This is a genomic window from Burkholderia sp. Bp9012 (genome assembly GCF_003853825.1).
Lineage (GTDB): Bacteria > Pseudomonadota > Gammaproteobacteria > Burkholderiales > Burkholderiaceae > Burkholderia > Burkholderia diffusa.
In genome coordinates this window covers 57,672-114,598 of the sequence record NZ_QTQA01000008.1, presented here as the reverse complement: position 1 = coordinate 114,598, position 56,927 = coordinate 57,672, and the positions used below count along the sequence as shown (strand labels likewise).

The window sequence follows — 56,927 nt, the reverse complement described above, 5'->3', positions numbered from 1 at the left end:
GTTGCCGCCCGTCGAGTAGTTCGAACCGAGGATGTCGGTCGAGAACGAGTACTGGCGGCCGAACGTGACCGTGCCGTATTGCGACTGGCTCAGGCCGACATAGGCTTGACGGCCGAAGATCGCGCCACCCTGGCCGATCGTGCCGTTGCCGCTGTTGAAGCCGTTTTCGAGCACGAAGATTGCCTTCAGGCCGCCACCGAGGTCTTCGGTGCCGCGCAGGCCCCAACGGCTGCCCTGGGCCACGCCGTCGTCGTACTTGAACAGCTTGCCGCTGCCGCCGTTCGCGGTCTTGCTGTGGTTCACGTAGCTGATACCGGCATCGATGACGCCATACAGGGTCACGCTGCTTTGTGCGTGTGCCGCGCCAGCCGTTGCTGCGAGGATGGCGATGGTCAACAGTTTCTTGTTCAAAGGATTCTCCGAGCGAGTAAATTGCGTGTCCAGTTGCGGTTCCGGCGCTCTCTATGGGCGCTTTCACGGACCGGTCGCAACTTTATCGGCGGGCCACGTAATGAATGTGACAGGCTTTGTCATATGACGAATCTGTGGTGCCGAAGCGACACTGGATTCTGCCCGGTTGTACAGCAGGGAGTTATACCGATTCCGCCTGAGATTCGATCGGGATCCGGAATATGTACATGAAATAAGCTTGGTTGGTGCCGTTCCGGCCCCGTGCCACGATGCGCGCTTCAACAACGACACGGGACAAGAGGACACCATGCGACGTTCGATCCTGACCGGCCTCGGCGCGCTTGCCGCGGCGCTGGCCTTTGCCGCGCCCGGCGCGCACGCCGACTCCCAGACGCTGAAGATCGGCACGATGAGCGGCCCCGACGCGCAGATCTGGACCGAGGTGACGAAAGTCGCCGCACGCGAAGGCCTCGCGATCAAGGTCATCGAATTCAACGACTACGTGCAGCCGAACGCGGCGCTCGACGCGGGCGACCTCGATGCGAACGGTTTCCAGCACCAGCCGTTTCTCGACAGCCAGATCAAGCAGCGCGGCTACAGGATCGTCAACGTCGGGCTGACCTACACGGCGCCGATGGGCTTCTATTCGAAGAAGCTCAAGTCGCTCAAGGACTTGCCGGTGGGCGCGAAGGTCGGGATCCAGAACGATCCGTCGAACGGCAACCGCGCGCTGCTGCTGCTGCAGAAATACGGCGTGATCAAGCTGAAGGCGGGCGCCGGCACGAACGGCGTGAACGCGACGCCGCTCGACGTCGCCGAGAATCCGAAGAAGATCAGGATCGTCGAGCTCGACGCCGCGCAGTTGCCGCGCGCGCTGCCCGACCTCGACGCCGCGTCGATCAACACCGACTACGCGGTGAAGGCCGGGCTCACGCCGGTGAAGGATGCGATCGCGATCGAGGATCTGCGCGGGCCGTATGCGAACCTGATCGCGGTGCGCGCGCAGGACAAGGACAAGCCGTGGGTGAAGAAGCTCGTCGCGGCCTATGAATCGGACGACGTGCGCAAGTTCATCGACCAGAAGTTCGGCGGTGCGATCGTGCCGGCGTTCTGAACGTCGGCCGTGGCCAGCCCGCGTCGCGGGCATCGCGCCAGACCGAAAAGCAAATCGCCCGCGCAAGCGGGCGATTTCGTTGGCGCGCCGTGCTGCGGCGCGCGGGCCGGCCGCTACTCAGGCGGCGCAGGGGTTCAGGGGCTCAGGCCGACAGCAGCGACCCGGTGCGGATCGGCGTCGCGCCGGCGATCCGCGCGACTTCCATCCCGGCGGTCGCGAAGCGCACGATCTGGCGCGCGTACAGCACGCCCGACACGCTGCTCTTCAGTGTGATCACGCGATCGGTCAGCGGATCGACGATGTCGGCCACGTCCTGGCCGGCCTCGATCCACGCGCCGACCGGCGTGCGGAACACGATCACGCCCGACACCGGTGCGACGAGCGGATCGGTGCCCGCGAGCGGCGTGGCCGGATGCGCGAGCGGCGGCAGCGGCGCCGGCGTGCCGTCGATGACGCCGCGCTCGGTCAGGTATTCGACGATCGCTTGCGCGTCCTTCTCCGCGAGTTCGTACGACACGTCGCGCTCGCTGCGCAGTTCGACCGTGACGGAGATCGCGCCGTTCGGGATCGGGAAGCGATCGCCGAAGCGGTTGCGCAGATCCGACCAGCAGAAGCTGTGGATCTCGTCGAACGGATTGCCGACCGAATTCAGCGCGAGCAGCGACGCTTGCGCGTCCAGATAGCGCGACAGCGGCTCGACGTCTTCCCACAGATCGGGGTTCGTATACAGGTGCATCACCGCGTCGCTGTCGCAATGCAGGTCGAGCACGATGTCGGCGTCGAACGACAGTTTCTGCAGTGCGAGGCGCTGCGATTCGAGCTCGGTGCGCGGCTTCTGTTCGTCCAGCGCCTCGCGCATCGCGGCGCGTACCGCGGCGAGGTTGCGCTGCGCGTCGTTCGTCAGGCGGCCTTCGATGCGCGGCAGCACGAGCGCCGCGAGATCGTAGAAATTGCGGTTGAAGTTCTGCATCGAGCCGAGCTCGAAGCGGCCGAGGTGATCGCCGAACACATGCTGCGACAGGCCGATCGGGTTCGGCACCGGGACGATGATCACCTCGCCGCGCAGCTTGCCGGCCGTCTCGAGCGCGGCGATCTTGCGGCGCAGCAGCGCGGCGACCAGCATGCCGGGCAGTTCGTCCGCGTGCAGCGACGACTGGATGTAGACCTTCTTCTGGCCGCGCGGGCCGTAGTGGAAGCTCGTGATCTGGCGTTCGGTGCCGACGGCGGGGGAAATCAGCGGATGGGTCTGCGTTTGCATGATGAGGGGAGGGCGGCGCAGCCGCGAGTGATCCGGTATGCGTGGAAGATCGATTGTACGTTGCCTTGCGCGAACCTATCAAACCGCTCGCCGGGCAAGTCGATTTCCTTTACGAATCATCGGGTTGTTGCGTAAAAAATAACCGTGCCGCAGCCCGTCGTTCATGCGTGCCCCGCAGTCTTTCGTCGCGCGCGGGCAAAAAAAACGGGCTCCTTGCGGAGCCCGTCTGCGCGGATGCGAAGCGCGCGTTGCGCGGTGTTACTTGCCGTACACGTCGAAATCGAAGTACTTCTTCGCGATCTTGTCGTACGTGCCGTCCTTGCGCATGCCGGCGATCGCGCCGTCGATCTTCGCCTTCAGGTCGGTGTCTTCCTTGCGCAGGCCGATGCCGGCGCCGTTGCCGAGCGTCTTCGGATCGTCGATGTCCTTGCCGGCGAAATCGAAGCTCGCGCCGCGCGGCGTCTTCAGGAAGCCGATTTCAGCCTGCACCGCGTCCTGCAGCGCGCCGTCCAGACGGCCGGAGATCAGGTCGGCGTAGACCTGGTCCTGGTTCTGGTAAGGCACGACGTTCACGCCCTTCGGGGCCCAGTACGTCTTCGCGTAGGTTTCCTGGATCGTGCCCTGCTCGACGCCGACCGACTTGCCCTTCAGCGATTCGGCCGTCGGCATCAGGCCGGCACCCTTCTTCGCGACGAGGCGCGTCGGCGTGTTGAACAGCTTCGACGAGAACGCGATCTGTTCCTGGCGCGCCGGCGTCATCGACATCGACGACAGGACGCCGTCGAACTTGCGTGCCTTCAGCGCCGGGATCATCCCGTCGAAGTCGTTTTCGATCCACACGCACTTCGCGTTCATGCGGCGGCAGATTTCGTTGCCGAGGTCGACGTCGAACCCGACCACCTTGCCGTCAGCGCCTTTCGATTCGAAAGGCGGGTAGCTTGCGTCGACGCCGAAGCGCACGGTCGTCCAGTCCTTCGCGTATGCAGTGCCGGCCGATACGGCGAGCAGGGCTACGGTCACAGCCGCAAGAATCTTTTTCACTCGGTGACTCCTCGTTTTGTTCGATGGGTGCGCGGTTGTGCCGCGCCGTAAGCCTTCGGCCCGGCGCGGCTTCGCGTCGAGCTGTCCGTTTCGCTGCCCGATGCGGGCGCGCGACGTGCGCAAGATTATCAAGACAAAATACCGGCAGGGCGCCTAGGACATGCCCCGATACCGGACCCGACGGCCATGCGTGCGGCGCACGACCGTTTCAGACGTAGGAACGATTCAACCGAGCGTTTCGTTGACCGCGCGCTGCAGGCAGGTGACGAATTGCGATACGGCCGGCGTCGGCAGCAGGTCGCGGCGCGCGATGATCGACAGGTCGAAGCGCGGCATGCTTTCGTCGAGGTCGGCCGTGCGAATCCCGAGCGGCGCCACCATCGCGGCCAGCGGGCGCGTGAAGCAGCCGATCACGTCAGAGCGCGCCACGAGCCCGAGCGTCACCGCGAACGACATCGGCGAGCGCAGCAGGCGCTTCGGCAGCGGCAGCCCGCGCGCCTCGAACATTCCAACCATCACGCTGTGCGGGAATTGCTCGGCCCCGACCGTGACGATCCATTCGGCGTCGAGCAGTTCCTCTAACCGGCGCGCGTGCGCGAGCGGGTGGCCTTCGCGCATCACGACGGTGAACTCGGTCGACAGCAGCGGCACCTGCGTGAAATCGCGGTCGAGCGCGGGCACATGGTGCATCGCAGCGATGTCGAGCGTGCCGTTGCGCAATTGCGCGAGCGCATCCGGCACCGTCAATTCCACCAGATGCAGGCTCACGTTCGGCATCGACTGGCGGAATGCGGTGACCGCGCGCGGCAGCGCGGTCAGCGCGATCGACGGCATCGTGCCGACCGCGACACGTCCGGACATCTCGCCTTTCACCTGCTCGACGGCCTCGACGGTGCGGCGCATGTCGCCGAGCAGCTGTTCGGCGCGCGGCAGCAGCGCATGGCCGCACGCGGTCAGCTCGACGCCGCGCACGCTGCGCGCGAGCAGTTCCGCGTTCAGCGCCGACTCGAGTTCGCGGATCGTATGCGTGATCGCGGGCTGCGTGACGCCGAGTTCGCGCGCGGCGGCGCGCAGGCTCTTGAGATGCGCGGCGGAGACGAACGCCTGGAGTTGCGCGATGTTCAGGTGGTTTCGGATGCGGGTCATCGATCGGTTCGGATCTGGCGGCGGGCCGGGGCGCCGGCGCGAAGATCGATAGGGTAGCGCGCCGCGGCGGCGAACGCCGGGCGAAACAAAAACCGCGGGGCACGCTACGGCATTTCTTCGTCGAGATCGACGGCGAACCGATCAGGATTGCAGATGACGGTGCATGCGGGGCGTGACGTCGTCGCGATGCGCCGCGCTACGACGCACCGCGTGAAGATATCGTGGCGGCCGGGTGTGTCAGGCAAGCGCCAGTTCGACGGCCGCGAGCGTGCGGCGGCGGATCCAGCCGCTCGCGAGCCGGATCGCGAGCCAGTACGGCAGAAACAGCAGGCGCGTGCGCATGCTCGGACAGTGCACGAAGGTTTCGGTGCGCAGCAGGCGCGTGCCGGACGACAGTCCGACGACCTCGAACCGCAGCACCAGCTTCGCATCGCGCGGATCGTCGTGCCGGACGAAGGCCTCGGCGTCGTCGATCGTGCGCACGTCGGGTGTCGGGCGCCAGAAGCGTCCGATGAGCCCCAGCGACAGCGACGTCTCGTCGCGATGCAGCAGCGTGAACGTATCGAAGCCGAAGCGTTCGCGTGCGCCTTCGGCGCGGCGGTTGGCCAGCGCACGCGCGATGGCCGCCGGCGATTCGCGCACGGCAAGCAGCGCATCGATGACCGGATCGGCGCGCATGTCGAGCGCGGCCACGGCGTCGATGATGCGCGACGGCGGCGCGTTGATCGGCCGGGATTCATGAACTTCGACGAAGCCGAACGACGGGATGAAAGGCGGCTTGCTCGCCGCGGATCGCGTGTCTGATTCAGAGACGATGCCGAACGGATTCATGGGCGTTCCGGGGGACAAAACGTGATCGTAGCACCGCGTGCGCACTCGCGGCGCGACGCGCCGCAACGCCGGCCGCACCGACAAAAAAGGCCTGGAAACATGCGTTTCCAGGCCTGGAGACCATCAACGACGATGGTGGAGGAGACGGGGTCGTCCCGATGCGCGCCGCCCTTGTGCCGGCGACGTCGCGCATGATGCGCGGTCAGATCGCCCAGCCGCCGAGATAGAACGTGACGAGCACGGCCGCGATGAGCACGGTGCCGACGTTGAGCTTGCGGAATTCGCCGCTGGCGATGCGGCCGATCACGAGCGTCGAGAAGCCGAGCATGATGCCGGTCACGATGTTCGCGGTCAGCACGATGAATACCGCGCACACGAGTCCCGACATCGCATCGACCATGTCGTCCATGTGCAGCTTGCTCACGCTGCCGAGCATCAGCAGGCCGACGTACATCAGCGCGGGGGCCGTTGCGTACGACGGCACGAGGCCCGCGAGCGGCGAGAAGAACATCACGACCAGGAACAGCACGCCGACCACCGCGGCCGCGAGGCCCGTCTTCGCACCGGCGGCCACGCCGACGCTCGACTCGATGTAGGCCGCGGCCGGCGCACCGCCGAGGAAGCCGGAGAAGATCGAGCTGACCGAATCGGCGGTCAGCGCGCGGCCGCCGTTGATGATGCGGCCGTTCTCGTCGAGCTGGCCGGCCTGACCGGCGACCGCGCGGATCGTGCCGGTCGCGTCGAACACGGCGGTCATCACGAGCGCCAGCACGCTCGGCAGCACGGCCATCGACAGCGCGCCCTTGATGTCCATCGCGCCGATCAGCGAGGCGTGGCCCGGTGCGCTCAGCGACGGCAGCGCGAAGATGCCGCGATACTTCACGGCCGGATCGAACGCGAGGCCGATCAGCGAGATTGCGACCACGACGAGCAGGATGCCGCCGGGCACGCGACGCTTCTCGAGCCCGAAGATCGCGGCGAGGCCGACGACCGACATGATGACCGGGAACGCGGTGATCTGGCCGAGCGAGACCGGCAGGCCGGCGCCCGGATTCTTGATCACGAGACCGACGTCGTTCGACGCGATCAGCAGCAGGAACAGGCCGATGCCGATGCCGGTGCCGTGCGCGACGCCCGCGGGCAGGTTGCGCAGGATCCACGAACGCACGCCGGTGACCGAAATGCCCGTGAACACGAGGCCCATCAGGAACACGGCGCCGAGCGCGACGGTCGGCTGCAGGCCCTTGCCGAGCACGAGGCCGAACGCCGTGAACGCCGTCAGCGAGATCGCGCAGCCGATCGCGATCGGCAGCTTCGCCCACAGGCCCATCAGCAGCGAACCGAAGGCGGTGGTGAGGCAGACCGCGACGAATACCGCGCTCGTGTCGAAGCCGGCCTTGCCGAACATGCCGGGCACGACGAACACGGAATAGACCATCGCGAGGAAAGTGGTCACGCCCGCGACGATTTCGCGACGCTGCGTGCTGCCGCGCGACGAAATGCCGAAGTACCGGTCGATGACTCCCTTGGTGCCGAAGTCCGTTTCTTCCGCGCCGACGCCGACCGTCGGCTGCACCGGGGTATCACTCATGAGCTTGCTCCTTTATCAGCATGCTGAAACGGCCCGTGGCAGGCCGTCGTCAGGGTGTCTCGTATCTGGTTGAAATTATCGGCAGCGTCGTGGGGACGCATCACGCGCGATTCGTGTCGTCGTCCGCGCGTCGATGGGCGCGCGTGTCGCGTCGTACGACGCGTGGTGTAGTCGACCCCGTCACGTGTGCTTTGCCGTAGCGAAGGTTAGGCGAACGGCCCGTCACGTCCCATTGGGGGACGAGCATGCAGCGCATGTCGCAGCGCTTATATCGGCGTGCAACGGGGCTTCGTCGTCGCGGAACGCGTGTATACGCCTAGTTCGAATTCGTTAAGGCGATTATTCGAATGCTGGATCGGCGGGCAGGGGCGGAGCGGGTGACGCATCGGATATTACGAATGTCTTTCATCGAGGCCGCGCAGGTGCGTGAATACGGCCGCGCGTGACGCGCCGCGCCGCCGTGCGCAACGTGAGTCCGGATGATACCGGGGCCGCGCGCGTGCTGCGCTGGCGTGCGTCGTTGCCGTCGTCGCCGTCGTTGCGTCAGCCGCGCGCGAGCTGCGCGAGATACGCGCAGAACATGTCGGCCATCGCGGCCGAGTACGCGTCGATTTCCGCCGGCGTGCGTTCGGTTTCCGAAAACGCCTTGCCGGAACTCGTGAGCGTGCTCGTGATGAGCTCGCACGCGAGCGCGCGCGTGGCATCCGGTGCGTCGGGCAGCGCGTCGAGCATGAACGCGCTGAAGATCCGGTTGCCGGCGGCCTTCGCTTCCTGCGCCTCGGGTGTGTCGCGATAGAGCGGCGCGGCGTCGTCGAGCGCGACGCGCATCCGCGCCTCGTCGCATTCCGAGTGGATGAACGCATGGACGGCCGTGCGCAGCCGCTCGGGCGGCGTCTTGTGCGGATCTTCCAGCATCCCGCGCAGCATCCCGGACGTCTGGCGCCACTCGTCGTGCTGCAGCCGGAACAGCACGGCCGCCTTGTTCGGGAAGTACTGATACAGCGAACCGACGCTCACACCGGCGCGCTCGGCGACGCGCGCCATCGTGAAGCGCTGCGCGCCTTCGGTCGCCAGAACCTGAATAGCGGCCTGCAGCACGTCATCGACGAGCTGGGTCGAGCGGGCCTGCCGAGGCAGTCTGCGCGAGGCGATCGGGGCGTTGCGGCGGTCGGTCATGACGGGTCTGCCAATGCGAATAGTAAAACCTGAATAGTTCGTCATATTCTAGTCGGGCGCCCTGACGCACTCAACCTGACACCGGAGATTCGCATGACCACCCTGATTCACGACCCGCTGGCGTCGCTGCTCGCGCGCCTGTTCGACGAAGCCGACGCATCGTCGCCCTCGTCGAGCCCGGACTTCGCCGACCTGACGCACGACGAGCACGCGCGGCTGATGCGCAGCAAGACCGATTACGCCGATTTCTATGCACGCCTGAAGGACTATCCGCTCGCGGTGTCGCGCGAGACGGGCACGCTGCTGTACATGCTCGCGCGCAGTAACGGCGCGCGAGCCATCGTCGAATTCGGCATGTCGTTCGGTATCTCGACGCTGCACCTCGCGGCCGCGCTGCGCGACAACGGCGGCGGCCGGCTGATCACGAGCGAGTTCGAGGCGTCGAAGGTCGCGCGGGCGCGCGAGAACCTGGCGGCCGGCGGGCTGGCCGATCTCGTCGAGATTCGCGAAGGCGATGCGCTGCGCACGCTGGCGGCCGATCTGCCCGAAACGGTCGACCTGCTGCTGCTCGACGGCGCGAAGGCGCTGTATCCCGAGGTGCTCGCGCTGGTCGAGCGCCGGCTGCGGCCCGGCGCGTTCGTCATTGCCGACAACGCGCAATACAGTCCCGACTACCTCGCCTACGTGCGCGCGCCGGAAAACGGCTATCTGTCGGTCCCGTTCGGCGGCGACGTCGAGCTGTCGATGCGCACGCGCTGACGCGCGCGCATCATGCCCTGGCCGGATCGATGACGATGAATACGCCGGACATACGATCAGTAAATGCAGGATGACTGATCAAATGGACTTGTGAGCATCACGGTAGCGGCGTCCGCGCTTCGGGATGCCGCCGCGCGTTACTTCAGGAACACGTATCGCGCGAAATACGGAAAGCGGCCGATCGCATGTTCGGTCGCACACGTCGCCTCCGGCGGCGTGCCGCCCACGGTATCGAGCCGCTGTACGAAGCGCACGCCGGCGAGCGTGCCGGCTGCTGCCGGCGTCGCGGCGAGCAGGAGTTGCGCAATGCTGCCCGGGTGCGCGCTGGGCGTTTCCGCGAGCTTCTTGCCGGTGATGCTGCTGCCGTCGAGCGATTCCCACGACGGCCCCGCGCCGTGCCGGACGACGAGCGCGCCGGTGGCGTCGAACAGCATCGCTTCCGGGCGCTGGAATGCCCACGTGAGCCGGTGCCCGGCGTCGTATTCGCATGCGTAGATCTGCACGCCGGTCGCGGTCGTCGACAGCACGGGCGAGGCCGACTGGGGCGGCACGAGACCGGTTGCATCGTCGGCATGGGCCGGCAAGGTGCAGGCCGCGAACGAAAGGGCCGCGAGGGCCTGCAGCATGTCGCGTTTCGGAAAGCGGCTTGGCATGGCGGAGCGTCCTTTCAGGTCGGGTGACGGTCGTGCGAAGTCGATCTTGTGAACGTTAGACGGCGATTGCGCAGGCTGCAATTCGGAAATGGCAATCGCGGCGATAGCCGCCGCGATTGCACGGGAATGGATGTGCGCGGCCGCTCGTCGCGGCGGTCGCGCGCAAGCGGCTCAGGCCGCGCCGGCCGGTGTCGGCGCGTGTTCCGCGATCAGGCGCTCGGCCTTCAGTGCGTCCCACAGGCTTGCCGGAATCGGCGCCGACGCGAGCCGCAGGTTCTCGTCGATGCGCTCGGGCCGGCTCGCGCCGGGGATCACGGCCGCGACGGCCGGGTGCGCGAGCGAGAACTGCAGCGCCACCGCGCGGACATCGACGCCGAACTGCTCGCTGATCTGCCGGATGCGCGCGACGCGATCGAGCATCTCCCGCGTGGCCGGCTGGTATTCGAAGTGGGTGCCGCCCGCGAGCACGCCAGAGTTGTACGGGCCGCCGACGATGATGCCGAGGCTGCGCACGGCGCTTTCCGGCATCAGCCGTTCGAGCGCGCCGGCATGGTCGAGCAGCGTGTAGCGGCCGGCGAGCAGGAAGCCGTCCGGATCCGAGCGCTCGAGCGCGAGCTCGCACGGCTCGATCCGGTTCACGCCGAGGCCCCAGCCCTTGATGACCTTCTCGTCGCGCAGCCGCGTGAGTGCCTTGGCCGCACCCGACATCGCGACGTCGAACACGTCGAGCCAGCGCTCGCTGTGGAAGTCGATCGCCGGATCGTGGATCCACACGGTGTCGAGGCGGTCGGTGCGCAGCCGCTCGAGGCTCGCTTCGATCGAGCGCAGCGTGCCGTCTTCCGTGTAGTCGTAGACGATCTTGTTCGGCAGGCCATGGCGGAACAGCCCGCCCTTCTCGCCGAGATCGCGCTGCGACGCATCCTCGTGCTCGTCGAGCACAAGGCGGCCGACCTTGGTGCCGAGCGAATATTCGTCGCGCGGCCGGCCGGCGAGCGCTTCACCGAGGCGCAGCTCGGCGAGGCCGGCGCCATACAGCGGCGCCGCGTCGAAGTAGCGGATACCGCTTTCCCAGGCCGCGTCGACGGTGGCCAGTGCTTCTTCGTTCGGGATGTCCCGATACATGTTGCCCAGTGGCGCGGTGCCGAAACCCAGGCGGGAAGGGGGCGTGATTCTCATGTCGGACTCCTGTCGATCGCTCAGGCCGCGGCCTGCGCGAGCGTCGGATAGTCGGTCAGGCCCCGTGCGCCGCCGCCGAACAGCGTGTTGCGGTCGTGCGGCGTGAGCGCGGCGCCGGTGCGCAGGCGCTCGGGCAGGTCGGGGTTCGCGACGAACGGTCGGCCGAAGGCGACGAGGTCGGCCCAGCCGGCGGCGATCGCTTCCCGCGCGCGCTCGGCGGTGTACGCGCCGGCGTAGATCAGCACGCCAGGAAACGCGGCACGCAGCTGCTGCTTGAATTCGACCGGCATCAGCGGTGCGTCGTCCCAGTCGGCTTCCGCGATGTGCAGGTAGCCGACACCGAGTTCGCCGAGCAGCTTCGCGGCGGCGAGGTAGGTCGTTTCGGGATCGTCGTCGACGCAGCCGTTCAGCGTGGTCAGCGGCGCGAGGCGGATGCCGACGCGCGACGCGTCGCCGGTGCCTTCGATCAACGCCTGCGCGACTTCGCGCAGGAAGCGCAGCCGGTTGTCGAGCGAGCCGCCGTACGCGTCGGTGCGCGTGTTCGCGTTCGAGTCGATGAACTGGTTCACGAGATAGCCGTTCGCGCCGTGCAGCTCGACGCCGTCGAAACCGGCTTCGATCGCGTTGCGCGCGGCGGCGCGGTATTGATCGACGATCTCGCCGATTTCGTCGACGGACAACGCGCGCGGCTCGGACGCCTGCACGAAGCCCGGCGTGCTGCCGTCTTCACCGGCGACGAACACGTTCACGCCCTTCGCCTGGAGCGGCGACGACGAAACGGGTTGCCGGCCGCCGAGCAGGCTCGTGTGGCTCAGCCGGCCGACGTGCCAGAGCTGCGCGAAGATGCGGCCATGCGCTGCGTGGACGGCGTCCGTCACCTTGCGCCAGCCGGCGACCTGCGACGGCGTGTGGATGCCGGGCGTCCATGCGTAGCCCTTGCCGAGCGGCGCGATGTAGGTGCCTTCGCTGACGATCAGGCCCGCGCTCGCGCGCTGCGCGTAATACGCGGCCATCAGTTCGTTGGCTTCGTCGCCGGGCTGGCTGGCGCGCGAACGCGTCATCGGCGGCATCACGATGCGGTTGGGCAGTGTCAGCGAGCCGAATTGCAGCGGTTGGAAAAGCGGGTCCTGGGTCATGATGGATTCCTGTCGGTGCCGCGGCCGGCTGGCCGCGGACGGTTCGATTGAGGGGGCGATGCCAGCGCCTGTCGTCAGCGGGAGCAGGCCTTAGTCCCACTTCGGCGCGAGGCCGACCGGGTCGACTTCGCGGCCGTTGCGTTCGAGCGCGGCGATCTGCGCCATGTCCTCGTCGGTCAGGCGCAACGTTTGCGCGAGCAGGTTGCTTGCGAGGTTTTCGCGCTTCGTCGACGACGGGATCACCGAGTAGCCGAGCTGCAGGGCCCAGGCCAGCGCGACCTGCGCCGGCGTCGCGTCGTGACGTTGCGCGATCGCACCGATCACCGGGTCGCCGAGCACCTTGCCGTATGCGAGCGTCATGTACGACGTCACGTGGATGCCTTCGCCGTTCAGGAATTCGACCAGCTTGCGGTTCTGCAGGTACGGGCTCAGTTCGATCTGGTTCGTCGCGATCGCATCCTTGCCGACCACCGCGATCGCTTCCTTCGTCAGTGCGATGTTGAAGTTCGAGATACCGATCTGGCGCGTGAGACCCTTCACCTTCGCGTCGGCGAGCGCGGTCATGAATGCCTGGACCGACACGCCGCTCTCGGGAGCCGGCCAGTGGATCAGCGTCAGGTCGACGTAGTCGGTGCGCAGCTTGCGCAGGCTTTCCTCGAGGCTGGCGACCAGCTTTTCCGGCGCGTAGTTGTCGACCCAGATCTTCGTCGTGAGGAACAGGTCTTCGCGGCGCACGCCCGATGCGGCGATCGCTTCGCCGACTTCGGCTTCGTTGCCGTAGATCTGCGCGGTGTCGATCGCGCGGTAGCCGACCTCGAGGCCGTTGCGGACCGAGTCGATGACGACCTGGCCTTGCAGGCGGAAGGTGCCGAGGCCGAATGCGGGAATGTTGCTCATCATGTGTTCCTGGAAGAGGTGGAGCGATTGCGGTATGGAAATCATTCTGGCGCCCTGGACTGATGAGATAAACGCCTTTAGAGGTCAAAAATATTTGATTTCAAGTCAAATATCGGTCGTGGATCCCGCTGGCTGGCGGCGTGCCGGCCTCAGGCGGCGCCCGTCAGCGCGTTCGCATCGGCCGCGGCATTCGCATGGAACACCGGCAGCACGTCCGACGCGATCTCGGCCAGCGTCTCGTCTAGCGGGCGGCGGTTGCGGCGGAAATGCAGGCCGATGTGCTGCACGCCGGCGGCGCGCATCGCCGCGAGTTCCTCCGTCAGCGCGATGCGTCCGGCGCGCGCGCCGAAGCGGTGCCGCTGCAGCGGCTCGTGCGGATCTTCCGCGAGGTCGAGGTGGATGAAGCTCACGTACGGCTTGTTGCCGGCCACCGCGCGCCAGTTCGCGACGCGCTGCAAGTGATCGGCCGGCGTGCCCGGATACGCGAGGCAGCCGTCCATGTGTTCGCCGATCCATGCGGGCGTCTGCTGCGCGAGACCCGCGACGAGCAGCGGCACCGTCGAGCGCGCGGCGGGCAGCACGTCGAGCCCGGGCGGCAGATGCGCGCGCGCGCCGTCGCGCAGCAGCGCGATCTGGTCGCGGAAGTTGGCGCCGCGCGATGCGAAATCGCGGCCGAACAGCGGATATTCGACCGGCCGGTCGCCGCTCGCGACGCCGAGCAGCAGGCGGCCGCCGCTCAGTTCCTGGATCGTCGCGGCCGATTTCAGCGTCAGCAGCGGTTCGCGCAGCGGCAGCACGACGGCCGCCGTGCCGAGCAGGATGTCGCGCGTGATGCCGGCGAGGTAGCCGAGATACGAGAAGGTCTCGAACACCTGCGCGGCGTCGCCGAACGACGGGTCGTACACCGGCACGTCGCGCACCCAGAGCGCGCGGAAGCCGAGCGTGTCGGCCAGTTGCGCGAGCTCCGCGTGGATTTCCAGGTCGGGCACGCCGGGGCGGCGGCCGTCATGCTGGCGCTTCGCGTCGCCGGCCGGCGACCAGTCGTTGTCGAGCGGCAGTTCGATGCCGATGGTGAAGCCGCCTTCGGCGAGTTTGTCGAGTGAAGTGGACATGGTCGGGCGTCTCCGTTCAGATCGCGCGCAGGCTGCCTTCGAGCCGGTAGAAGTCGAGCGACGACGCGGTGAAGAACGAGCGCGACGTGCCGGCGGCAAAATCGTCGAGGTGCACGACCGTCGCGCGGTCGGCTTCCTGCCACGAGATCGCGTAGGTCTCGCCGGCGACGTGCTGCCACGTGAAGGCGACTTCGCCCGTCGCGCCGGCGTATGCGCCTTCGGTGATCTCGTAGCGCATGTGGAGGCCGTCCTCGTCATACGCGTTGAGGGCGGTGAGGCCGTCGTAACGGACTTCGAAAGTCTTGCCGGCGAACGGCGGACGTCGGGTCGATGCGTTCATGCTGTGCGGCTCCTGCGGAAAGTGACGTTCAATGGGCGAGTTCGACGGGTTCGGCCGTGCGTTCGGGCAGGCCCTGGCCGCGATCGAGGCGGCCGCTCAGCGCGGTCAGCGCGAACGCACCGAGCGTGACGACGGCGGCGATCCACGGCGTGTGGCCGAGGCCGACGTTCGCGACGATCAGGCCGCCGAGCGACGAGCCGCCGGCGACGCCGAGGTTGAACGCGGCGATGTTGAAGCCCGATGCAACGTCGGTGGCGTCCGGCGCGAAGTGGCGCGCCTGCTTGACGACGTACACCTGCAGGCCCGGCACGTTGCCGAATGCGACCGCGCCCCACGCGAGCATCGTCAGCACCGCGAGCCACTTCACGTGCACCGTGAAGGTCAGTGCGAGCAGCACGATCGCGAGCAGCAGGAAGATCTGCTTGAGCGCCTTGACCGGGCCGACGCGGTCGGCGAGCTTGCCGCCCCACACGTTGCCGAACGCGACCGACACGCCGTAGCCGACGAGCACGAGGCTGACCTGCGACGGCGTGAAGCCGGCGATCTGTTCGAGCAGCGGTGCCATGTAGGTGAACGCGATCAGCGAGCCGCCGTAGCCGACCGCCGTCATCGCATAGACGAGCAGCAGGCGCGGCTGGGCCAGCACGCGGAACTGACGGGCGAGCGGCGCCGGCGGCGTCCGCGGAAGGCCGCGCGGCACGAAGGCCACGGCGCCGAGGAACGCGACGAGGCCGAACAGCGCGACGATCAGGAACGTCGCGCGCCAGCCGAAGTGCTGACCGATGAAGGTGCCGAGCGGGATGCCGGCGACGAACGCGACGGTCATGCCGCTGAACATCGTCGCGATCGCGCTGGCGGCCTTGTCCTTCGGCACGAGCGTGGTCGCGATGATCGAGCCGACCGAGAAGAACACACCGTGCGCAAGGCCGGTGAGCACGCGCGCGACGATCAGCGATTCGTAGCCCGGCGCCTGCCAGGCGACGAGGTTGCCGATCGTGAACAGCGCCATCAGCGCGGCGAGCAGCGTTTTGCGTGGCACGCGGCCGGTGAGCGCGGTGAGGAGCGGCGCGCCGATCGCGACGCTCAGCGCGTAGAGGCTGACGAGCAGGCCGGCCGACGGCAGGCTGACGCCGAGATCGGCGCCGATCGTCGGGATCAGCCCGACGATCACGAATTCGGTCGTGCCGATGGCAAAGGCGCTGATGGTCAGCGCAAGCAGGGCGAGTGGCATGGCGGGATCCAGGTTCCAGTAAGAATGGATCGCAGTGTGCCGCCTTTACTTTTGCTGAAAAACTGGTCTATAAACCAAATTGTTTTGATTTCAGGTCAACAATGAAAATCACGCTCGACGAACTCCAGGCCTTTGCCGCCGTGGTCGACACCGGCTCGATCACCGCCGCCGCGCAGCAGCTCGACGTCACCGTGTCGGCGGCGAGCCGCACGCTTGCGCGGCTCGAGGAGAAGCTGAAGACCACGCTGCTGCGCCGGACCACGCGCCGGCTCGAACTGACCGAAGAGGGGCGCGCATTCCTGCAGGATGCGCGCGCGATCATCGAATCGGTCGAGAACGCCGAGGAGCAGATGCTCGCGCGGCGCGAGATGCCGTCGGGGCGGCTGCGCGTCGATGCCGCGACGCCGTTCATGCTGCATGTGATCGTGCCGCTCGTGCGCGGCTACCGTGAACGCTTTCCGAAGGTCGAGCTGGAGCTGAACAGCAACGAGGGGATCATCGACCTGCTCGAGCGGCGCACCGACGTCGCGATCCGGATCGGCCGCCTGAAGGATTCGACGCTGCACAGCCGGCGGATCGGCAACAGCCGGTTGCGCATCCTCGCGAGCCCCGCGTACATCGAAGCGCACGGCCAGCCGCGCAAGGTGGAGGATCTCGGCAAGCACACGCTGCTCGGCTTCACGCAGCCCGAATCGCTGAACGTGTGGCCGATCCTCGGCGCGGACGGCGAGCCGAGCCGCATCGAGCCCGGCATCTGGTCGTCGAGCGGCGAGACGCTGCGGCAGCTCGCGCTGGAGGGGGCGGGCGTGGTGTGCCTGTCGGACTTCATGACCGCGCAGGATCGCGAGGCCGGCCGGCTCGTGCAGGTGCTCGCGCGGCAGACGCTCGAGGTCGAGCAGCCGATCAACGCGGTGTATTACCGGAACACTGCGATCTCGTCGCGGATCGCGTCGTTCGTCGATTACATGATCGAGGTGCTGGGCGGCGGGAGCAGCGGCAGCGATGGGCCGACGCGGCGCAAGGCTGCGTGGATGGGGCCGCTGTAGCGGCGGCGCGCTGGAAGGGACGCGGGCGACCGGCTTCGGGCGCCGGCGTGACCCGGCGTGCCGCACGGCGCTTGCGCCGCGGGCACGCCGTCGTGCAAGGCTTACGCTTCCTCAGACCACGACATGTTGTCGCGCGCCAGCAGCGCCGACGATGCCGCTGGTCCGAACGTGCCCGCGGTGTAGAGGCGCGGGCGATCGCCGAGCTGCTTCCAGCCGTCGAGGATCGGTTCGACCCACGACCATGCGGCTTCGAGCTCGTCGCGGCGCATGAAGTGCGTGAGGCGGCCGCGGATCACGTCGATCAGCAGCCGTTCGTATGCTTCCGCGCGCCGCTCCGGAATCGCCTGCTGCAGGTCGAGGTTCAGGCTCACGGGCACCATCTTCATCCCGCTGCCCGGCTCCTTCGCGAGCATCTGCAACTGGATCGATTCTTCCGGCTGGAGCTGGATCACGAGGCGGTTGCTGTAGTGGCGCGGGCCGCTCGGGATGATCGAGAACGGCATGTCCGCGAACTCGATCACGATTTCCGACTGGCGGCGCTGCAGCCGCTTGCCGGTGCGCAGGAAGAACGGCACGTTCGCCCAGCGCCAGTTGTTGATGTGCGCGCGCAGCGCGACGAAGGTTTCCGCGTGGCTGTCCGCCGGCACGTTGTCCTCCTCGAGATAGCCCTTGACCGGCTGTCCGTCGACCGCGCCGGCCGTGTACTGGCCGCGCACCGTGTCGCGCGCGACGTCCGACAGCGCCATCGGCCGCAGCGAGCGCAGCACCTTCAGCTTCTCGTCGCGCACCGCGTCCGGGTCGAGCGACACCGGCGGTTCCATCGCGACGATGCACAGCAGTTGCAGCAGGTGATTCTGCACCATGTCGCGCAGCGCGCCGGTATGGTCGTAGAAGCCCGCGCGGCTGCCGACGCCGACCGTCTCCGCCACCGTGATCTGCACGCTGCGAATGCTCGGCGCCTGCCACAGCGGCCCGAAGATCGGGTTGCCGAAGCGCAGCACCATCAGGTTCTGCACGGTTTCCTTGCCGAGGTAATGGTCGATCCGGTAGATCTGCGATTCCGCGAAATGCTTGCCGACCGCATCGTTGATCGCCTGCGCCGACGCGAGATCGTGGCCGAGCGGCTTTTCGAGGACGACGCGCGAGCGCGCATCGACGAGGTGCGCGGCCGACAGGTTGTCGCAGATCGTCGTGAACAGCTCCGGCGACGTCGACAGGTAGAACACGTGGATCGCGTCGGTGCGCGCCGCTTCGGCGAGGCGCGCATAGTCTTCCGGCGCGTTCACGTCGATCAGCACGTACTTGAACAGGTCGAGGAAGCGGGCCCATGCGTCGGCGTTGAACGCCTTGTCGTCGATGAACGGGCGCGATTGCTCGTCCATGAACTTGCGATAGCCGTCGATGCCCCAGTCGCGCCGGCCGACCGCGATGATGCGCGTCTCCGGCGGCAGGTTGCAGTGCAGGTGCGCCATGTACAGCGCGGGCAACAGCTTGCGGGCGGCCAGGTCGCCGCCGCCGCCGAAGATGATCATGTCGACGGGCTGGTCGGCTTCGGTCTGGTTGGGCTTATTCGTCATGAGTGGATCGCGGTCTGAAGCGGTGTGAGCGTGGAACGAACGTCGAAGCGCCGGGCGCCGGTGCGTTGGCGCGCCAGTACGTGAAAACGCTAATAGTGCACGCTTTTGATCGATTGTGTATGTGTTCCCGTGTCGTAACAGCACTTGCATGGCACGCATGCCGCGATTATGATTGAGCGCTCACTCATTAAAGGAATCGAACGTGGCCCGACCGCGCAGTCCCGACAAGCACGACGCCATCCTCGCCGCCGCCGCCCGCGCGCTCGCGGAGGACGGCGCGAGCGCGACCACCGCGCGCATCGCCCGGCTCGCCGGTGTCGCGGAAGGCACGGTGTTTACCTATTTCGAGACCAAGGATGCGCTGCTGAATGCGCTGTACCTGAGCCTGAAGGCCGACATGCGCGAGGCGATGATGACCGGGTTTCCGAAACACGCGCCGGCCGAACAGGCGATGCGGCATGCGTGGAACGGCTACGTGTCGTGGGGCGTCGCGAATCCGGACGGGCGCCGCGCGCTGCAGCAGCTCGGCGTGAGCGGCCGCATCGACGACGCGCATCGCGCGGCCGGGGCCGAAGGGTTCGGCGCGATCAGCTCGCTGCTGCGCGCGCAGGTTGCGGCTGCGGGCGGGCTGAAGGCCGACGATGCGCACGCGTTCTGCGCGGCGCTGTTCACGTCGATCGCGGAAACGGCGATGGAATCGATCGCGCGCGATCCGGCGCTGGCCGACGGATACCGGGAAGCGGGGTTTCGTGCGTTGTGGGCCGTGTTGCACGCGGTATGAGTGGACGGCTCGCCGGGCGGGCTGCCTGGCGGACGGCGGGAGACGGGTGATTGGCGGCGCGTTCGGTTCGGGCGCATCCGCCGCGGCGGAAGGCGGTTTCAGGCAGGGCGCGGCACGGTGAAAATCGCCGTTTCAGCGCCATATTAATGAGTGAGTAATCATTCATTTTGTGATTTCAATCTTGTCGAGGAGTGGAAAATGTCGAAAGTCTGGCTGGTAACAGGGGCCGCACGCGGCCTGGGGCGCTCGATCGCGGAAGCAGTGCTGGCGGCGGGCGATCGTCTGGCGGCCGGTGCGCGCGATCCCGCGCGGCTCGCGGATCTGGAAGAACGGTACGGCGACCGGCTGCTGCCGATTGAACTCGACGTGACCGACGCAGCGGCGGCCGCGCACGCGGTAGCGGCTGCCCGCGACGCGTTCGGCCGCATCGACGTGCTGGTGAACAACGCGGGCTACGGTCATACGGCGCCGTTCGAGCAGATCGGCGCCGATGACTTCCGCGACCAGATCGAAACGAACCTGTTCGGCGTGGTCAACCTGACGCGCGCGGTGCTGCCGACGATGCGTGCGCAGCGCGCGGGCCACATCTTCCAGGTGTCCTCGGTCGGCGGGCGCACGTCGACGCCCGGCCTGTCCGCGTATCAGGCGGCGAAGTGGGCGGTCGGCGGGTTCAGCGACGTGCTGTCGAAGGAAGTCGCGCCGTTCGGCGTGCGCGTCTGCACGCTGGAGCCGGGCGGGATGCGCACCGAATGGGCCGCGCAGGCGAAGCGCGAGATCGACGGCCTGCTGCCCGACTATCAGCCGTCGGTCGGGAAGATTCTCGAATTGCTCGGCGCATACGGCGGCCACGAGGTCGGCGATCCGGCGCGGATCGCGAAGCTGATCGTCGAGTTGTCGCGTCGCGACGACGTGCCGATGCGTCTGCTGCTCGGCGGCGATGCGCTGTTCGTGTGCGAGCAGGCGGAAGCGCAGCGTGCAGAGGAGGCGGCGCGGTGGCGCGATACGACGCTGTCGACGATGTTCCCGGACGCGAAGTTGCCGGAGGGACTGCAGGCGTTGAAGAAGGTCGGGTGAGTCTGGGAGCCGGGGCATCGCGGGTTCGCTCGAGCGCCGCGCCGACGCCTCGCCGACGCGCGGCGACCGGATGACGCCCGGTCGCATGCACGCCGGTCTTCGATCACGATCGCCGTTGCCGGCCGCCCTCAGCGCCCTAGCGCGTAGAACTCCGCGTTGGGCCGCATGTTTGTCACGTTCGCGATGCGATTCGACATCCCGAAGAACGCCGAGATCGCCGCGATGTCCCAGGCGTCCTCGTCGGTGAAGCCATGCGACTTCAGCGTATCGAAGTCCGCTTCGCCCACCTGGTGCGCGGTCTGCGAAACCTTCATCGCGAAGTCGAGCATCGCCTTCTGTCGCGCGGTGATGTCGGCCTTGCGATAGTTGGTCGCGACCTGGTCGGCGATCAGCGGATCCTTCGCGCGAATGCGCAGGATCGCGCCGTGCGCGATCACGCAGTACTGACACTGGTTCACGCTGCTGGTGGCCACGACGATCATCTCGCGTTCGGCCTTGGTGAGGTTGCCCGGCTTGTCCATCAGCGCATCGTGGTATGCCATGAACGCGCGAAACTCGTCCGGGCGATGCGCGAGCGTGAGGAATACGTTCGGGACGAAGCCCGATTTCTCCTGGACGGTCGCGATTCGTTCGCGAATGTCGTCGGGCAGGTCTTCGAGTGCCGGCACGGGGAAGCGGCTGACGGGCGCGTTGTCTGCAGCGGTCATGAGGTCTCCTGGATAAATTGGTGCGGGCGGTCTCGACGCACGAGCCGCCGGCCTGAATCGAATCGACGGATGGCCGTTGCCGGCGCCGTGCGCTGACGTCCACGACGATGCGGCCGCGCACCTTGCCGCCGATCGGTTCGTCGGCGCGCGGGATGACGTGCTTCCCTGTGTGGTCCAAGGCCATGATTGTAAAGAAAAATACTTGTGACCGGCCGCCGCTACTTCGGGCGGCGGATCATCGGTGACCACCGCGATCGACCACAGATCGTCCGCGTCCGGGATCTCGGTGCGCGTCCACAAGCACGCAACCTGCATAGGCTGTGGGGGCGCTCGGTCGAAGCGCAGCCCCACGCGCTGACCATCAAGCTGGACGTTCTCGAAGAAGGCGTCGACGAGCACAATGCCGTGCGTGAAGCCGAAGACCTTTCGCCAGGCCGTCGAGAGCGAGTCGATGCGCCCGTTATAGGCCCCCGGCTTCTTTCGTTCGTTTACGTCCGTCAATCGCGGCAAGCGGCACCGGTAGCAGCGCAAAATAATCTAGCGGTGCGTGGCTTGAGGAGCGGACACGCTCAATCCTTGCGCTCACCAGTAGCGCTCAGCGATGTCGCGAAGCCAAAGGCTATCGGACCTATCACTGCGATCAGTGGCGATGGCGCTAGGCAGCTCCGTCCACGTGCCGATTTTTTTTCACCGTAGAAGCGGTTTTTAAGCAGATCGCTAATTCCGGCGTAGTCCCCGACTTTTGGGGCCGCGACTGGTTGTGAGTGAGGTTCGCGCAAGCGAAGAAGACCGCGCGTCCAGGCCGCCGCCCTGCGGCGAAGCCAGAGCGGGATTTCCCCAATACGCGGTCACCAACACTGCACGCCACGGTGTTCACAGTCCGCGGTCGCTGCTTCGCGGGGGAGTATCTGTTGAACCCGTTGCCTCTCGAATTCGAGCCAGCGATTTTTTCTCACCATAGGTCGAAATAAAGTCGTTTGTTGTGAGGCGACACGTCCGCTACTCTAAATACGCGCACCAACCTGACAGGCGCGTCAAATCAAAAGCGCACCATACCGCTCCTTCGACCCATCGCGTCGGGGAAGGGCGAGCAAGCATATAAAGCGCAAGTCCTTGACGGACGATTATCAAAATTGTTGGAGACGAACATGGGATTCACCCGTAGAAACTTTCTCATCACCGGAACCGGAGCAGCCGTTGTTGCGGCGACAGGCCTCCTGGATGGTCCGTGGATTCGGCGCGCCAATGCTGCAGAATTTTCCTATAAGGTCGGGACGAACCTACCGGCAACTCACCCTCTGAACGTGCGCATCCAAGAGGCATCGGATGCGATCAAAAAGGAGACAGATGGTCGAGTCGACCTTCGGGTGTTTCCGAATAATCAGCTCGGTGGCGACCCGGACATGTTCTCGCAGTTGCGAGCTGGGGCACTGGAGTTTTATACGGTGTCGGGCGCAAATACCTTGTCGACTCTGGTTCCGAAGGCATCCATTTCTGGCGTCGGCTTCGCGTATAAAGACTATGACCAGGTATTCGCGGCATTCGATGGCGACCTTGGCGCCCATATTCGCGGGCTTATTGGAAAGGCGAATCTGGTTGTTCAGGACAAGATCTGGAACAACGGGTTCCGCCAGATCACGACCAGTACGAAGCCCATCAAGACTCCTGCCGATCTGCAGGGCATGAAAATCCGGGTGCCGGGTGGTCGTCTCTGGATCTCGCTGTTCAAGTCGCTTTCCGCCGCCCCGGCGTCGATCAGCTTCAACGAAGTCTATTCCTCATTGCAGACAAAGGTCGTCGACGGACAGGAGAACGCGCTGGCTGTAGTAGACGCCGCGAAGCTTTATGAAGTTCAGAAATACTGCTCGATGACAAACCACATGTGGGACGGCTACTGGTTCTTGGGTAACAAGACAGCGTGGGAAAAAATGCCGCCCACCGTCCGTGACATCGTCTCAAAGCACCTCAATGCGGGGGCACTGAAGCAACGACAAGACGTGATCCAGTTGAACGCCTCCCTGCAAAAGACGCTTGCGGGCAGAGGGCTTGCGTTTAACACCGCTGACACGAACGCGTTCCGCCAAACCCTGAAATCCGCGAACTTCTACACGGAGCAGAAGCAATTCTTCGGAGACGAAGAATGGAGTCTCATGGAGAAATACACGGGGAAGCTCGCATGAGAACGCAAATGCTGAAAGACGTGGATGACGCACTCGAACAACAGACCAGCGCAACAGTCCATCACGCAACGAAGACTATGCCGCGCTGGCTGTCCCGTGTGGACTTTGCGCTTGGCGTAATCGTCTCTGTGCCTGCGGCACTGCTGGTGCTAGCGGAAGTTATCCTGCTTTTCAGCGGCGTTGTTGCTCGTTATGTCCTGCACCACCCGTTAATCTGGAGCGACGAACTCGCTGCCATCCTGTTTCTCTGGCTAGCAATGACAGGTGCCGCTACGGCGTTGCACCGAGGAAGCCACATGCGCATGACCGCACTTGTCAACCGCATGGGCGAGCACTGGGATCCGTTCTGGGACACCATTTCGACGGTGGCGAGCATGCTTTTTCTCGGGCTCATACTTGTTCCATCGATCGCTTACATCAAGCAGCAGTGGGACATTTTGACCCCGACAATGGAGATCAATGACGGCGTACGCGTTGCGGCTATCATCTTCGGGGTTGTGTCGATGCTGCTGATCTGCGTGGTCAAGTTGTTAGCAATCGGCTGGAGGACCGCTATCGCTGGGGTTGCGGTGTCGCTAGTAAGTGTGTTTGCGTTGGAACATGCCGGACCCGTTTTGCAATCGCTTGGAAACCTTAACCTGGTGATTTTCTTCGTTGGAGTGGTCGGCTTCACGGTCTTGAGCGGCATGCCCATCGCATTCTCCTTCGGTCTTTCCGTGTTTGCTTACCTTTCAATGTCAACCTCCATGCCGCTGGAAATCGTCGTCAGCCGCATGGACGAAGGAATGTCTCAAATCCTTCTGTTGGCGGTGCCGATGTTTATTTTCCTCGGGCTTCTCATTGAGATGACAGGGATGGCACGGGCGATGATCAACTTCCTGGCATCGTTGCTGGGCCATGTGCGCGGTGGTCTTTACTATGTCTTGGTCGGTGCGATGTATCTGATTTCGGGGATCTCCGGCTCGAAGGCAGCCGATATGGCAGCTGTTGCTCCGATTCTGTTCCCTGAGATGAAGAAGCGTGGCGAGAATCCCGGCGAGCTCGTGGCGTTGCTATCGGCTACCGGCGCGCAAACTGAGACGGTCCCACCAAGCATTGTGCTCATCACGATCGGATCGGTTACGGGGGTATCAATCTCTGCGCTCTTTACGGGCGGTCTGTTGCCGGGCCTTGTACTGGCGTTCATGTTATGCATGCTCGTCTGGTGGCGGGCTCGAAAGACTGAACCCACGTCGTCCGGGAGACCCGCGTGGTCCTTTGTCGGGAAAGCGTTTGTGGTATCGATCCCGGCACTCGCACTTCCGGTTGTCATCCGTTTGGCGGTGGTCGAGGGAGTGGCAACGGCAACGGAGGTCTCAACGGTTGGAATCGCCTATGCCGTCGTCGCCGGACTCTTGGTGTATCGATGCTTTAATTGGAAGCGAATCGGCCCCATGCTCGTGGAGACGGCTGCTCTTTCGGGAGCTATCCTTATCATTATTGGTACGGCTACCGCGATGGCGTGGGCGCTCACCCAGTCTGGCTTCTCCCATGGACTGGCCGACTTCATGCAGCATCTGCCTGGCGGCGCATTCTCCTTCATGGTCGTGTCAATCTTCATGTTCATCATATTGGGTAGCGTCCTTGAAGGAATCCCTGCAATCGTGCTCTTCGGCCCGTTACTGTTCCCGATTGCTCGAGCTGTTGGCATCCACGAAGTTCAATATGCAATGGTCGTGATTCTCTCGATGGGACTGGGGCTGTTCTCGCCGCCGTTCGGAGTCGGCTACTATGGGGCGTGTGCAGTCAGCAAGATCTCGCCGAATCTGGGCATCCGACCCATCATGGGTTATATGGCCGCGTTGTTTATTGGGATCACGATGATCGCCGCCGTGCCTTGGATTTCCACCGGCTTTTTGAAGGGTTAAGAGTCGGGGCATCATGACGGAGCCGAAGAGGCGGGGTGCAAGCCCCGCCTCTTTTTTGGTTCTTCGTGGATTTCCGTGGACGTCGCTTGCCAACCCGTTGCAGCCGGTCGAGCAGTCTCTGTCCTAAGGGTAGGTATCGGAGTGGAGCGGTCATTCCGTGCCGTCGCCTGGAGGACAAGTCATCGGCCTCTGCGGACGCTTAGACCCCTGAGTTCGTGAGGCGGCTTAAGCCGTGCAAGGATGCCTGCCTGCGCGGGCAGCCTTTGCGCTCATGTAGCGGCCTCGCGCATCAGTCGTTCGCGCGTCATCCACAGATTGCTCAAGGCGAACAGCGTGTGCAACTCTGCGGGTTCTTCATCAAGCCGCGTTAGCTCACCCTTAGATGTCACCGTGCGAGGCGATGAACATGGTGACGGCCGACCGGCAGTAGGATTCGATTTCGTTGCTGTCCTCTGCTCTCGCCTCATCGAAGCGTGCGATAAGCAGTAGATCGGATCCTTTGAAAAGCGCGGCAAACAAGCGGGCGGACCGGAGAGGATCGGGTACGTTCAGCAGCCCTTTCGCGTGCAGCTGAAGCAACACGGCCTCGATGTGGGCGATGACACGGGCGGGCCCGGCTTCGTAATGAAGCTTGCTTAACGACTTTTGATTCGTCTTGTCGGCCAAAACCATGGCTTCCACACTGCGGACATCGGGGCTCAACAGCGTGCGAAGCAGGGATGATCCCACCACCATGAGCTGATCTTCGGCCGAACCGTCGACGCCTTCAGAAAGGGCCTGCGGTGCAAACTGATCACAGCGGGCCACCATGGCCGCGCTGAACAGCGCCTCCTTGTTCTCGAAGTGCCGATAGATGCTGAGCTTGGATATCTTCGCCCGCTGGGCGACTTTGTCCATGGTCGTCGCTTGAAACCCCAATTCCACAAAGAGTTCGCAGGCGGCGTCGACAATCGTTTGGCGAAGCGCCTCGTTGGCGGGCCGGCCGCGCCGGCCGTGGCTGTTTTCGGTCACGACAATTCCAGTACTTGACAGTATTCAAATTCGGGCATTAGGATACCATGTGGTATCGCAATGTGCACGTCAAGGGCAGGTTTGAACCGGTTGTCCAGATCAGGTTTCCCCGGGCCGCCCGGCGATATCGAGCGGCATTGTCGAGCCGGTCAATACAGCATGGGCAACTTTCTCGCCAATGCCGAAGCCCTGCTCGCTGACCGTCTCAAGCGCGTATCGCCGGGCGATATTGCACACCACGCCCAGCCCCCTCCATCCACAACCCGGAGCCGATCACCATGAATGACGTCATCATCATCGGCGGCAGCTTTGCCGGTCTCGCCGCCGCCCTGCAGCTCGGCCGTGCCCGCCGCAAGGTCACCGTTCTCGATACCGGCCGGCCGCGCAACCGCTTTGCCGGGCACTCGCATGGCTTGCTCGGCCACGATCACAAACCGCCGCTAGACATCCTGGTCGAGGCGCGGCAGCAGCTGGTGCGCTATCCAACGATCCGGCTGGTCGATGCCCGGGCGGAGAGCGTGTCTGGCGCCATCGACGATTTCTGCGTCGTCACCGACGATCACGAAAGCCTAAGGGCGCGCCGTTTGATCCTGAGCTATGGCGTTGTCGACCAGATGCCTGCTGTTCCCGGCTTTGCCGAAAGCTGGGGCACATCCATCGTGCCCTGCCCGTATTGTGACGGCTTTGAAGTCGCCGCTCAGCATTGGGGCCTTGTCTGGTCTGGCCCGCAGTCGTACCAGTCTGCCAAGTTGTTCCGCGATTGGACTGACAAGTTGACTGTCTTCGCCGATGGGCATGACATTGCGCCCGATATCCAGGCCGATCTGGCGCGCCGCAACATACCTCTCGTCGATGGCCGGATCATCGAGGTCGCCCACCAGAAAGGCCATATCACCACCGTCAATCTCGATACCGGTCGCAACGTGGCGGTCGACGTCCTGTTCGCCAATCCGCGCAACAAGCCGTCGGCAAGCCTGCATGAATCACTGGGCCTCGCCACGGCGGATACGCCCACCGGCATCGTTCTCAAGGTTGACGAGCGCCGCCAAACCAGCATGCCCGGCATCTACGCCGCTGGCGACCTCGCCACACCCTTCTTGCCATCGGTTACGCAGGCATCCTCGCAGGGCGCGATGGCGGGCATCTTCGCCCAGCAGTCGATGGTGGTTTGAGAGCACAGATTCCCTTCTCTTGTTGCGTCGCCGCCTTCGAAAAGGTTGGCGTAGATCGACGCGGTGAAGGGTGGATCGTCGAGTCAAGGAGATGACGTGGCAAAGCAAAGTGCTGATCAGGTGGGTGACTGGAATGGTCAAAGCGGGGAGCGCTGGGTCGCCAACCAGGCCCGGCTCGACGCGCTGGTGGCGGTGTTCGGCCAGGCCGCGATAGAAGTCGCCGCGCCCGCGACGGGTGAGCGCGTGCTGGACATCGGCTGCGGCGCAGGCGCGTCGAGTCTGGCTTTGGCCGCCCGTGTCGGCGCGGGGGGCCAAGTGCTGGGCGTGGACATATCCGAACCCCTGATCGACCGAGCGCGCGCGCTTGCGCGACACGATACGCCGGCCCTGTTTCAGGTGGCCGACGCCAGCAGCGCAGAGCTGCCCGAGGGCGCGTTCGATATCCTGTTCTCGCGTTTCGGCGTGATGTTCTTCGACGATCCGACAGCGGCGTTCACCCATATGCGACGCGCACTCCGGCCGGGCGGCCGGGTCGCCTTCGTCTGCTGGCGCGGTGCGGCTGAGAACGATTGGATGCGCCTGCCGGTGGGCGCGCTCGAGGGCATCCTCCCGCCGAGTGCGCTGCCCGATCCCGAAGCGCCCGGCCCGTTTTCGTTCGGCGACCGGGAGCGCGTGGCACGCATCCTGACGACGGCCGGCTTTACCGATATCGCTATCTCGCCCTTCGACGCGGCCGTCCGATTCGGCGAGGGCGAAACGCGGGACGCTGCGATCGACGACGCAGTGAAGATGACGCTTGAGGTTGGCCCGCTGTCGCGTGCGCTCGCTGATCAGCCCGACGACATCCGCGCCCGCGCCTCGGCCGCGGTTCGTGCCGCCTTCGCGGGCTTCCCCGGCGACCGGTCGGTGATGATCAACGGCGCGGCGTGGATCGTCATGGCACGCAATCCGGCAAGCTGACAGGTTACGTCGACCAATGTGTCAGAACCGGCAACTCCTCGTGTCTCGGGGAGGGGCTACCTTGAGCGCCGAACGGCCGGAACGCAGCGTTGATTGGCCATTGAGGGCGAAAAGAGCAGTGGCTCTTGATGGCCGAACGCCGACGTTCCTCCCCGGCGTTCCCCGGAATTCCGCGATGAACCTCTTTTTTGAGGTCTACGACTGTTCCGAATGGCTGACGTCGCCGCTCGAGTCGCAATTCTCGTATCGTCAGTGCGATGGATCTCGGATGGCCGGTGGCAACGCCACATGTGATACAAGTGCGAAGAAAATTTGCATCATGCGGCACGTTCGCCGGACGAGTACGGCATGCTGGATGGACCTCAATCCCCATCGGTTCAAACCGCTCGGATGGCGTCATCGCGCTGTACTAAAGTGTCCCCGGATCGGACGACCAACTCGCTGAGGAGGTGCTCCAGCTTTGTGTGGCATCGTGCGAAGAGCCCCGACGATATACCGCCAAGCTGGCTATCGTAGATACAAACGATTTTCTCGAGAATGCACCTGGCTTTCTCACTGAGCGTCCACGGCCCGCCACTTGCGTGACCAGCCGCGATAGCCTCTATCTCGCGCTCAGCGTCACAGTAAAGCTGATAGTTGCCGCCGCCCAATCCTTCGTTCCACATCAAATATGAGAGATACGTCGTTCGGATCAGTTGATATACCAGATGCTGGCTACCATGACCGGATTGAAACGAAGCGAGGGCGAGGTGCGAAACCGGTGACCACTCTTTGACGAACGATAACGGAAGCGGGAGAAGCATCTGTCGCGACTGCGTTGGCCCGTGCCGTGTTTTTTTGAGATTCCGTTTTGTCGTTACCATCGCGAATACCAACGCCCGTCGAATTTCATTGAGACATATGCTGTGAGTCCATGACTGTCAGGAGGGGTAGACAATTCTGAGAAGATTGCTGACGCCGGGCGTGCCAAACGGGACCCCTGCGGCGATCAATAGCGGTTTGTGGCGGGCGACACCGATCCGATGCGCCGCAGCTACAGCTTTCGTGACCATATCTTCGATGTTGTCCGCGTCGTCGACACGCAGAGGACAGACGCCCCACGTCAACGCAAGTTGACGCGCAACGACCTCATCAGGCGTAAGTGACAGAATGCGAGAGCCGGGACGCTCGCGAGCAATTCTCGCTGCGGTTGCGCCGGAAGTGGTATAGGCAACGATCGCTGAAACCGACAACATCGAGGTAATGGTAAAAATCGCTGAACTGACCGCTTCTGGTGTGTCGGCGGTGGCAGGAGGTGCCACCGCTTTCAGCAGTTGACGATATGTCGGTGCATTCTCCGTGTGCTCGATGATTCTATTCATCATCGAAACCGCTTCAAGGGGAAAGGCACCGGACGCCGACTCCGCGGACAGCATGACGGCATCGGCACCGTCAAAAACGGCGGTCGCGACATCGGACGTCTCTGCTCGGGTGGGCATGGCAGAACTAACCATCGACTCCAGCATTTGCGTCGCCACAACGACTGGTTTTCCTGCCTCCCGACATAGACTCACGATTCGCTTCTGGATGACAGGGACTTCCTCCGGTGGCAACTCAACACCCATATCGCCACGCGCGATCATGATTCCGTCGGAGGCCTCGATAATCTCTTCGATCGAATCGACAGCGGATGGCTTCTCGATTTTCGCCATGATCTTCGCCCGGCCTCTAATCAGATTACGCGCATCGCGCACATCGTCCGGCCGCTGTACAAATGACAGTGCGATCCACTCTACGCCTTGCTCAAGGCCAAATTGCAGATCTTGCCTGTCCTTATCGGTCAGTGCCGGAATGGGGAGGACGACGCTCGGAACATTGACTCCTTTTCGGTCCGAGAGGACTCCACCGACAACGACTTCGGTCGTAATGCGGGTGAGCGACGTGTCGACAATCCTGAACGTCAGCAGGCCGTCGTTGGCGAGTAGAGTATCGCCATTCGCGGCGACTGCGAAGATTTCCGGGTGCGGCAGGCAGACCCGCGACGCGTCGCCTGAGGCGCTATCAAGGTCGAAGCTGAAAGTCTGTCCTGGCCGCAGCTCGACTTTCCCATCTTTGAATCGCGCCACACGTAGCTTTGGTCCTTGCAGATCGAGCAGTACGCCGACCGGCCGCCCATGCCGGGCCTCGATGCGTCGAATTGCAAGCAGTCGTTGAGCCTGCTCCGCGTGGCTGCCGTGACTCATGTTCAACCGGAAGACATCGGCGCCGGAGATATAGAGGCTCTCAATCAAGCTTTCGGACGAGCTAGACGGTCCGAGCGTCGCCACGATTTTCGTGGAGCGGTTTCTATTCATCGATGAAAATCTTTACGTTGAGGTGAGACTTCCTGCGGGAGAGGCGAGACGAGATGTTCGCGCAAGCAGAGATGAGGCTACTCGGCATTGCGAGCAGCCTTCTAACTTCGAGATGCGACGCGATATTGCAACTGGTCCATATCCGTACGGTAAGAGGGCTGACCGACGTGGTGCAGCGCCTAGGTCCTGCTGCTTTCAATCACCGTAAGGTCGACCGTCTTCCCACATTTCTGGGTGATGCAGTGGGGGGCATGCTTTCCGTGGCGGTTCCCGATGTGAGGCTCCACTTTACGGAGCAAGCAATGTTGCAGCATCGCGCCGGAGTCATCTCGTGATGCCATCGCGTGCGATGACAAAAAAGTTTTGGTCGCCCATTTGCCCACCTTTCAGAGCAAGCTGAAGGTTTCGCAAATGAGGCTTTTCGGAAATTACACGGCACAGCGGTGCGCCCACGGCCAGGCGACCGTCAATCTCAAGCGCGTCAGGGCCAAGGACTTGTGTGACCTGGCTGGACGTATCTCCGCCTGAGAGAACCAGTCGTTGCAGGTGAGTGGCTTCGAGGACATCATTCGCAATTGCGCCAAGCCGTTGCCCAAGCAATCGACCACCTTGATGCCGAGCGTCGTCCTGGGTCAGTCCGCGAGCGGTAAAGTACTCGAGCATTTCGACGATGCGTGCATCGCTCGGGCCACGGGCGGTATGCAAAATGACGCTGCGCCCTTCACTGAGCAGCGCAATCGCGCGGACGGCGATATCTTGAGCTGTCCGTTGCCAAGAATCTTCTCGAACGAGCGCTTTTGCGTCGATGGCGATTTCGGCGAAGCCTGCAGTGATCGCCGCGTCGATCTGTGCGGACGACAGCGGTGAGGCGCTCCCGGAAATGGCAAGGATCTGATTCGTCGGCGCAATACGGTCATAACACCGCTGCGTTTCGGGAAGGCTACCGAGTTCCCGCCACCATTGAGTCAGCGCATATTCGACACCAGACGAGCCGATTGTAAATACGGAGCCGACCGCCGTAGCGTAGTTGTCGAGGAGCCGGCCGACTTCGGTTAGATGACGTGGAGTCACTGAATCGAGCAAGATTCCCGAGTCGCCCGTTGAAATTGCTTTCGACCATGCCAGATCGACTTCTTCGCGAGTACCTTCCAGATTCGGCAGCTGGAAGCCGGAGAGAGGCAAAGCGGTCTGCAGGGCCAGATGACGCAGAAGATCTCCCTCGGCCATCGGTGTGACCGGGTGGGCGCTCATAATTGGATGGCGATCGATTCGATAAGTCTTGTTGTCGGTACCAGACCGAGCGAACAAGTTGCCAAATGCGCAGTAGCGCTTCAATGCCGGCGTACCGGCAACAACCGGAACTGGATTCCGAGTGATGCCCGCCCGGGCTATCTCCAAGACTCTGCCGATGCTTCCTATCGCCGGGCCGCTATCGAAAGTCGAACAGACTTTGTAGTGAAGGATCGGAGCATCGAGGGCGTGCAGAGCTTCGAAAAGCGGTGGAAGAGACCGATCCATTTCGGACGGACTCATGCCTCGGCTGTCGCCTGCGACACCGATGGCGTCGAATCCGCCGAGTTGCGATAGTTTTTCGGACGAAGGCGCTTTCAAAAAAAGCGCGCACCTAAGCCCCGCGAAGGCCAGGACCTCGAGAGCGTCCGTCGATCCGGTAAAGTCGTCGCCGTAGAAAGCCAGCCTCAGTGCCGCAGCTGATTGTTCGGATTTTGCGCTCATCCGGGTCACGCCGATTGAAAGTGAGACAGCGCAGCACGCAGCGCAGGTCGGGACTCCGCGAAGGTGTTCAGGTCGATCCCTTCGACAGCTGCTTCCCACCCTTCCCGCATACTTGCAACGCCCGCGGCAATTCCATGCGGATGTCCGATGATTCCGCCGCCCGCCAAATGCATCAGGTCTACGGAACCCAACTGAGCATAAAGATCAGGGGCTTGCGACGCCCACTGGCCAGATGAAAAAACGGGCATCAACGGCTGCACGCCCGCGAATGGTGTCAGGCAGGCACGGGCCGATTCGATGACGGACGCGTCTGGTTCCCAGAACTTGCTGCGAATGCCGTTGACGTGGAGTTGATCCACCCCAGCAAGTCGCCACAGCTTCTGATACGCCTTAAAGGAGAACCCGAGTTGCGGATAGCGGGTGAGTGCGCCCCAACCATTGCGGTGACCGTGGATGGGCAGCTGGGCATGCTTGCGAAGGTGCTCGACGCCAGCAAAGCCGACCCAATTAATGCAAACCATCACGCATGTACCGCCCGCCCGTACCACCGCATCGTGTCGCTGGAGCATCTCGTCGATTGTGCCCGAGATGTTGATTGCGTACATGGGCATACGTCCCATGCGGTCGGCGTGCCGATGCAGGACGGGCATGACGGCTGCGAGACGCTCGTCGAAGCTCGCGTATGTGGGATCAGCGAGAAGCTCGTCGTCCTTGATGAAATCGATGTCTGCGGCACAGAGACTGTCGACGATCTCCGCCGTCTGTGCGGGAAGCAAGCCAATGCTCGGCTTAATGATGGTGCCGATCATTGGTCTGTCGTAGACCTTAGCGAAGTCGCGGGTTCCGCTAATGCCGAATTGAGGGCCGGGGAACTGGGCGGCGTAGGTTGCTGGCAGATCGATATCGAGCAAGCGTAGCCCTGTCACTTCTCCCAACTCAAACAGATTACCCGCGACCGTTGACAGGAGGGTCGGCAAGTTAGGACCAATGTTGTCGACCGGAAAGGCGATCTCGATCTCACCCCGGAAATAGACACTCGGGGATCCCTTGCGTTCGACATGAGCACTGTACAGGGAGGGCTCCAGAACAGGAGAGTGCGAATCCACCTTCACTACACGGGCCCTGGCACGGTTCTTCAGCGCATCAGTCTCCCCGGGCAGCGCAAGAAACGTCCCGCTGGACTGTTCGCCTGCGATTACCTCTGCGGCTTTTGCAATCGGTACTGAACTCTCGACGAAATAGCGCGCAGTGAATTCGGCTCTTCGATGGGGGATTTCGACCATGTTTGTCTCTTCGTACTAGGTATTCGAGCTGAAACCGGGCACATGAGGCCTGCGTGGCCGCGTGCGCTTTAGCCGGGGGATGAGCAGAATATAGATTTGACGTCTCGCGACATCAAACGATATGATTTCTTGACCCTGAGCGAAAAACTCACAATAGGCAGCTTCCGCAAGCAGTGGGCTTCGGGCCCAACAGGAGTCCAGGTGCCTCGTCTTTCATTGAATGCGCTACGAGCTTTTGAAGCCACGGCGCGCCTGCGAAGTTTCGGTGCTGCCGCTGAAGAACTCAACGTGACTCACGGCGCGGTGAGCAGACACATACGCGCACTTGAAGACCAACTGGGTGTCCTGCTGCTGTCACGCAATGCACACTCGACGGAGCCGACGCCCGAAGGTGCCCAGATGGCGGAAGGCCTGAGCGTGGCGTTCAACCTCATCCAAAAGACCGTCGATCAGTTGAAGCCGGGTCCGTTGACGCTCTCGTGCTCGGCTTCGATCATGATGTACTGGTTGCTGCCACGCCTCTCAAAGCTGAAGAATGCGATCCCGTCGCTTGACCTGAGTTTCAACACTGGTCATGGTGAAATCGACTTCACGCGGGACAAGATAACGGTAGCGATACGGCTGTCCTCCATCCCTGTACCCAAAGGCGTAACCCCTGTCCCGTTGATTGAGGAATGGATCGGCGCGGTTTGCTCCCCGGAATACATGCGCACGAACCGGATCGAAAAACCGGGCGACCTGGCGCGCGCGCGGCTTTTGGCAACCAATACACGACCGTCCGCGTGGGCTGACTGGTACAAAGCGACCTCGACCGTACTCGAGCCTCCGCCCGATATTGCTGAATCGTTTGATCATTTCTATCTTCAGATTCAGGCCGCCAAGTGCGGGTTGGGGGTTGCGGCAGTGCCGAGAATGCTCGTCCGAGACGAACTGGACTCAGCTGGTCTTGTCGCGCCGTTCGGTTTCGTCCCGGGACCGGTGCACCTTGTGCTCTGGGTTGCTCCTCATGCCGAAAATCAGCCGAAGACAGTCGCCCTAGTTGAATGGCTGAGGAATGAGTTGCGTGAGATGGAGACATGAAGCCAGCTGCGGCGTGCTTTCTTGCAGACGAAATCTCTGCATCCTGGCTGTGACTTTTTCTCACTGCCTGCTGCTTTATTATCCTTTGACCTAGCCCGCTGCGGCTTCAATAATCTGCTCATGAGATGGTGCGTAGCGCCATCATTCGGTCCGCTTCCAGGCATCGGAATTGAAGCCTGCAGCGGTCTTACGCTAAAGGAGACAGCGTGGAGCAGATGAAGCAAAGCGACGCGAGCCGCGTTGCAGTGGTTACAGGTGGCGCGATGGGCATCGGGGCCGATTCGGCGGAACAGCTCGCGAAACGTGGCTATCACGTTGTTCTTGCCGATATCAATAAGAGCGCGGCTGAAGAGGCGGCGTCGAGATTTCAGCGCGCGGGCCTGTCAGTGTCGGCCATTGAGATGGACGTTTCAAATTCAGAGTCGATTGCCGCTGCGTTTGGTGAACTTGACAAAAGACATGGGCGTTGCGACGTGTTGGTCAACGGCGCCGGTATTGCGAAGCTGGTGCCGTTCATCGACTACCCACTGGACACGTTTCTTAAAACGATGCAGGTCAATGTAACGGGGGCGTTCTTATGCTCCCAGCACGCCGCACGTCTGATGGTAAAGAATCGCTGGGGCCGCATAATCAATATCGCCTCGGTGGCAGGCATGCGAGCGGTCGGTAAAGGCCGCACGGCATACGGCACCTCGAAAGGGGCCGTTATTGCTTTAACCCGCCAGATGGCAGTGGAGCTCTGCGATTACGGCATTACAGCTAACGCAATCGCGCCAGGCCCAGTCGATACGCCGATGACCAAGGCGCTGCATAGTGAAGAGTTCCGCGCCGAATATTCAAATGCGATTCCTATGAAGCGCTACGGCACGACGTCGGAAATCGCTGCGGCGGTGTGCTATCTGGCGTCGGAGGAGGCGGGGTATACGAACGGAATTGTGCTTCCGGTGGACGGCGGATTCCTTGCGTGGGGAGCGGGTGCGGTTTGAACGGGACATGACGACGCTGGCTCGAAGCGCGTCGGAACAATCTGCTGGTTGTGACGTGGTTGTCGCTCGCCAATCACCTTCAGCCGTCTCCGATATCAAGGCTCTGTGAATAATTTGCCCACCGAACGAATGCTCGATGACGATCATTCGACAATCGTCTTTCCGAGCACGCGAGGCGGTGGCATCTTTTAGCCGTGGTTCCCGAGAAGAACCTTTGTTAGCTTCCGGCTGCGGCTATAAGGTCTCGGGATGGATTTGTAACGGAGGAGCGCGTTCCAATAGAGCACGTGAGGCGATGAGGACGCGTCCTACATTTTCTCGGCCAGCACGGCCTTTTGCCGTCGCAAGTGCGCTAGAAAAAGGGCCTGATAATCTACAGAAACGGCGCCGATCACACTAGCTCTTCCTCGGAGATTTCTACGCCAGGCGTTGATTTTGGGAACGTCCGCGAAAATTGACGCGACACCATCTATCTCTAAGGTGTCGAAGTAGCGAAAGATGGGGGCAAAGACCGCGTCTACCATGCCAAAGGTCTCACCGTCGAAGTACGGACCGAGGCCTGGGACGTTTTCGAGTTGGACCAGCCGTTCTTTGAACGACGTGGCTTTTACTTCGGCGCTGGCATGGTCCTTGGCGTTCAAGTACCCCCACGCCTCGCCCAGGGTCGCTGAGCCAAATTCGATCCAGGCTCGATGCTTGGCGCGTGCCAATGGATTGGCCGGGTAGAGATGTGGGCCGGGTTGCGTTTCGTCCAGATATTCGCAAATAGCCATACTTTCAAACAAGATATCTTCTTCGCCGTCGGGCTGCTGGATTTGGAGCAAAGGGACCTTGGCAGTCGGTGACAGTGCCAAAAACCAAGCCGGCTTGGCGTTGAGATCCACGTTGATACGCTCGAACGCAACTTGCTTTTCAAGCAAAACGATGGCGGCCCGCTGGACGAACGGGCACAGAGGGTGACTGATCAGAGTAAGCGAGGGCATTGTCATGTAAGGCTCGAATGGTCTGTATGCAGCGGCAGTGCACCAGGATGTTTTCCGTGTTTCTGCTCTCTTTGCTTCGCGGGAGGGGAAAGCGTGATGCCGAGCGCAGCACCTGCCACTCGTGCGCGAACAGAAGACGCTTTCCCCGGCTCCGGCGTTGCTCGATCAGCGGTTGAGCATGCGGCCCCCATCCACGACGATTTCCGATCCGACCGTCCAACGGGACTCGTCGGAGGCCAGGTACAGCACGGCTTTGGCCACCTCCTCCGGAGTACCGAAGCGGCCGAGTGGGATGGTGGCGGCAATATCCCTGTTGACTTGTTCGCGGTAGGCGTCGGGGATGCCGAGCTTGTCGTACAGCGGCGTGTCGACCGGGCCGGGGCTGACCGCATTGACGCGGACGCCGCGTCCAAGCAGTTCCGCCGAAAGCGTCTTCGACATATTCAGCACCGCAGCCTTGGTGGCCGCATAAACGGAGGAGCGCTCTGCGCCAACATGCGCACTGACGGACGTGTTGAGCACGACCGACGCCGGGCGAGCGAATACCGGCAGCAACGCCTGGAGCAAGAAGTACGGTCCCTTGACATTGACATCGAACGAGCGATCGAACATCTCTTCCGTCCATTCCTCGATCGGCAACCAGACGGATACACCGGCATTGAGAAAGGCAACGTCTAGTTGGCCATAGTGGTCCTTGACGGCTTGTGCCAGTTCCTTTTGGGCAGCGACGCTGGCCGAGTCGGCCCGTAGAACCGGAACCTCGGATCCAAGTTCGGCTTGCGCCTTGGCGATCGAATCCGGATTGACTCCCGTGACGACGACGCGGGCGCCCTCGGCCAAAAACTGCTTCGCGGTTTCCAGACCGATGCCGCTGGTGCCGCCGGTGATAAGGGTGCGTTTACCTTGCAAGCGCGACATTGACTTCTCCTGTAAGTGACAACCAACCGTGGTCGACAGGGAGAAATGTGCACCTATGCCGATGTGGCGATAAGATGTCTGCTTTGAATATATTTCATGCTTCCGTTGCATGAATTGGGGGTCGCGTGGACCGATTTCTCTTGATGACGTGCTTCGCACGGGCCGTCGAGACGGGGAGTTTTTCTGCTGCAGGGCGAGATTTGGGATTGGGCCAACCCAACGTCAGCCGCTATGTAGCCGCGCTGGAGGACCATCTCCAAACGCGGCTGCTGCACCGATCCACACGAAAGCTTGCCCTGACGCCCGAGGGTGAACGCTACTATGCAGATATCCGCCGGATTCTTGACGCGGTGGACGAATCTGAATCGTCTTTCAGGAACAGTGTCGATCCATCGGGACTCTTGCGCGTGGCCTGTCCCACGGCGTTAGCGCATGCATATGTGTTGCCTCAGGTCCCGGTCTTTCTGGAGCGGTATCCCAGATTGACGCTGGATCTTCAGATCAGCGATCGCTACGTGAACCTTGTAGACGAGGGAGTCGAGCTCGCGATTCGCATTGGACATCTGGAGGACAGTGCGCTACGCGCCAGGCGCATAGGAATGTACGAGCGTGTGGCCGTGGCCAGCAAGGACTATCTGGCGAAACGCGGAGTTCCGGACACACCTGATGACCTGCGAGAACATGATTGCGTGGTCTACACTTTGCTGTCGTCCGGTGCGACATGGCGCTTTCGTGACGCCGATATTCCGGTCTCTGGGAGATTGCGGGTCAACTCACCCGAGGCCGTTCGAGCAGCGGTCACAGCTGGGTTAGGGGTCGGGCATGGGCCGGAATGGCTGTTCGAGGAAGGGTTAAAAAGCGGTCGTTTGCAGTTAATTCTGACCGGGCACTTTGCTCCGGCCGTCCCTGTTCAGATTGTCTATGTTGCAAACAGGTTGCTTCCAACACGGGCCATAGTGTTTATTGAATTCATTTCCGACGTATTTTCAAGGATTTCGGCTTTCAACAAAATCGCATTTCCGAAGCCTTAGGGGATTGATTGCGGCCAATCTGGGAGCATCCAGCAAAACCGAAGCCCGCGAAGCTGCGTCCAGCATATGGCGGTCGTGGATTCCGGGATAGATGAAGGCAGCTTCGTTATGCCGACAGTCGATGGAAGCGTGGCTTTCGCTCGGAATTCCAGAAACCTGATCAGTGTGTACCGTATCGGGGCAAACTACTCTCGAAGTCGCCGGCAAGCGAGGCGAATCAGCCTATTCATACTACGAGCTCGACCTCGGCGACACATGGATCGAAGGTCAACGTGACGACGGCGAATATTACTGGTAACCCGTTCATCCAGACGGTCAGCAGAAAAGGGGTTGTCAGACACTTCGTGTTCGGGGCGGGTCGAAAATCACACCGTTGGCCCGACGACACGGGATGGTCGGCTCCGATCACATCAGCAGCCTGCCGGAAAAATCGCCGTATCACATGCCGCAGACGGGTAATCTCTCATACCATTCTGCAGCAAGCAGGATCAGCTGCGGCGGACGCTATCAGATACTCGGCTTCTTCCTGCACGACGGACCATCCCTCGCGCAGCATCCGCACGACTTCGTCGACCACGTCATAGCTCAGTCCGCAGCGCTCGATGTCCGTGACGCCCTTGAGCGCGAGATCGGAGGCCGATGCTTCTCCACAGGAAATTTTGAGGAACAGGGAATCCGCCATAGCGCCGGTATCCTCCGTCTCACCGCTCGGGATTTCTTCGACCAACAGGCCAGACATGCCGACGAGCATTTTCCAGTTCGCAGGTAGCTCGGGAACTGCAAACCCATGTTTCAACGCCACCTTGTGCCTCTCCTCGGGGCAGGTGCGAGGACGGAACTGGCCGAGCCACGCGCACTCTTCGGAATTGCCACTCTCGTTTTTCCACACGACTGCGTCGCCAGCGCCGCCGAAGCGCTCGTAGAGCAACTTGTGGCCCGCTTCGTGGTATGCGGTGTTTCGGAGTTCTCTGGCAGCTATCCACATCTAATCGAAAGTCGTATCCGCATCTAATCGAAGGCTACATCTGGCCTCCGCCCCCCGTATTAACCCTGATTAATAAATCTTATCGCGGTGAAAAATTCCGCATCTTATTGAACCGATATCGGCTCGCTATAGTGGCTCGCTTTCCCGCACGCAACCGTTCGCGTGCGGCTGACACGCTGACGATCAGCAGGAGCCGCTTGATGACCACCGACGTCCGATTCACCGAAATCGAGGATCTGATGCCCGCCGCCGGCGGGCTGCGCGAGATTCGCCACCACATTCACCATCATCCGGAGCTCGCGTACGAGGAGCACGAGACGGCCGCGCTCGTCGCGGACAAGCTCGAGCAATGGGGCTGGCAAGTGACGCGCGGGGTCGGCAAGACGGGGGTGGTCGGCACGCTGCGCGTCGGCGACGGCACGCGCAGCATCGGCATCCGTGCGGACATGGACGCGCTGCCGATCCTGGAGGCGACCGGCCTGCCGTACGCGAGCGGCACGCACGGCAAGATGCACGCATGCGGCCACGACGGCCACACGACGATGCTGCTCGGCGCCGCGCAACACCTCGCGAAGACGCGCAACTTCTCCGGCACCGTGCACCTGTATTTCCAGCCGGCGGAGGAGCACGGCGTCGACAGCGGCGCGAAGAAGATGATCGACGACGGCCTGTTCGAGCGCTTCCCGTGCGATGCGGTGTTCGGCATGCACAACCATCCGGGCGCGGCGCCCGGCGTGTTCCTCACGCGGCGCGGCCCGTTCATGTCGGCCGGCGACAAGGCGATCATCTCGATCGAGGGCGTCGGCGGCCACGCGGCGCGGCCGCACCTGACGGTCGACCCGGTGGTCGTCGCGGCGAGCATCGTGATGGCGCTGCAGACGATCGTCGCGCGCAACGTCGACCCGTCGCAGCCGGCGGTCGTCACGGTCGGCTCGATGCACGCGGGCACCGCGAACAACGTGATCCCGAACGGCGCGCGCCTCGACCTCAGCGTGCGGTCGTTCAGCCCCGACGTGCGCGCGCTGCTCAAGCGCCGCATCGTCGAGCTCGCCGAGTCGCAGGCCGCGAGTTACGGTGCGACCGCGCACGTCGAGTACATCGAAGGCTATCCGGTCGTCGTCAATACGGATGCCGAAACGGATTTCGCTGCGCAGGTCGCGCGCGAGCTGGTCGGCGACGCGCACGTGGTCGAGCAGGCCGACCTGCTGATGGGCAGCGAGGATTTCGCGTTCATGCTGCAGCAGCGGCCGGGCTCGTTCGTGCGGCTCGGCAACGGCGAAGGCGAGGACGGCTGCATGGTGCACAACCCGAAGTACGACTTCAACGATCGCAACCTGCCGATCGGCGCGGCGTTCTGGACGCGTCTGGTCGAGCGATACCTCGCGCAGTAACCCCGGCGGCGGCGCGCGGCCGGCGCTTCCGGCCGCATTGAGAGGAGAAACGAACGATGCAGAAAGACCATCTCGCGCTGCACCCCGCGTCGACGGGGGCTGCCGAAACCGATGCGCGCGGCGCACCGGCCGTCACGAAGCGCGGCGCGATCGCGGCGGCCGTGATCGGCAACTGGCTGGAGTTCTTCGATTTCACCGTGTACGGCTTTTTCGCGGTGCTGATCGGCAAGCTGTTCTTCCCGTCGAGCGATCCGACCACGTCGCTGCTGCTGTCGGTCGCGACGTTCGCCGCCGGCTTCTTCACGCGGCCGCTCGGCAGCGTCGTGCTCGGCGTCTACGCGGACCGCAAGGGCCGCAAGGCCGCGCTGAACCTGACGATCATGCTGATGGCGCTCGGCACCGGCCTGATCGCGATCGCGCCGACCTACGCGCAGGTCGGCGTGGCCGCGCCGCTGCTGGTCGTCTGCGCGCGGCTGATGCAGGGCTTCTCGCAGGGCGGCGAGTTCGGCGCGGCGACGTCCACGCTGATCGAGCAGGGCGGCACGTCGCACCGCGCGTTCCGCGCGAGCTGGCAGCTGGCGACGCAGGGCGGCGCGGCGCTGATGGGGTCGGGCTTCGCGGCGCTGCTGTCGAACACGCTGACCAAGGACGCGCTCGAGGGCTGGGGCTGGCGCCTGCCGTTCCTCGTGGGCGTGCTGATCGCGCCGGTCGGCATGTATCTGCGCCGCCGGCTCGCGGACGATGCGCCCGGCGACAGCCATCACGGGATCGAACGCGGCGTGCTGCGCGAGCTGTTCTCGCAGCACACGCGCACGGTGCTGCTGCTGATGCTGACGGTGATGGGCGGAACGGTGTCGACCTACATCCTGACGTTCTACATGCCGACCTATGCGATCCATACGCTCGGGCTGCCGATGAAGCTGTCGATGTTCGTCGGCGTCGCGTCGGGTTGCGTGATGCTGGTGACGTGTCCGCTGTTCGGCTGGCTGTCGGACCGCCTCGGCAGCCGGCGCCTGCCGATCTTCGTCGGACGCGGCGTGCTGGTCCTGCTGCTGTTCCCGGCGTTCTGGCTGATGAACCATCATCCGACGCTGCCGGTGATCCTGCCGCTGACCGCGCTGATGCTGCTGTTCTATTCGCTCGGTTCGGCATCCGAAATGGCGCTGATGTGCGAATCGCTGCCGCGCCACGTGCGCGCGACGGGCATCTCGATCGCGTATGCGCTCGCGGTGACGATCTTCGGCGGCACCGCGCAGCTGATCGCGACCTGGCTCGTGAAGACGACGGGCAGCAAGCTCGCGCCGGCCGGCTACGTGGCCGCGTGCGTGGTGCTGTCGCTGATCGCGGTCGCGATGCTGCGCGAGACGGCGCGGGATTCGATGGACTGACGCAAAGCATGGCGCGGCACGACAGGCGGCAAGCGGCGATACGCGCTTACCGCCCGCGCACCACCCTCAGGTACGACGCGCGCCCCTTCGCTCATCCGCGCCGTGCCACCAGCTCCGACACCGTCTGCGCGGCCTGCTGCAGCGGCCCGAGAAACTCCTTCACCATCTGCTTCGCGGTGTGCCGCTGCGCGTTGCCGCTGATGTTCATCGCGGCGATCACCTGCCCGCGCCGGTTGCGGATCGGCGCCGAGATCGACATCAAGCCCACTTCGAGTTCCTGGTCGACCACGGCCCAGCCTTGCTGGCGCACCTGTGCGATCGTCGCCTTCAGCTCGCCGATGTCGGTGATCGTGCGCGGCGTGTGCGCGCGGATGCCGCTCTGCGCGAGCGTTTCGTCGAGCGCCGCGTCGTCGAGCGCGGACAGCAGCACACGGCCCATCGACGTGCAGTATGCGGGCAGGCGGCTGCCAATCGACAGGTTGATCGTCATGATCTTGCGGGTCGGCACGCGCAGCACGTAGACGATCTCGGTGCGGTCGAGCACGGCGGCCGAGCAGCTTTCGTGGATCTGCGCGGACAGCTGCTCCATGACCGGATCGGCGAGATTCCAGAACGGCATCGACGTGAGATACGCGAAGCCGAGTTCGAGGATCTTCGGCGTGAGCCGGAACAGCCGGCCGTCGGCCTCGACATAGCCGAGCGTCTGCAGCGTCAGCAGGATCCGGCGCGCGCCGGCGCGCGTGAGCCCGGTGGCCGAGGCGACCTCGGTGAGCGTCTGCTCCGGGCGCTGGGCGTCGAATGCGCGGATCACCGCGAGGCCGCGCGCGAATGACTGCACATAGGAGTCGCCCGGTTTCGTCTGGATGTCTTCGGTTGTCATGAACGGTCGGATTGTCGTGCAGCCGAGAAGATAGCGCATGGGGCCTGACACGCCAACCGCACCGCGGACCGGGCGCTTGACAGGTCGTCCCCGCACTCCCTATGATGCGCTGAACGTTCGATACACGATCTTATGTTCGTATATAGAACATTTAAGCGCATCCCGGCGGGCAATGCAAGGGGCGCGTTTCATTCACTTCCCAGCCTTGCATGAGACCGGAGACACTGATGACCGAAGCTTTTCTGTGTGATGCGATTCGTACCCCGATCGGCCGTTACGGCGGCGCGCTGTCCGGCGTGCGCGCCGACGACCTCGGCGCGGTGCCGCTCAAGGCACTCGTCGAGCGTAACCGCGACGTCGACTGGACGGCGATCGACGACGTGATCTACGGCTGCGCGAACCAGGCCGGCGAGGACAACCGCAACGTCGCGCGCATGTCCGCGCTGCTCGCGGGTCTGCCGGAGGGCGTGCCGGGTTCGACGATCAACCGCCTGTGCGGTTCCGGGATGGACGCGGTCGGTGTGGCCGCGCGTGCGATCAAATCGGGCGAAGCCGCGCTGATGGTGGCCGGCGGCGTCGAAAGCATGACGCGCGCGCCGTTCGTGATGGGCAAGGCTGCCAGCGCATTTGCGCGTCAGGCCGACATCTACGACACGACGATCGGCTGGCGCTTCGTCAATCCGCTGATGAAACAACTGCATGGCGTCGATTCGATGCCGGAGACGGCCGAGAACGTCGCGGTCGATTACAACATCAGCCGCGCCGACCAGGACCTGTTCGCGCTGCGCAGCCAGCAGAAGGCCGCGCGTGCGCAGCAGGACGGCACGCTCGCCGAGGAAATCGTCCCGGTGACGATTCCGCAGAAGAAGGGCGATCCGGTCGTTTTTTCGCGTGACGAGCATCCGCGCGAAACGTCGCTCGAAACGCTCGCGAAGCTGAAGGGCGTCGTGCGTCCGGACGGCTCGGTGACGGCCGGCAACGCGTCGGGTGTCAACGACGGCGCCGCCGCGCTGCTGCTCGCGAACGAAGCCACTGCGAAGCGCTTCGGCCTGACGCCGCGCGCACGCGTGCTCGGCATCGCGACGGCCGGCGTCGCGCCGCGCGTGATGGGTATCGGCCCCGCGCCGGCCACGCAGAAGCTGCTCGCACGGCTCGGGATGACGATCGACCAGTTCGACGTGATCGAGCTGAACGAAGCGTTCGCGTCGCAGGGCCTCGCGGTGCTGCGCATGCTGGGCGTCGCCGACGACGATCCTCGCGTGAACCCGAACGGCGGCGCGATCGCGCTCGGCCATCCGCTCGGCGCGTCGGGCGCGCGCCTCGTGACGACGGCGATGTATCAACTGCATCGCACCAACGGCCGCTTCGCGCTGTGCACGATGTGCATCGGCGTCGGCCAGGGCATCGCGATCGCGATCGAGCGCGTCTGATCGCGTCATCCGGTCACGTGGCGAGGTTCACGCCGCTTGACCGGGTTCCCTCTCCAAACGATGTGGCTGGCACGCGATCAACGTGCCGGCCACATCGTCATTCAGCTTGCGATTGTTGTGCGAGGCGTGCGACGAGCGCGTCGATCTCGGTGTCCGCGAACACCTCGACGCCATGCTGGCGCAGCAGCGCCGCCGTCACACCGGCGCCGGCATGCCGCCGGCCCGCAAAACGCCCGTCGTAAATGAAACTGCTTCCGCACGACGGACTTCCGTCCGCCAGGATCGCGTAGCGGCAGTCGTGCGCGCGTGCCAGCGCGAGCGCGGTGCGCGCGCCGTCGACGAACGGCGCCGTCACGTCGGTGCCGTGCACGTCGACGATGCGTGCGGCACCCGACAAAACGCGTTGCCCTGATTCCCCGTCGGCGATTTCGGCGGGCGGACGCGGCACGCTCAATCCCCCTGCCAGTTCCGGACACACGGGCACCAGGCGCCCTTCGCGCTGCCATCGTGCGAGCGTTTCGTGCGCGGCGGTCTTCGCCGAGCCGTTGTAACGGACGGGGTGACCGAGCACGCACATGCTGACGAGGATCTTCGGCGAGGCGGGTGGCGGCGACGCGTTCTGCAATGTCGTTCTCCGAGCGGGCGGTGGTGGTGAGCGAGCGGAAATTCTACGCACGGGTTGCGTTCGCGCGCGTACGGATGACGGATGATCTCGCGCCGAGCGGCATGTCCGCCACCGCATTCCGACACGACCGATTCCATTGATCGCCGGATTATTGCGTCGAATTCATATGCCGGTTGAATGGAGTCGATCAGGCCGAATCGTTTCGCTGTGTGCAATGGTTGTCTGAACCGATGCGTCGCCCGACGTAGTCCCACCAAGAATCGGGCTGTATCCGCGACGCGCTGGACGCGATTATCGCTGGAATACTTGATCGAAATCATGTCGATGACGGAATCCGATATTTCATGCGCGTTCGGACTAAGGATTTCCCGGTGGTTGCCGACAGTAAGGACGAGACCGTCGTAAAGCGATAAACCGTTTTTCGGCTACTGAGCGTGATTTTCGCGCCGCGCGGATCCCGCAGACGGATCCGCCTTTCGGAGCCTTGCATGCGCAACAACCAACCTGTTACCCAACAAGAATTCGAATTTCCCGATGACGTCACGCTGATGTCGACCACTGATGCCGACAGCATCATCACGTACGCGAACACGACGTTCGAATACGTGAGCGGCTTCTCGAACGACGAACTCGTCGGTCAGCCGCACAACGTCGTGCGGCACCCGGATATGCCGAAGGAGGCGTTCGCCGACATGTGGGCGACGCTGAAAAACGGTGAACCGTGGACCGCGCTCGTGAAGAACCGCCGCAGGAACGGCGACCACTACTGGGTGCGCGCGAACGCGGTGCCGGTGATGCGCGACGGCGTGCCGCGCGGCTACCTGTCGGTGCGCACCAAGGCGCCGCGCGACGAGATCGCCGCGGCCGACGCGTTGTATCGCGCGTTCCGCGAAGGCAAGGCGGGCAATCGCCGGTTCCACAGGGGGCTGATCGTCCGGACCGGGTTGATGCGGATCCTGTCGCTGCCGCAGACGATCTCGGTGCGCGCACGCGTGCATTCGACGTTGTGCGTGCTGGCGTCGGCCGTCGTTGGCGCGGGCTGGGCATGCGGGCTGGCCGGCGGCGGGCTCGCGGCGTTTGCCGCCGCGACGGCCGGCGTGTCGGTGGCCGCTGGCCTGTGGCTCGATGCGCAGATCGTGCGTCCGCTGAAACGGCTGCACGACCAGGCGCTGAACGTCGCGACCGGCGAAAGCCGCCGCGGCGTGCGGATGAATCGCGTCGACGAGATTGGCATGACGCTGCGCACGATCAACCAGCTCGGGCTGATGTTCCGCTGGCTCGTCGACGACGTCAGCGAGCAGGTGCACAACGTGCAGCGCGCGAGCAACGAGATCGCGCAGGGCAACAACGACCTGAGCGCGCGCACCGAGCAGGCCGCGTCGAGCGTGCAGGAAACCGCCGCGTCGATGGCCGAGATGACGGCCACCGTCGACAGCAATGCCGAGACCGCGCTGCAGGCGAACCAGCTCGCCGTGTCCGCGAGCGAAGCGGCCGAGCGAGGCGGGCAGGCGGTGAGCGAGGTCGTGACGACGATGCACGACATCACGGCGAGTTCGCGCAAGATTTCCGACATCATCGGCGTGATCGACGGCATCGCGTTCCAGACCAACATCCTCGCGCTGAACGCGGCGGTCGAGGCGGCGCGCGCGGGCGAACAGGGGCGCGGCTTCGCGGTGGTCGCGGGCGAAGTGCGGGCGCTCGCGCAGCGCAGCGCGAACGCGGCGAAGGAGATCAAGACGCTGATCGGCGCGAGCGTCGAGCGGGTCGAGTCGGGCGCGCGGCGGGTCGACGATGCGGGCAGAACCATGGAGGACATCGTCACGCAGGTGAAGCGAGTGTCGGACCTGATCGCGGAGATCAGCTCGTCGACGGCCGAGCAGAGCACGGGCGTCGCGCAGGTCGATCAGGCGGTCGTGCATCTGGACAACATCACGCAGCAGAACGCGGCGCTGGTCGAGCAGAGCGCGGCGGCGTCGGAAAGCCTGAAGCAGCAGGCGACGCGGCTCGTCGATGCGGTGAACGTGTTTCGATAATCGGCGGGGGGCGGGCGCCTGCGCGTTCCGTCGCGGCGAGCTGGTTAAATCCCGGCGTTCCGATTCGATTCGAATATATAGAAGGAGAAGAATTCTCATTTCCGAGCCCGGATTTATTCGCTAATCCGGGCGGAGGATATGTTTACATTAATCAGACAATTTGCGGCCAAGTATTTGATAAGACGGTTTTTTGATTCACCTGTAAACAAAATTTTCGGCTGAATCAAGATGATGCGAAATTAATGCATATTTACCCGTGGCCGGCATAATGTTTTCGTCAGATTTGCCGAAAGCGCAGGAGTGTGATCGAACGCATGCGGGACGACCGCGATGCGTGCGGTCTCGATCCAATCCACAAGCGGACGCAAGATCCGCAACCGGGAACTCCACACCATGCGCAATAACCAGCCTGTCACGCAACGCGAATTCGAATTCCCCGATGACGCGACGCTGATGTCGACCACCGACGCGGACAGTTACATCAAATACGCGAATGCCGCGTTCATCCAGGTCAGCGGATTTTCCCCCGAGGAGATCGAAGGCCAGCCGCACAACGTCGTGCGGCACCCGGATATGCCGAAGGAGGCGTTCGCCGATATGTGGGCGACGCTGAAGAACGGCGAACCGTGGACCGCGCTCGTTAAGAATCGCCGTAAGAACGGCGATCACTACTGGGTCCGTTCGAATACGGTGCCGGTGATGCGCAACGGGCAGCCGACCGGCTACATGTCGGTGCGCACGAAGGCGTCGCGCGACGAGATCGCCGCGGCCGATGCACTGTATCGCGCGTTCCGCGAAGGCAAGGCGGGCAATCGCCGGTTCCACAAGGGGCTGATCGTCCGGACCGGGTTGATGCGCGTCGCGTCGCTGTTCCAGACGATGTCGGTGCGCGCGCGGCTGCATTCGACGCTGTGCGTGCTGGCGCCGGCCGTCGTCGGCGCGGGCTGGGCATGCGGGCTGGCCGGCGGCGGGCTCGCGGCGTTTGCCGCCGCGACGGCCGGCGTGTCGGTGGCCGCTGGCCTGTGGCTCGATGCGCAGATCGCGCGTCCACTGATGCAACTGCGCGACCAGGCATTGCGCGTCGCGTCCGGCGAGAGCCGTACCGGCGTGGCGATGAACCGCGTCGACGAGATCGGCATGACGCTGCGCACGATCAACCAGCTCGGGCTGATGTTCCGCTGGCTCGTCGACGACGTCAGCGAGCAGGTGCACAACGTGCAGCGCGCGAGCAACGAGATCGCGCAGGGCAACAACGACCTGAGCGCGCGCACCGAGCAGGCGTCGACCAGCGTGCAGCAGACGGCCGCGTCGATGGCCGAGATGACGGCCACGGTGTCGAGCAATGCGGAGACGGCGCTGCAGGCGAACCAGTTGTCGGTTTCCGCGAGCGAGGCGGCCGAGCGAGGCGGGCAGGCGGTGAGCGAGGTCGTGACGACGATGAACGACATCACGGCCAGTTCACGCAAGATTTCCGACATCATCGGCGTGATCGACGGCATCGCGTTCCAGACCAACATCCTCGCGCTGAACGCGGCGGTCGAGGCGGCGCGCGCGGGCGATCAGGGGCGAGGCTTCGCGGTGGTCGCCGGCGAGGTCCGGGCGCTCGCGCAGCGCAGCGCGAACGCGGCGAAGGAGATCAAGACGCTGATCGGCGCGAGCGTCGAGCGGGTCGAATCGGGCGCCCGGATCGTCGACGGCGCGGGCAGGACGATGGAGGACATCGTTACGCAGGTGAAGCGTGTGTCGGACCTGATCGCGGAGATCAGCTCGTCGACGGCCGAGCAGAGCACGGGCGTCGCGCAGGTCGATCAGGCGGTCGTGCATCTGGACAACATCACGCAGCAGAACGCGGCGCTGGTCGAGCAGAGCGCGGCGGCGTCGGAAAGCCTGAAGCAGCAGGCGACGCGACTCGTCGATGCGGTGAACGTGTTTCGTTGAAGGCGGCGGAGGGAGGTGACGCGGGCGCGGCGGAGAGGGGGCGCCGGCCCGCGTCGTGACCGCCCGGCTCCGGCCGGGCGGTCAGGGCCGGTCACGGACGCGACCGGCCCCGAACCGTCAGACGGCGAGACAGAGGTACTTGATCACGACGTAATCGTCGATGCCGTAGTGCGAGCCTTCGCGGCCGAGGCCGGACTGCTTGACGCCGCCGAACGGCGCGACTTCATTCGAGATCAGGCCCGTGTTGACGCCGACCATCCCGTATTCGAGCGCCTCGGCGACCTTCCACACGCGGCCGATGTCGCGGCTGTAGAAATACGCGGCGAGACCGAACTCGGTGTCGTTCGCGAGGCGGATCACCTCGTCGTCGCTGCCGAACTTGAACAGCGGCGCGAGCGGCCCGAACGTCTCTTCCTTCGCGACCTTCATCGCCGGCGTGACGCCCGTCAGCACGGTCGGCTCGAAGAAGCCGTGGCCGAGCGCGTGGCGCTTGCCGCCCGTCACGACGGTCGCGCCCTTCGCGAGCGCGTCCTCGATGTGCGCCTCGACCTTCAGCACGGCCGCTTCGTTGATCAGCGGGCCTTGCGTGACGCCCGGCTCCGTGCCGCGACCGACCTTCAGCTGGCCGACCGCCGCCGCGAGCTTCTGCGCGAACTGGTCGTACACGGCTTCATGCACGTAGAAGCGGTTCGTGCACACGCACGTCTGGCCGCTGTTGCGGTACTTCGACGCGATCGCGCCCTGCACGGCCGCATCGAGATCGGCGTCGTCGAACACGATGAACGGCGCGTTGCCGCCGAGCTCCAGCGACACCTTCTTGACCGTCGCCGCGCATTGCGACATCAGCAGGCGGCCGACCGGCGTCGAGCCGGTAAACGACAGCTTGCGCACGATCGGGTTCGACGTCAGTTCGCCGCCGATCGCCTTCGGGTCGCCCGTGACGACGCTGAACACGCCGGCCGGCACGCCTGCGCGCTCGGCCAGCACGGCCATCGCGAGCGCCGAGAACGGCGTGGCTTCCGCCGGCTTCACGACGATCGGGCAGCCTGCCGCGAGCGCCGGGCCGACCTTGCGGGTGATCATTGCCGCCGGGAAGTTCCACGGCGTGATCGCCGCGCACACGCCGATCGCTTCCTTCGTCACGACGATGCGCTTGTCGCTCGCCGGCGTCGGGATCGTGTCGCCGTACACGCGCTTGCCTTCCTCCGCGAACCACTCGAGGAACGATGCCGCGTAGCCGATCTCGCCTTTCGCTTCGGCCAGCGACTTGCCCTGCTCGGTGGTCAGGATCAGCGCGAGGTCGTCGGCGTTTTCCATCATCAGGTCGTGCCACTTGCGCAGGATCGCCGCGCGTTCCTTCGCGGTCTTCTTGCGCCACGCCGGCCATGCGGCGTTCGCGGCTTCGATCGCGTGGCGCGTCTCGGCCGTGCCCATCGCCGGCACGGTGCCGAGCAGGCCGCCGGTTGCCGGGTTGTGGACCTCGAACGACTCGCCGTTCGCCGCGCCTTGCCATTCGCCGTTGACGTACGCCTGCTGACGGAACAGCGACGGGTCTTTCAGTGCCAGGGTTTCCTGAACAGTGCTCATATGATTCGCCTGCTTTGAAAAGGACGGGTAAGGACGGATGAAAATGACCGCCGCCGTCTTCACGACGGCGGCGGCACATTCAGTTGAAGCGGACGGGCACTCAGGCCGGCACGCCGACCGTTTCCTTCAGCACTTCCTCGAGGATCACGAGCGCTTCGTCGAACACGGCTTGCGGGATCGTCAGCGGGAACAGGAAGCGCACGACGTTCGAGTACACGCCGCACACGAGCAGCAGTAGCCCGCGCTCGAGCGCACGCGCCTGCACGCGCTTCGTGAATTCCGCGTCCGGCTCGCCCGAACCCGGCTTCAGGAACTCGACCGCGATCATCGCGCCCGGGCCGCGCACGTCGGCGATCTGCGGCACGTCGGCCTGCAGCGAATTCAGCTTCGCCTTCAGCACGTCGCCGAGCTGCGTCGCGCGTTCGCACAGCTTCTCTTCGTCGATGATCTCGAGCACCGCATGCGCCGAGGCGACGGCCAGCGGGTTGCCCGCGTACGTGCCGCCGAGGCCGCCGGGGGCTGCCGCGTCCATCACGTCGGCACGGCCGACGACGCCCGACAGCGGCATGCCGCCCGCGAGGCTCTTCGCCATCGTGATCAGGTCGGCCAGCACGTCGTAGTGCTGCATCGCGAACAGCTTGCCGGTACGCGCGAAGCCCGTCTGGACTTCGTCGGCGATCAGCAGGATGCCGTGCTCGTTACAGATCTTGCGCAGCGCGCGCACGAACTCGGCCGGCGCCGGGTTGAAGCCGCCTTCGCCCTGGACCGGTTCGAAGATGATCGCGGCGACGCGCTTCGGATCGATGTCGGCCTTGAACAGCATCTCGATCGCCTTGATCGAGTCGGCCGTCGTCACGCCGTGCAGCGCGTTCGGGTACGGTGCGTGGAACACGTCGCCCGGGAACGGGCCGAAGTTCAGCTTGTACGGGGCGACCTTGCCGGTCAGCGCCATGCCCATCATCGTGCGGCCGTGGAAGCCGCCCGAGAACGCGATGACGCCCGGACGGCCGGTCGCCGCGCGCGCGATCTTGATCGCGTTTTCGACGGCTTCGGCGCCGGTCGTGAAGAACGCGGTCTTCTTCGGGAAGTCGCCCGGTGCGCGCGCGTTGATCTTTTCGGCCAGCTCGACGTACGACGCGTACGGGACGATCTGGTAAGCGGTGTGCGTGAAGCTGTTCAGCTGATCCGCGATCGCCTTGACGATCTTCGGGTGGCGGTGGCCCGTGTTCAGCACCGCGATGCCGGCGGCGAAATCGATGAAGCGGCGGCCTTCGACATCCCACAGCTCCGCGTTTTCGGCGCGGGCTGCGTAGAAATCGCACATCACGCCGACGCCGCGCGGGGTGGCGGCGTTCTTGCGGGCCTGCAGGTCGGCATTCTTCACGGTCATCTCCTTGATGTTCTGTCCGGTGGGATAAAAAACGGCCGCGTTGGCAGCCCATGGAGGCGACTATAATCACATTTGGCTCTGGCAATCAGAGCCATTTCAATAAATATTCAGGAGCCAATCATGCGCGCAAGCGTGTTGTCGGACTGGCTGGCGCAGCGCCTCGTGCGCGGCGGCGAACAGCCGATCTACCGGCAGCTGCACCGGCTGCTGCAGCAGGCGATCCTGTCGCGCGAACTGCCGGCCGGCACGCGCGTGCCGTCGTCGCGGCTGCTCGCGGCCGAGCTGGGGATCGCCCGCAACACGGTTACGCAGGTTTACGAACAGCTTGCGCTCGAAGGCTATGTGAACTCGGCGACGGGGCGCGGCACCTTCGTCGCCGACAGCGCGCCGGACGAGATCGTCGGCGCGCCGGCTGACGCGGGTGCCGGGCCGGCGGTGGCGCCTTCTTCCGCGCGCCGGCTGTCCTCGCGCGGCACGCGGCTCGTCGAAGGCGCGGGCGTGTCGAAGCGCCAGGGCGGCGCGTTCATGCCGGGCGTGCCCGATGTGTCGCGCTTTCCGGCGCGCGTGTGGACGCGGCTGCACAACAAGTATTGGCGGCGCCTACGCCCGGACCTGCTGACCTACGCGCCGGGCGGCGGGCTCGCGCTGTTGCGCGAGGCGCTGGCCGACTACCTGCGCACGTCGCGCTCGGTGCGCTGCACGCCCGAGCAGATCGTGATCACGACCGGGATCCACCAGTCGATCGACCTCGCGGTGCGGCTGCTGACCGATCCGGGCGATGCGATCTGGACCGAGGATCCGTGCTACTGGGGCGTGCGCAGCGTGCTGAACGTGTCGGGGCTCACCACGCGGCCGATTCCGGTCGACGAAGAAGGGATCGCGCCGTCGGCCGCCGATCTCGCCGAGCCGCCGAAGCTGATGCTCGTCACGCCGTCGCACCAGTATCCGCTCGGGATGGTGATGAGCCTCGCGCGGCGCCGGATGCTGCTCGAATACGCGCGCCAGCACGGCTGCTGGATCATCGAGGACGACTACGACAGCGAATTCCGTTACGGCAGCCGCCCGCTCGCGTCGCTGCAGGGGCTCGATACGGCCGGGCAGGTGATCTACGTCGGCAGCTTCGGCAAGACGCTGTTCCCGGGGCTGCGGGTCGGGTATCTCGTCGCGCCGGAGCCGCTCGCGGAGAGCTTCGCGACCGCGAGCGCCGAGCTGTATCGCGAAGGTCAGCTGCTGCAGCAGGCGGTGCTCGCGGAGTTCATCGCGGAAGGGCACTTCGTGTCGCATATCCGCAAGATGCGCACGCTGTACGGGCAGCGCCGCGAGGTGCTGCTCGACGCGGTCGCGCGCCGCTACGGCGACACGCTTCAGGCGCTCGGCAGCGACGCGGGACTGCATCTCGTCACGCGGCTGCCGGACGGTGTCGACGATCGCGCGGTCGCGCAGGCCGCGCTCGAACGCAACATCGTCGTGCGGCCGTTGTCCGGTTATTACGCGCAGCGCGAACGTGCGGCATCGGGCTTGCTGCTCGGTTATGCGTGCGTGCCGGAGGACGAGATCGCGACGGCGTTCGCGACGCTGGCCGAGGCGATCGACGAGCGGGCGTTCGACCAGGTCGTCGCGACGGTCTGACGAGAACGGGACGGCGGCATGCGCGTGTTGCGGGGCGGGGCGTCGGCAGATTGGCCAATGAGTGTCTCCGCCGTACCGGCCCGTCGTTTCCGCACGTCAAAGCCGAATCAACGCCGCGCCCGCGACCACCAGCACGCACGCGGCGAGCCGCTGCGCGCCTGGCCGCTCGCGCATCACGAACCAGCCGATCGCGACCGCGAAGATCGAGCTCGTCTCGCGCAGCGCCGACACCGTCGCGACCGGCAGGTGCCGGTACGCGAGGATCACGATCGCATACGCGGCGAGCGAGATCGTGCCGGCGATCGCGCCCTGCGTGAGCGCGGTGCGCGAGCCGAGCACCGCGCGCGGGCCGCCGCGCAGCACGCAGACGAGCACGAGCTGCGGCACGCTCCACAGCAGGTACACCCATGCGATGTAGCCGAGCGCGCTGCCGGACACGCGCGAGCCGATCCCGTCGCAGATCGAATACGCGGCGATGAACACGCCCGTGAGCAGCGCGTACGGCACGCCTTCGCCGGAGAACCGGAAGCCGCGCCGCAGCGCGAGCGACATGATGCCGAATGACACGAGCGCGATGCCCGCGAAGCCGAACGGCGTCGGCCGCTCGTGCAGCATCGCGAGCGCCAGCACCGACACGAGCAGCGGCGAGATCCCGCGCGCGATCGGATAGATCTGCCCGAACTCGCCGTTGCGGTACGCACGCGCCAGCGTGAAGCAGTACGCGACCTCGAGCACCGCCGACGCCGCGACATACGGCCAGGCGGCGGGCGCCGGCGCGGGCAGCAGCACGGCGCCTGCGATGCCGAACGCGAGATATGGCAGCGACATCGTGCCGAGCTGGACGAGCCGGTCTTCGCTGACGTGGAGGAAGGCATTCCAGATCGCGTGCAGCAACGCGGAGCACAGCACGAGGCCGATGAACAGGTGATCCATGAGCGAAGGTGCGGACGGGAGGGGAGCGGCAAGCGCCGTCAATTATGTGGGTATCCGGCGCGCTCGCGCGGAATTGTCGATAATGGAGCGTTGTTATTCACCGGATGCCGACGATGACCGAAGCCACCCTCACCCCGCCCGCTGTTCCGCGCCTCACGAGCCTGTCCCACGGCGGCGGCTGCGGCTGCAAGATCGCGCCGGGCGTGCTGTCCGAACTGCTGAAGCGGGCCACGCCGCCAGCGCTGTTCCCGGACCTGCTGGTCGGCACCGAAACCTCCGACGACGCAGCCGTCTACCGGCTGAACGACGAACAGGCGATCGTCGCGACCACGGACTTCTTCATGCCGATCGTCGACGACCCGTTCGACTTCGGCCGCATCGCGGCCACCAACGCGCTGTCCGACGTCTACGCGATGGGCGGCAAGCCGATTCTCGCGCTCGCGCTGGTCGGGATGCCGATCAACGTGCTGCCGCACGAGACGATCGCAGCCGTGCTGCGCGGCGGCGAATCGGTGTGCGCGGATGCCGGTATTCCGGTCGCGGGCGGCCACTCGATCGATTCGGTCGAGCCGATCTACGGGCTCGCGGCGATCGGTGTCGTGCATCCGTCGCGCGTGAAGCGCAACGCGGCCGCGCGCGCGGGCGACGTGCTCGTGCTCGGCAAGCCGCTCGGCGTCGGCGTGCTGTCGGCCGCGCTGAAGAAGAACCAGCTCGACGACGCGGGCTACGCACAGATGGTTGCGACGACCACCAAGCTGAACCGGCCGGGCACCGAACTCGCCGCGCTGCCGGGCGTGCATGCGCTGACCGACGTCACGGGCTTCGGGCTGCTCGGCCACACACTCGAACTGGCGCGCGGCGCGCACCTCACCGCGCGCGTGCATTACGCGTCGCTGCCGTGGCTGGCGGGCGTCGAGGCGTTCGTCGCCGACGGCGTGTTCACCGGCGCATCGGGCCGCAACTGGGCCGCGTATGGCGCCGACGTGCGGCTCGCCGACGGGCTGCCGCCGGTCGCGCAGGCGCTGCTGACCGACCCGCAGACGTCCGGCGGCCTGCTGGTCGCGTGCGCGCCGGACGCGGTCGACGACGTGCTCGCGTGCTTCCGCGCCGACGGTTTCGACCGCGCGGCGGTGATCGGCGAGATGGTGGACGGCCCCGCGCGCGTCGACGTCGCCTGACGCGTTTCCTGACTGCGGATCGCTTTCGGTCGCTAGAATCGAGACCTTCCCTCGAAGGCATCGACGACCGATGAACGATTTCCTGTTCGGGCTGACGATCGCGCTGTCGGTCGGGCCCGTCGCGCTGATGATCGCGAACCACGGGATGCGCGCCGGCATCGCGAGCGGTGTTCGCGCGGCGGTCGGCGTGGCGTCGGCCGACGGCTGCTATGCGCTCGTCGCGTTCACGATCGGGGCGTTGCTCGCGAGCACGCTCGCGTCGTACCTGCCGCTGTTTCGCGTCGTCGGCGCGCTCGTGTTGCTCGCAATGGGCGCACGCATGCTGTGGCAGGCGTTGAAGGATCGGCGCCGCACGCTGGATGGCGCCGCCCCGCCGCCGGGCACGCGCCCGTTCACGTCGATGTTCCTCGTCACGCTCGCGAATCCGCTGACCATCCTGCTGTTCTATGGCTATGCCACTGCCGCGGCCGGCGCGCATCGGCACTGGCTGCTCGGCGCCATGTGCGTGTTTGCCGGCAGTCTCGTCGGACAACTCGTGTTCGCGTTCGGCGGCAGCGCGATCGGGCGCATCGTGAAGTCGCCGCGATGGCTCGTGGCGAGCCATGTGCTGGCGGCGCTGGTCGTGCTCGGTTACGGCGTCGCGGGGATGCTGCGCGTTTAGCTTTAGCGAATCGGGTGCCGTCGTCCGTCATGATCGGTAGCGGCAATGTCGCGTCGCTCAATCGAATGGCATTCCTGATTTTTTGTCGGATATCGTTCGAACCACGCGCGCAAGAACCGCGTGACCAAACACCGCAGCCCGTTTCGTAGCCGGGTTCCTCCTCGCGCATGCGCGTTCTATACTCCCTCGCGCAGTCTCCGAGAGCCGTTCTCACCCAACATCCCCGAAACAAGGAACGCCGATG

General features: G+C 64.5%; 50 protein-coding genes and 1 pseudogene (2 of these 51 cut by a window edge). 21 read left to right on the top strand and 30 right to left on the bottom strand.

Annotated elements, in window-relative coordinates:
- Positions 1-411, bottom strand: partial view of a porin gene (locus DIE11_RS12960; RefSeq protein ID WP_059467242.1) — the 5' end (the start) only. The gene continues 750 nt to the left of window position 1, outside the view; 411 of the gene's 1,161 nt are visible here — the first part of the coding sequence; the start codon lies at positions 409-411; its stop codon lies beyond the left edge, outside the window.
- A gap of 307 nt (positions 412-718) precedes the next feature.
- On the opposite strand from DIE11_RS12960, the gene DIE11_RS12955 reads away from it, so the two are divergent.
- The gene (locus DIE11_RS12955) at positions 719-1,525 is read left to right on the top strand and encodes a MetQ/NlpA family ABC transporter substrate-binding protein (protein ID WP_124624350.1); all 807 of its coding nucleotides are present in this window, start codon (positions 719-721) and stop codon (positions 1,523-1,525) included.
- A 142-nt stretch (positions 1,526-1,667) separates the two neighbouring features.
- Here the strand turns inward: DIE11_RS12955 and DIE11_RS12950 are convergent, their stop codons facing one another.
- From DIE11_RS12950 to DIE11_RS12925, 6 genes are all read right to left on the bottom strand, one after another.
- Positions 1,668-2,783: a succinylglutamate desuccinylase/aspartoacylase family protein gene (locus DIE11_RS12950; protein WP_059608103.1), complete on the bottom strand. Its 1,116-nt coding sequence runs from the start codon at positions 2,781-2,783 to the stop codon at positions 1,668-1,670.
- Between the two features lie 258 nt (positions 2,784-3,041).
- On the bottom strand, positions 3,042-3,824 hold the full coding sequence (locus DIE11_RS12945; protein ID WP_059528597.1) for an ABC transporter substrate-binding protein: 783 nt from the start codon (positions 3,822-3,824) through the stop codon (positions 3,042-3,044).
- 225 nt (positions 3,825-4,049) lie between these two features.
- A complete protein-coding gene (locus DIE11_RS12940) occupies positions 4,050-4,970 on the bottom strand; it encodes a LysR family transcriptional regulator (protein ID WP_170296426.1) in 921 nt (306 codons plus the stop codon).
- A 237-nt stretch (positions 4,971-5,207) separates the two neighbouring features.
- The gene (locus tag DIE11_RS12935) at positions 5,208-5,801 is read right to left on the bottom strand and encodes a DUF2867 domain-containing protein (RefSeq protein ID WP_124624347.1); all 594 of its coding nucleotides are present in this window, start codon (positions 5,799-5,801) and stop codon (positions 5,208-5,210) included.
- 202 nt (positions 5,802-6,003) lie between these two features.
- Positions 6,004-7,392 (bottom strand): NCS2 family permease, encoded by a 1,389-nt coding sequence (locus tag DIE11_RS12930; protein WP_124624344.1) that lies wholly within the window; start codon positions 7,390-7,392, stop codon positions 6,004-6,006.
- Positions 7,393-7,935: 543 nt separating this feature from the next.
- A complete protein-coding gene (locus DIE11_RS12925; RefSeq protein ID WP_260437108.1) occupies positions 7,936-8,568 on the bottom strand; it encodes a TetR family transcriptional regulator in 633 nt (210 codons plus the stop codon).
- A 93-nt stretch (positions 8,569-8,661) separates the two neighbouring features.
- Between DIE11_RS12925 and DIE11_RS12920 the strand changes: the two genes are divergently transcribed.
- Positions 8,662-9,327: an O-methyltransferase gene (locus DIE11_RS12920; RefSeq protein WP_124624338.1), complete on the top strand. Its 666-nt coding sequence runs from the start codon at positions 8,662-8,664 to the stop codon at positions 9,325-9,327.
- Between the two features lie 137 nt (positions 9,328-9,464).
- On the opposite strand, the gene DIE11_RS12915 is transcribed toward DIE11_RS12920, so the two are convergent.
- From DIE11_RS12915 to DIE11_RS12885, 7 genes are all read right to left on the bottom strand, one after another.
- Positions 9,465-9,980, bottom strand: a complete 516-nt coding sequence (locus DIE11_RS12915; protein WP_124624335.1) for a DUF3455 domain-containing protein — start codon at positions 9,978-9,980, stop codon at positions 9,465-9,467.
- Between the two features lie 171 nt (positions 9,981-10,151).
- Complete coding sequence (locus DIE11_RS12910) at positions 10,152-11,156, bottom strand: aldo/keto reductase (protein WP_124624332.1); 1,005 nt, start codon at positions 11,154-11,156, stop codon at positions 10,152-10,154.
- Positions 11,157-11,176: 20 nt separating this feature from the next.
- On the bottom strand, positions 11,177-12,292 hold the full coding sequence (locus tag DIE11_RS12905) for an alkene reductase (protein WP_059608111.1): 1,116 nt from the start codon (positions 12,290-12,292) through the stop codon (positions 11,177-11,179).
- A gap of 90 nt (positions 12,293-12,382) precedes the next feature.
- A complete protein-coding gene (gene dkgB, locus DIE11_RS12900; RefSeq protein WP_124624329.1) occupies positions 12,383-13,189 on the bottom strand; it encodes a 2,5-didehydrogluconate reductase DkgB in 807 nt (268 codons plus the stop codon).
- 149 nt (positions 13,190-13,338) lie between these two features.
- Positions 13,339-14,301 carry an LLM class oxidoreductase gene (locus tag DIE11_RS12895; RefSeq protein WP_124624326.1) on the bottom strand — a complete coding sequence of 321 codons (963 nt, stop codon included), beginning with the start codon at positions 14,299-14,301 and terminating at the stop codon, positions 13,339-13,341.
- Between the two features lie 16 nt (positions 14,302-14,317).
- The gene (locus DIE11_RS12890; protein WP_124624323.1) at positions 14,318-14,641 is read right to left on the bottom strand and encodes a MoaF-related domain-containing protein; all 324 of its coding nucleotides are present in this window, start codon (positions 14,639-14,641) and stop codon (positions 14,318-14,320) included.
- A 28-nt stretch (positions 14,642-14,669) separates the two neighbouring features.
- Positions 14,670-15,872, bottom strand: coding sequence for an MFS transporter (locus DIE11_RS12885; RefSeq protein ID WP_059528553.1), 1,203 nt, complete (start codon positions 15,870-15,872; stop codon positions 14,670-14,672).
- 101 nt (positions 15,873-15,973) lie between these two features.
- Here DIE11_RS12885 and DIE11_RS12880 point away from each other — a divergent pair, with 101 nt between their 5' ends.
- Positions 15,974-16,918, top strand: a complete 945-nt coding sequence (locus tag DIE11_RS12880; protein ID WP_059608114.1) for a LysR family transcriptional regulator — start codon at positions 15,974-15,976, stop codon at positions 16,916-16,918.
- A 101-nt stretch (positions 16,919-17,019) separates the two neighbouring features.
- On the opposite strand, the gene zwf is transcribed toward DIE11_RS12880, so the two are convergent.
- Positions 17,020-18,495 (bottom strand): glucose-6-phosphate dehydrogenase, encoded by a 1,476-nt coding sequence (gene zwf, locus DIE11_RS12875; protein WP_124624320.1) that lies wholly within the window; start codon positions 18,493-18,495, stop codon positions 17,020-17,022.
- 202 nt (positions 18,496-18,697) lie between these two features.
- On the opposite strand from zwf, the gene DIE11_RS12870 reads away from it, so the two are divergent.
- On the top strand, positions 18,698-19,276 hold the full coding sequence (locus DIE11_RS12870; RefSeq protein ID WP_124624318.1) for a TetR/AcrR family transcriptional regulator: 579 nt from the start codon (positions 18,698-18,700) through the stop codon (positions 19,274-19,276).
- Between the two features lie 198 nt (positions 19,277-19,474).
- Positions 19,475-20,350, top strand: coding sequence for an SDR family NAD(P)-dependent oxidoreductase (locus DIE11_RS12865; protein ID WP_124624315.1), 876 nt, complete (start codon positions 19,475-19,477; stop codon positions 20,348-20,350).
- A 128-nt stretch (positions 20,351-20,478) separates the two neighbouring features.
- Here DIE11_RS12865 and DIE11_RS12860 read toward each other — a convergent pair whose 3' ends face one another.
- Positions 20,479-21,057, bottom strand: a complete 579-nt coding sequence (locus DIE11_RS12860) for a peroxidase-related enzyme (RefSeq protein WP_124624312.1) — start codon at positions 21,055-21,057, stop codon at positions 20,479-20,481.
- Between the two features lie 228 nt (positions 21,058-21,285).
- Positions 21,286-21,558 (bottom strand): annotated as a pseudogene (locus DIE11_RS37530) (SOS response-associated peptidase family protein); the annotation flags it as partial.
- A gap of 647 nt (positions 21,559-22,205) precedes the next feature.
- Here DIE11_RS37530 and DIE11_RS12855 point away from each other — a divergent pair.
- Both DIE11_RS12855 and DIE11_RS12850 read left to right on the top strand, forming a co-directional pair.
- On the top strand, positions 22,206-23,237 hold the full coding sequence (locus tag DIE11_RS12855) for a TRAP transporter substrate-binding protein (RefSeq protein WP_124624309.1): 1,032 nt from the start codon (positions 22,206-22,208) through the stop codon (positions 23,235-23,237).
- Between the two features lie 77 nt (positions 23,238-23,314).
- Entirely contained in the window at positions 23,315-25,144 is a 1,830-nt protein-coding gene (locus DIE11_RS12850) for a TRAP transporter large permease subunit (protein ID WP_239468998.1), read from the top strand.
- 378 nt (positions 25,145-25,522) lie between these two features.
- Here the strand turns inward: DIE11_RS12850 and DIE11_RS12840 are convergent, their stop codons facing one another.
- Positions 25,523-26,155 (bottom strand): TetR/AcrR family transcriptional regulator, encoded by a 633-nt coding sequence (locus DIE11_RS12840; RefSeq protein WP_089489828.1) that lies wholly within the window; start codon positions 26,153-26,155, stop codon positions 25,523-25,525.
- A 99-nt stretch (positions 26,156-26,254) separates the two neighbouring features.
- Positions 26,255-26,395, bottom strand: a complete 141-nt coding sequence (locus DIE11_RS36280) for a hypothetical protein (RefSeq protein WP_185633753.1) — start codon at positions 26,393-26,395, stop codon at positions 26,255-26,257.
- Between the two features lie 38 nt (positions 26,396-26,433).
- Here DIE11_RS36280 and DIE11_RS12835 point away from each other — a divergent pair, with 38 nt between their 5' ends.
- Complete coding sequence (locus tag DIE11_RS12835) at positions 26,434-27,327, top strand: NAD(P)/FAD-dependent oxidoreductase (protein ID WP_124624306.1); 894 nt, start codon at positions 26,434-26,436, stop codon at positions 27,325-27,327.
- A gap of 96 nt (positions 27,328-27,423) precedes the next feature.
- The gene (locus DIE11_RS12830) at positions 27,424-28,287 is read left to right on the top strand and encodes a class I SAM-dependent methyltransferase (protein ID WP_124624304.1); all 864 of its coding nucleotides are present in this window, start codon (positions 27,424-27,426) and stop codon (positions 28,285-28,287) included.
- A 920-nt stretch (positions 28,288-29,207) separates the two neighbouring features.
- Here DIE11_RS12830 and pyk read toward each other — a convergent pair.
- The 3 genes from pyk to DIE11_RS12815 form a co-directional block, all read right to left on the bottom strand.
- Complete coding sequence (pyk, locus tag DIE11_RS12825; protein ID WP_124624301.1) at positions 29,208-30,620, bottom strand: pyruvate kinase; 1,413 nt, start codon at positions 30,618-30,620, stop codon at positions 29,208-29,210.
- A gap of 324 nt (positions 30,621-30,944) precedes the next feature.
- Positions 30,945-32,354: a four-carbon acid sugar kinase family protein gene (locus DIE11_RS12820; RefSeq protein ID WP_124624299.1), complete on the bottom strand. Its 1,410-nt coding sequence runs from the start codon at positions 32,352-32,354 to the stop codon at positions 30,945-30,947.
- 5 nt (positions 32,355-32,359) lie between these two features.
- Complete coding sequence (locus DIE11_RS12815; protein ID WP_124624296.1) at positions 32,360-33,637, bottom strand: ribulose-bisphosphate carboxylase large subunit family protein; 1,278 nt, start codon at positions 33,635-33,637, stop codon at positions 32,360-32,362.
- 129 nt (positions 33,638-33,766) lie between these two features.
- Here DIE11_RS12815 and DIE11_RS12810 point away from each other — a divergent pair, with 129 nt between their 5' ends.
- Both DIE11_RS12810 and DIE11_RS12805 read left to right on the top strand, forming a co-directional pair.
- The gene (locus DIE11_RS12810) at positions 33,767-34,717 is read left to right on the top strand and encodes a LysR substrate-binding domain-containing protein (protein ID WP_012366934.1); all 951 of its coding nucleotides are present in this window, start codon (positions 33,767-33,769) and stop codon (positions 34,715-34,717) included.
- Between the two features lie 215 nt (positions 34,718-34,932).
- Entirely contained in the window at positions 34,933-35,703 is a 771-nt protein-coding gene (locus DIE11_RS12805; protein ID WP_041490210.1) for an SDR family NAD(P)-dependent oxidoreductase, read from the top strand.
- A 308-nt stretch (positions 35,704-36,011) separates the two neighbouring features.
- Here the strand turns inward: DIE11_RS12805 and DIE11_RS12800 are convergent, their stop codons facing one another.
- Entirely contained in the window at positions 36,012-36,692 is a 681-nt protein-coding gene (locus tag DIE11_RS12800) for a glutathione S-transferase family protein (protein ID WP_124624293.1), read from the bottom strand.
- A gap of 159 nt (positions 36,693-36,851) precedes the next feature.
- Positions 36,852-37,604, bottom strand: coding sequence for an SDR family oxidoreductase (locus DIE11_RS12795; RefSeq protein ID WP_124624290.1), 753 nt, complete (start codon positions 37,602-37,604; stop codon positions 36,852-36,854).
- Positions 37,605-37,747: 143 nt separating this feature from the next.
- Between DIE11_RS12795 and DIE11_RS12790 the strand changes: the two genes are divergently transcribed.
- A complete protein-coding gene (locus DIE11_RS12790; protein ID WP_012366930.1) occupies positions 37,748-38,635 on the top strand; it encodes a LysR family transcriptional regulator in 888 nt (295 codons plus the stop codon).
- A 463-nt stretch (positions 38,636-39,098) separates the two neighbouring features.
- Here the strand turns inward: DIE11_RS12790 and DIE11_RS36275 are convergent, their stop codons facing one another.
- Positions 39,099-39,620 carry a hypothetical protein gene (locus tag DIE11_RS36275; protein ID WP_185633752.1) on the bottom strand — a complete coding sequence of 174 codons (522 nt, stop codon included), beginning with the start codon at positions 39,618-39,620 and terminating at the stop codon, positions 39,099-39,101.
- A gap of 200 nt (positions 39,621-39,820) precedes the next feature.
- Between DIE11_RS36275 and DIE11_RS12780 the strand changes: the two genes are divergently transcribed.
- Positions 39,821-41,011 (top strand): M20 aminoacylase family protein, encoded by a 1,191-nt coding sequence (locus DIE11_RS12780; RefSeq protein ID WP_124624285.1) that lies wholly within the window; start codon positions 39,821-39,823, stop codon positions 41,009-41,011.
- Positions 41,012-41,067: 56 nt separating this feature from the next.
- Positions 41,068-42,399 (top strand): MFS transporter, encoded by a 1,332-nt coding sequence (locus DIE11_RS12775; protein ID WP_124624282.1) that lies wholly within the window; start codon positions 41,068-41,070, stop codon positions 42,397-42,399.
- Positions 42,400-42,490: 91 nt separating this feature from the next.
- On the opposite strand, the gene DIE11_RS12770 is transcribed toward DIE11_RS12775, so the two are convergent.
- A complete protein-coding gene (locus DIE11_RS12770) occupies positions 42,491-43,279 on the bottom strand; it encodes an IclR family transcriptional regulator (RefSeq protein WP_059599073.1) in 789 nt (262 codons plus the stop codon).
- Positions 43,280-43,506: 227 nt separating this feature from the next.
- Here DIE11_RS12770 and pcaF point away from each other — a divergent pair, with 227 nt between their 5' ends.
- Complete coding sequence (gene pcaF / locus DIE11_RS12765; RefSeq protein WP_059599074.1) at positions 43,507-44,709, top strand: 3-oxoadipyl-CoA thiolase; 1,203 nt, start codon at positions 43,507-43,509, stop codon at positions 44,707-44,709.
- Positions 44,710-44,806: 97 nt separating this feature from the next.
- Here the strand turns inward: pcaF and DIE11_RS12760 are convergent, their stop codons facing one another.
- Entirely contained in the window at positions 44,807-45,286 is a 480-nt protein-coding gene (locus DIE11_RS12760) for a DUF523 domain-containing protein (RefSeq protein WP_409364568.1), read from the bottom strand.
- A 536-nt stretch (positions 45,287-45,822) separates the two neighbouring features.
- On the opposite strand from DIE11_RS12760, the gene DIE11_RS12755 reads away from it, so the two are divergent.
- On the top strand, positions 45,823-47,367 hold the full coding sequence (locus tag DIE11_RS12755; RefSeq protein ID WP_124624276.1) for a PAS domain-containing methyl-accepting chemotaxis protein: 1,545 nt from the start codon (positions 45,823-45,825) through the stop codon (positions 47,365-47,367).
- Positions 47,368-47,760: 393 nt separating this feature from the next.
- The gene (locus DIE11_RS12750) at positions 47,761-49,305 is read left to right on the top strand and encodes a PAS domain-containing methyl-accepting chemotaxis protein (protein WP_124624273.1); all 1,545 of its coding nucleotides are present in this window, start codon (positions 47,761-47,763) and stop codon (positions 49,303-49,305) included.
- A gap of 117 nt (positions 49,306-49,422) precedes the next feature.
- On the opposite strand, the gene gabD is transcribed toward DIE11_RS12750, so the two are convergent.
- Together gabD and DIE11_RS12740 are read right to left on the bottom strand one after the other, a co-directional pair.
- Complete coding sequence (gabD, locus tag DIE11_RS12745) at positions 49,423-50,892, bottom strand: NADP-dependent succinate-semialdehyde dehydrogenase (RefSeq protein WP_124624270.1); 1,470 nt, start codon at positions 50,890-50,892, stop codon at positions 49,423-49,425.
- 100 nt (positions 50,893-50,992) lie between these two features.
- Positions 50,993-52,276 (bottom strand): 4-aminobutyrate--2-oxoglutarate transaminase, encoded by a 1,284-nt coding sequence (locus tag DIE11_RS12740; protein ID WP_124624267.1) that lies wholly within the window; start codon positions 52,274-52,276, stop codon positions 50,993-50,995.
- Positions 52,277-52,402: 126 nt separating this feature from the next.
- Between DIE11_RS12740 and DIE11_RS12735 the strand changes: the two genes are divergently transcribed.
- Positions 52,403-53,911, top strand: coding sequence for a PLP-dependent aminotransferase family protein (locus DIE11_RS12735; protein WP_124624265.1), 1,509 nt, complete (start codon positions 52,403-52,405; stop codon positions 53,909-53,911).
- Positions 53,912-54,007: 96 nt separating this feature from the next.
- Here the strand turns inward: DIE11_RS12735 and DIE11_RS12730 are convergent, their stop codons facing one another.
- Positions 54,008-54,844, bottom strand: coding sequence for a DMT family transporter (locus DIE11_RS12730; protein ID WP_124624261.1), 837 nt, complete (start codon positions 54,842-54,844; stop codon positions 54,008-54,010).
- Positions 54,845-54,957: 113 nt separating this feature from the next.
- On the opposite strand from DIE11_RS12730, the gene selD reads away from it, so the two are divergent.
- From selD to DIE11_RS12715, 3 genes are all read left to right on the top strand, one after another.
- Entirely contained in the window at positions 54,958-56,022 is a 1,065-nt protein-coding gene (gene selD / locus DIE11_RS12725; RefSeq protein WP_082728817.1) for a selenide, water dikinase SelD, read from the top strand.
- A gap of 70 nt (positions 56,023-56,092) precedes the next feature.
- A complete protein-coding gene (locus DIE11_RS12720; protein ID WP_124624258.1) occupies positions 56,093-56,683 on the top strand; it encodes a LysE family translocator in 591 nt (196 codons plus the stop codon).
- A 241-nt stretch (positions 56,684-56,924) separates the two neighbouring features.
- Positions 56,925-56,927, top strand: the 5' end (the start) of a protein-coding gene (locus tag DIE11_RS12715; protein WP_124624255.1) for a purine nucleoside permease. 1,077 nt of this gene lie beyond the right edge of the window; the window shows 3 of its 1,080 coding nt (coding positions 1-3); the start codon lies at positions 56,925-56,927; its stop codon lies beyond the right edge, outside the window.

What these genes read in the sequence shown, in the direction of transcription:
- DIE11_RS12850 (WP_239468998.1), top strand. Translation starts at nt 23,315, where the DNA reads ATGCCGCGCTGGCTGTCCCGTGTGGACTTTGCGCTTGGCGTAATCGTC.
- DIE11_RS36275 (WP_185633752.1), bottom strand. Translation starts at nt 39,620, where the DNA reads ATGTGGATAGCTGCCAGAGAACTCCGAAACACCGCATACCACGAAGCG.
- gabD (WP_124624270.1), bottom strand. Translation starts at nt 50,892, where the DNA reads ATGAGCACTGTTCAGGAAACCCTGGCACTGAAAGACCCGTCGCTGTTC.
- DIE11_RS12790 (WP_012366930.1), top strand. Translation starts at nt 37,748, where the DNA reads ATGACGTGCTTCGCACGGGCCGTCGAGACGGGGAGTTTTTCTGCTGCA.
- DIE11_RS12915 (WP_124624335.1), bottom strand. Translation starts at nt 9,980, where the DNA reads ATGCCAAGCCGCTTTCCGAAACGCGACATGCTGCAGGCCCTCGCGGCC.
- dkgB (WP_124624329.1), bottom strand. Translation starts at nt 13,189, where the DNA reads ATGAGCAACATTCCCGCATTCGGCCTCGGCACCTTCCGCCTGCAAGGC.
- DIE11_RS12780 (WP_124624285.1), top strand. Translation starts at nt 39,821, where the DNA reads ATGACCACCGACGTCCGATTCACCGAAATCGAGGATCTGATGCCCGCC.
- pyk (WP_124624301.1), bottom strand. Translation starts at nt 30,620, where the DNA reads ATGAATAGAAACCGCTCCACGAAAATCGTGGCGACGCTCGGACCGTCT.
- DIE11_RS12795 (WP_124624290.1), bottom strand. Translation starts at nt 37,604, where the DNA reads ATGTCGCGCTTGCAAGGTAAACGCACCCTTATCACCGGCGGCACCAGC.
- DIE11_RS12750 (WP_124624273.1), top strand. Translation starts at nt 47,761, where the DNA reads ATGCGCAATAACCAGCCTGTCACGCAACGCGAATTCGAATTCCCCGAT.
- DIE11_RS12865 (WP_124624315.1), top strand. Translation starts at nt 19,475, where the DNA reads ATGTCGAAAGTCTGGCTGGTAACAGGGGCCGCACGCGGCCTGGGGCGC.
- zwf (WP_124624320.1), bottom strand. Translation starts at nt 18,495, where the DNA reads ATGACGAATAAGCCCAACCAGACCGAAGCCGACCAGCCCGTCGACATG.
- DIE11_RS12955 (WP_124624350.1), top strand. Translation starts at nt 719, where the DNA reads ATGCGACGTTCGATCCTGACCGGCCTCGGCGCGCTTGCCGCGGCGCTG.
- DIE11_RS12880 (WP_059608114.1), top strand. Translation starts at nt 15,974, where the DNA reads ATGAAAATCACGCTCGACGAACTCCAGGCCTTTGCCGCCGTGGTCGAC.
- pcaF (WP_059599074.1), top strand. Translation starts at nt 43,507, where the DNA reads ATGACCGAAGCTTTTCTGTGTGATGCGATTCGTACCCCGATCGGCCGT.
- DIE11_RS12860 (WP_124624312.1), bottom strand. Translation starts at nt 21,057, where the DNA reads ATGACCGCTGCAGACAACGCGCCCGTCAGCCGCTTCCCCGTGCCGGCA.
- DIE11_RS12920 (WP_124624338.1), top strand. Translation starts at nt 8,662, where the DNA reads ATGACCACCCTGATTCACGACCCGCTGGCGTCGCTGCTCGCGCGCCTG.
- DIE11_RS12890 (WP_124624323.1), bottom strand. Translation starts at nt 14,641, where the DNA reads ATGAACGCATCGACCCGACGTCCGCCGTTCGCCGGCAAGACTTTCGAA.
- DIE11_RS12855 (WP_124624309.1), top strand. Translation starts at nt 22,206, where the DNA reads ATGGGATTCACCCGTAGAAACTTTCTCATCACCGGAACCGGAGCAGCC.
- selD (WP_082728817.1), top strand. Translation starts at nt 54,958, where the DNA reads ATGACCGAAGCCACCCTCACCCCGCCCGCTGTTCCGCGCCTCACGAGC.
- DIE11_RS12805 (WP_041490210.1), top strand. Translation starts at nt 34,933, where the DNA reads ATGAAGCAAAGCGACGCGAGCCGCGTTGCAGTGGTTACAGGTGGCGCG.
- DIE11_RS12910 (WP_124624332.1), bottom strand. Translation starts at nt 11,156, where the DNA reads ATGAGAATCACGCCCCCTTCCCGCCTGGGTTTCGGCACCGCGCCACTG.
- DIE11_RS12950 (WP_059608103.1), bottom strand. Translation starts at nt 2,783, where the DNA reads ATGCAAACGCAGACCCATCCGCTGATTTCCCCCGCCGTCGGCACCGAA.
- DIE11_RS12730 (WP_124624261.1), bottom strand. Translation starts at nt 54,844, where the DNA reads ATGGATCACCTGTTCATCGGCCTCGTGCTGTGCTCCGCGTTGCTGCAC.
- DIE11_RS12925 (WP_260437108.1), bottom strand. Translation starts at nt 8,568, where the DNA reads ATGACCGACCGCCGCAACGCCCCGATCGCCTCGCGCAGACTGCCTCGG.
- DIE11_RS12905 (WP_059608111.1), bottom strand. Translation starts at nt 12,292, where the DNA reads ATGACCCAGGACCCGCTTTTCCAACCGCTGCAATTCGGCTCGCTGACA.
- DIE11_RS12720 (WP_124624258.1), top strand. Translation starts at nt 56,093, where the DNA reads ATGAACGATTTCCTGTTCGGGCTGACGATCGCGCTGTCGGTCGGGCCC.
- DIE11_RS12775 (WP_124624282.1), top strand. Translation starts at nt 41,068, where the DNA reads ATGCAGAAAGACCATCTCGCGCTGCACCCCGCGTCGACGGGGGCTGCC.
- DIE11_RS12735 (WP_124624265.1), top strand. Translation starts at nt 52,403, where the DNA reads ATGCGCGCAAGCGTGTTGTCGGACTGGCTGGCGCAGCGCCTCGTGCGC.
- DIE11_RS12835 (WP_124624306.1), top strand. Translation starts at nt 26,434, where the DNA reads ATGAATGACGTCATCATCATCGGCGGCAGCTTTGCCGGTCTCGCCGCC.
- DIE11_RS12885 (WP_059528553.1), bottom strand. Translation starts at nt 15,872, where the DNA reads ATGCCACTCGCCCTGCTTGCGCTGACCATCAGCGCCTTTGCCATCGGC.
- DIE11_RS12755 (WP_124624276.1), top strand. Translation starts at nt 45,823, where the DNA reads ATGCGCAACAACCAACCTGTTACCCAACAAGAATTCGAATTTCCCGAT.
- DIE11_RS12940 (WP_170296426.1), bottom strand. Translation starts at nt 4,970, where the DNA reads ATGACCCGCATCCGAAACCACCTGAACATCGCGCAACTCCAGGCGTTC.
- DIE11_RS12820 (WP_124624299.1), bottom strand. Translation starts at nt 32,354, where the DNA reads ATGAGCGCAAAATCCGAACAATCAGCTGCGGCACTGAGGCTGGCTTTC.
- DIE11_RS12935 (WP_124624347.1), bottom strand. Translation starts at nt 5,801, where the DNA reads ATGAATCCGTTCGGCATCGTCTCTGAATCAGACACGCGATCCGCGGCG.
- DIE11_RS12760 (WP_409364568.1), bottom strand. Translation starts at nt 45,286, where the DNA reads ATGTGCGTGCTCGGTCACCCCGTCCGTTACAACGGCTCGGCGAAGACC.
- DIE11_RS12895 (WP_124624326.1), bottom strand. Translation starts at nt 14,301, where the DNA reads ATGTCCACTTCACTCGACAAACTCGCCGAAGGCGGCTTCACCATCGGC.
- DIE11_RS12930 (WP_124624344.1), bottom strand. Translation starts at nt 7,392, where the DNA reads ATGAGTGATACCCCGGTGCAGCCGACGGTCGGCGTCGGCGCGGAAGAA.
- DIE11_RS12800 (WP_124624293.1), bottom strand. Translation starts at nt 36,692, where the DNA reads ATGACAATGCCCTCGCTTACTCTGATCAGTCACCCTCTGTGCCCGTTC.
- DIE11_RS12770 (WP_059599073.1), bottom strand. Translation starts at nt 43,279, where the DNA reads ATGACAACCGAAGACATCCAGACGAAACCGGGCGACTCCTATGTGCAG.
- DIE11_RS12815 (WP_124624296.1), bottom strand. Translation starts at nt 33,637, where the DNA reads ATGGTCGAAATCCCCCATCGAAGAGCCGAATTCACTGCGCGCTATTTC.